This is a genomic window from Solidesulfovibrio sp. C21, from assembly GCF_047785625.1.
Taxonomy (GTDB): Bacteria; Desulfobacterota; Desulfovibrionia; order Desulfovibrionales; family Desulfovibrionaceae; genus Solidesulfovibrio.
The window spans coordinates 1-48816 of record NZ_JBLODY010000029.1 but is presented as its reverse complement, the minus strand read 5'-3'; the positions used below and the strand labels follow the sequence as shown (position 1 = coordinate 48816).

The following is a 48816-nucleotide window of genomic DNA, read 5'->3' as shown; positions in this document are numbered from 1 at the left end:
CAAAAAGGGTTCCCCTCTCGCATTCCCCTTCCTCAAAATTCTAACGCAACACAGGTCGCAAGACGCGCTCCAGCACACCTTGGACCTTGGAGATGGCCACGCCATAATTCGTCACGGGCACGCCCCGGCGCTGGCATTCCTTGATGCGCCGCAGCATCTCCATGCGCCCGAGCATGCACGAGCCGCAGTGGACGACCAGGGCGAAGCGTTCCAGGTCGTCGGGGAAATCGTGGCCCGAGTACATCTCGAATTCGAGGTCCCTGCCCGTGTACTGGGAGATCCAGCGGGGCAGCTTGACCCGGCCGATGTCGTCGGCCTGGGCGTGGTGGGAGCAGGCCTCGGCCATGAGCACGGTGTCCCCGTCGCGAAGCCGGTCGATGGTGGCGGCCCCGGCGGCGAGCGTCGGCAGATCGCCCTTGAACCGGGCGAACAGCGTGGAAAAGGTGGTCAGGGGCACGTCCTCGGGCACGTCGCCCGAGACCTTGAGGATGACCTGCGAGTCGGTGATGACCAGGGCCGGCGGCCGGCGCAGGTTGGAAAGCGCCGCTTCGAGTTCGCGCTCCTTGACCACCACGGCCGTGGCGTCGCCGTCGAGAATCTCGCGAAGGACCTGGACCTGGGGCAGGATGAGCCGGCCCTTGGGCGCGGCCAGGTCGATGGGCACCACACAGACCACGGTATCGCCCTCTCCAAAAAGGTCGCCGGCCAAGACCGGCTCGCGCACGGCCTCGGGCGGGGCCAGGGCGATGAGCGCCTCCTTGACCTCGGTCGCGCCCGCCCCGGTGGCGGCGCTGGCAACGACAATGCGCAGGCCCTGGTCGCGGCACCAGGCCACGTCGGCCTCGGAGGGCGCGGCCAGGTCGGCCTTGTTGAAGACCAGCAGGATGGGGATCTCAAGGCTTCGGATGTCGGCAATAATGGCTTTCTCGGCCTCGGTGAGCCCGGCAGCCTCGGCCACCACCACGGCGATGTCCGTGCGCCACAGCACCTTTTTGGTGGCCGCCACGCGAAGCGCCCCAAGTTCGCCCACGTCGTCGAGGCCGGCCGTGTCATAGAAGGTGACCGGGCCGAGCGGCAACAGTTCGTAGGGCTTGGCCACCGGGTCGGTGGTGGTGCCGGCGAAATCGGACACGATGGCCACTTCCTGGCCGGTGACGGCGTTTATGAGCGACGACTTGCCGGCATTGCGCCGGCCGACCAGGGTGATGATCAGCCTGACCCCGCGCGGGGCCTTGGTTTCGGACTCAGCCATGATGGCGTCTCCTCTTGGAACCGCCGACAGCCGTGGACGAAACGCGGCCCACGCGGCGGATGGCGGCGCGGGCGGCTTCCACGCGCGAGGCGGCGTCGGCGCGAAAGACGTTTTTCCCGGGATAGATGTTGTAGGCGGCACTGACGGACTCCGGGGTCAGCGACGGCATGATGACGTTGGCCCCGACGGTGAGCCCCTGCTCCCTGGCCCCTTCGCGCAGGGCGCTCAAGGCCGAGGTGGAGGGGATGTTGGCCAGGGGATTTAAAAGACGCAGGATGGCCATGGCCCGCAGCGCGGTCAGGACGGAGCCGGCGGCCTCGGTCCCGTAGGGCGTGTCGGGATGGGGCACGAAGGGTCCGGCCGCAATCATGTCCAGGTCCAGTTCGGCCAGGCGCAGGAGATCCCTGGCCAAAATATCCAACGTCATGCCGGGCAGGTCGGTGATGATGCCCGAGCCCACCTCGTAGCCGGAGGCCCGCAGGGCTTCGATGCGCCCCAGCCTGTCGGCCACGGTCAGCCCCGGCCGGGAACGGGCGTACAGCGCCTCGTCGAAGGTTTCCAGCTTGAGCAGGTAGCGGTCCGCGCCGCAGGAACGCCAGTAGTCGAGGTCGGCTGCGGGCCGGTCGCCGAGCGACAGGGTCACGGCCACATCCGACGCCTCCTTGGCCCCGGCCACGATGCGACCGATGTCCTCCTTGGAGTAGGCGAAATCGTCCCCGGACTGGAGCACCACCGTGCCGACGGACAGTTCCCCGGCCAGGGCTGTCGCGGCCAGGATGTCGTCCACGGCCATGCGATAGCGGGAAAGGCCCCTGTTGGCCCGGCGCAGGCCGCAGTAACGGCAGTTGTTAGCGCAGTGGTTGGAAAATTCGATGATGCCGCGCAGGTAGATTTCCAGGCCGAAGTTCTGCCGGGTCAGGGCCTCGGCGGCGGAAAAAAGCCCGGCATCGTCGGCTCCGGAGAGCAGTTGCGTAATTTCGGATGGGCGCATGGGCGATTCCTGGCGGATCAGGCCAAACGGCGCGAGGCGTTTCGCGCGGCCACACACTCGCACACCAGCCGGTAGGCCCCCTTGGCCAGGGGATCGAGGGCGGCCGGCGAGACGTCGTCCTCGGCGCGGGAGAGCAGATCGGCCACATCGGCCGGGATGGCCAGCCACAGGCCCTGGGGCGCGGGCACCGGGCCGTGCAGGTAATGGCCGGCGAAAATCGTGTCGCCGACAAGGAGGATCGGGGCCAGGGGCATGGCCTTGGTGCGGAAAAGCCTGACCTTGGTCGGGTGGCGCGCGGCCAGGGCGTCGCAAAAGGCGGCCGAGGCGGCGAACTCCCGGCGCAGGGTCACTTCCGGCACGTCCCGGCGCAAAATGGCCCGGAACTCCTCCCAATAGGCCGCGCCGGCCACCGGATCGAAGGACACGATATCCAGGCGCTCGAAGGTGGGCCGCGTCATGGCCGTTTCCAGCGCCGCGCCCATCTCCGGGTCCCGGCCGAAATTGGAATACATGCCGGCATGGAAAAAGAGCCTGTCGGCCACGGCCATGGCCTGGGCCAACCCGGCCCCATCCAAGCCGGTGTAAACCTGTATTTCCCGTCCTTCCTCAAGCATCGCCTTCTCCCATACCTTCCCCTTTATGGGGGGTCCGGGGGGCCCGTGGCCCCTCGGCGGGGTCCGGGGCGGAGCCCCGGTTCTCTTGTGACGTCATCACATCCGCGTAATCCCCTGCCTCATAGCCAAGTTTGCGCATGCGTTTGGGCGCAAGCAGCGCGGCGGCGGCCTCGCGCGTGAGGATGCCGGCGGCCTCGAGGTGTTCGGCCAGGGGCACGCCCTTGGCCTCGGAGGCGGCCATGAGCTTCGAGACGGCCTCGTAGCCGAGCGCCGGCACCAGCACCGTGGCCAGGGCATGGCTTTTTTCCACCAGCTCCCGGCAGCGCGCCTCATTGGCCGTGATGCCGGCCACGCACTTGTCGGCGAAAATCCGTGTCGCCTGGCGCAGGAGCCTCAGCGACTCGAGCAGGCTCTGGGTCACCAGCGGCAAAAACTGGTTGATCTGGAGCTGCCCCAGGCCGGCGGCCAGGGTCAGCGCCTGATGGTTGGCGACAACGCGCAAGGCCACCTGGCCCACGCATTCCGGGATCACGGGATTGACCTTGCCGGGCATGATGGACGAGCCGGCCTGGAGCGCGGGCAGGCGGATCTCGCCGATGCCCGTGGCCGGGCCGCTGGCCAGAAGCCGCAGGTCCGAGGAAATCTTCAGTAAATTCGCAGCGTACGCCGAAAGAATACCCGAGACCTCGACAAAGGGGTCGGCATTGGCCGTGGCGTCCACGAGATTTTCCGCCCGGGAAAGCGGCAGCCCGGTGAGGCCCCGCAGATGCTCGGCCGCCCGGAAAATGAACTCGCGCGGCGCGCCAAGGCCGGTGCCCACGGCCGTGCCGCCAAGCGGCACCTGCTTGATGCGCTCGCGGCACTTGAAAATGCGCCAGCGGTCGCGGGAGAGGGCCTCGGCAAAGGCCCCGAACTCCATGCCGAGGGTGAGCGGCACGGCGTCCATGCATTCGGTGCGGCCGACCTTGACCACATGGGCGAAGGCCGCCTCCTTTTCCTGGAAGACTTCCTGCAAACGCGCCGTGGCCGCTTCCAGGTCCTTGAGCAGCCACAAGGCCGCGACCCTAAGCGCCGTGGGGTAGGTGTCGTTGGTGGACTGGTGCAGGTTGACGTGGCCAAGGGGCGAAAGAAAATCATACTCGCCCGGTTTACGCCCCAAAAGCTGCAAGGCCCGGTTGGCCACCACCTCGTTGAGGTTCATGTTGGTGGAGGTGCCGGCCCCGCCCTGGTAGGGATCGACCAGGAACTGGTCGGCATGGCGGCCCTCGGCGACCTCGTCGCAGGCGGCCGCGATGGCCCCGGCCCTCCCCGGGTCCAGATGGCCGGTGTCCAGGTTGGCCTTGGCGCAGGCCGCCTTGACCATGGCGTAGGCCCGGATGAATTCCGGGAAAAGACGCGTTTCGGAGACAGGGAAATTCTCGATGGCCCGAAGCGTGTGGATGCCGTACAGGGCGCCCTCGGGGAGCTGTCGCGCTCCCAGGGCATCGCTTTCCTGTCGCATGTGACAACTCCCCAAGTGGCGACCCCATGCGTGCGTCGGGGACCGGAACATCCGGCCGCACCGCGCACGCTGCGGCGGCTTCGGTAACACGAACAGTGTAAAAGATCACGCGGAAGCAGGGGCTCCGCCCCTGCACCCCGCCGAGGGGCCAAGGGCCCCCCGGTCCCCCCGTCATGTGGCGCCGGAATCGACGCGACGGTCTTGCCTGCAAGCCGACGCCGCGTCGATTCCGACGCCACTGACAGGTCACCAGCCTGCCACGGGAGGAGTTAAGGAGGAACATTTCAAAGAACGTCTTTGGTCAAGGGGAGTCCGGGGGGCATCAAGCCCCCCGGCGGAGAGGTCCAGGAGAGGCAGAGCCTCTCCTGGGTCTTCTCCTAGAGGCGCTGCCGCTTGAAGTAGTGGGTATGCAGCAGCTGATGCGAGCGTTCGGAGAGCGGCTTGCCCAGGAACTTCTCGTAGAGTTCGATGATGTAGGGGTTCTCGTGGGACTTGCGCAGCGGCTTGCCCGCGTCTTCGTCGTAGAGGACCTTGGTGCGCAGCTTCAACAGTTCCACATCGCCGTGGTGGTAGGGCTGTCCGCCGCCGCCGATGCAGCCGCCCGGACAGGCCATGACCTCGATGGCGTGGAAGGTCTCGCCCGCGCGCACGCGGTTCAGGAGTTCCCGCGCGTTGCCCAGGCCATGGGCCACGCCGATGACAAGTTCGTTGTCGCCGACCTTGACCTTGGCCTTCTTGACACCTGCCATGCCGCGCACGTCCTCGAAGTCGACCTTCTTGAGCGTTTCGCCGGTGGCCAGCTCGTAGGCGGTGCGCAGCGCCGCCTCGATGACGCCGCCGGTGACGCCGAAGATCGGGGCCGCGCCCGTGGACGCGCCAAGGGGCGCATCGAAGTCCTCGTCGGGCAGGCCGGCGAAGTCGATGTTCATGCGCTTGACGAGCTTGGCCAGCTCACGGGTGGTGATGACGATGTCGACGTCCGGGTTGCCGTTCACGGAGAATTCCGGACGGGCGCGCTCGTACTTCTTGGCCAGGCAGGGCATGACCGAGACGACCACGAGCTTTTCGCGCGGGATGCCGAGCAGGTCGGCGTAGTAGGTCTTGGCGATGGCGCCGAACATCTGCTGCGGCGACTTGGCCGTGGACGGCACGTCGAGCATGTCCGGAAACTGGTGTTCGAAGAACTTGACCCAGCCCGGGCAGCAGGAGGTGAGGATGGGCAGCTTGACCGAGGTGTCGCCGGCCAGATGCTTGCCCAGGCGGTCGAGGAATTCCGAGCCTTCCTCCATGATGGTCAGGTCGGCGGCGAAGTCGGTGTCGAAGACGTGGTCGAAGCCCAGGCGGCGCAGGGCGGCGACCATCTTGCCGGTGACCGAGGTGCCGGGGGCGATGCCGAGGTCCTCGCCGAGGGCCGCGCGCACGGCCGGGGCGGTCTGGACGATGACGACCTTGTCCGGGTTGGCCAGGGCCTCGACCACTTCCCAGATGTACTCGTGCTCGACCAGGGCGCCGGTGGGGCACACGGCCACGCACTGGCCGCAGTTGGTGCACACGGTGTCGGCCAGATTCATCTCGAAGGCCGGGGCGACCACGGCGGTGAAGCCGCGGTTGACGCCCGAGAGCACGCCGCAGGTCTGGACCGTATTGCACATGGTCTCGCAACGGCGGCACATGATGCACTTGTCCATGTCGCGGATGATGGAGGCGGAAATGTCCTTGCGGTAGTGGGACATCTCGCCGCCGTCATAGGGCGACTCGCGGATGCCGAAACGCTCGGACAGGGCCTGCAGTTCGCACTCGCCGGACTTGGCGCAGACCAGGCAGTCCTTGGGGTGGTCGGACAGCAGCAGCTCGAGCACGGTGCGGCGGGCGTTAAGCACCCGCAAGGTATTGGTCTTGACCACCATGTTGTCGGTGACCGGGGTGGCGCAGGACGGGGCCAGATTGCGCCGGCCCTCGACCTCGACCACGCAGATGCGGCAGGAGGCGGCCTTGTTGTTGATCGAAAGCGCCTCGAGGTTGAGGTAGCACAGGGTCGGAATGTCGATGTCGAGCGTCTTGGCGGCATCCAGGATGGTGCTGCCCTCCGGCACGGACGTCGTTTTGCCGTCTATGGTTATTGTCAGCATGGACATTGCGGACCTCCTTGGATCCTTATTGCTTGATGATGGAGTCGAACTTGCACTTGTCGTAGCAGGCGCCGCATTTGATGCACCGTGTGGCATCAATGGTGTGCGGCTGCTTCTTCGTGCCGGAAATGCACTCCACCGGGCAGACCCTGGTGCACAGGCCGCAGCCGGTGCACTTGGCGGGATCGATGGTATAGGTCAGCAGGGCCGTGCAGACGTGGGCCGGGCACTTCTTGTCGTCGATGTGGGCCGCGTATTCGTCGGCAAAGGTGTCCATGGTGGACAGGATCGGGTTGGGCATGGTCTGCCCGAGGCCGCACAGGGCCGTGTCCTTGATGATCTCGGACAGGGACTTGAGCCGGTCGAGGTCGGCCCGGACGCCCTTGCCCTTGGTGATCCTGTCCAGGATCTCGTAGAGGCGCTTGGAGCCGATGCGGCAGGGGGTGCACTTGCCGCAGGTCTCGTCCATGGTGAAGTCCAGGAAGAACTTGGCCACGGACACCATGCAGTCGTCCTCGTCCATGACGACCATGCCGCCGGAACCCATGATGGACTTGCAGGCGGCCAGCGACTCGTAGTCGATGGCCACGTCGAGGTCCTTGTTGGCCAGCGCGCCGCCGGAGGGCCCGCCGGTCTGCACGGCCTTGAAGGCCTTGCCGTCGGGGCAGCCGCCGCCGATGTCGAAGATGACCTCGCGCAGGGTGATGCCCATGGGGACCTCGATCAGGCCCACGTTCTGGATCTTGCCGGCCAGGGCGAAGACCTTGGTGCCCTTGGAGGTGGCGGTGCCGATCCCGGAGAACCAGTCCGCGCCGTTGATGATGATGGCGGGGATGTTGGCGAAGGTCTCGACGTTGTTGACGATGGTGGGCTTTTCCCAATAGCCGGACTGGGCCGGGAACGGCGGCTTGGTCACGGGCTCGCCGCGCCTGCCTTCCATGGAACGGATGAGCGCCGTTTCCTCGCCGCAGACGAACGCGCCGGCGCCGTACTTCAGTTCGATGTCGAAATCGAAGCCCGAGCCGAAGATGTTCTCGCCGAGCAGGCCGTAGTCGCGGGCATCGTCGATGGCCTTTTTGAGGCGCTTGATGGCCAGGGGATACTCGGCCCGGATGTAGACCGTGCCCCGGGTGGCCCCGATGGCGTAGCCGCCGATGGCCATGGCCTCCACCACCGTGTGGGGGTCGCCCTCGAGCACGGCGCGGTCCATGAACGCGCCCGGGTCGCCTTCGTCGGCGTTGCACACCATGTACTTCTGGTCGGCCTTGTTGCCGAGCGCGATGCCCCACTTGATGCCGGTGGGGAAGCCCGCGCCGCCGCGGCCGCGCAGGCCCGAACGCTTGACCAGGTCCACCACTTCGGCCGGGGTCATGGTCAGGACCTTGGCCAGTCCCTCATAGCCCCGCAGGGCGATGTAGTCGTCGATATTTTCCGGATCGATGAAGCCGCAATTGCGGGTGGCGATCCGAAGCTGCTTTTTTTCCGTGGTCGTCGCTGCCATATCGTCGTCTCCCGGTAGTTTTTTTTACAGGACTACCCGTTCGTAGTTGACGGGGATGATTCCCTCGACCGGTTCGCCCTTCATGACGTACTCGGTGACGAGTTCCCGGGCCCTGTTTTCATCCACGCCGCCGAAGACGACGGGGGCCTTGCCCGGCAGCGTGATTTCCACCGTGGGCTCGGCGTAGCAGTAGGTCATGCAGCCCGACTGCATGAATTCCACGCCGGTGAGCCCGTTTTTGGCCACTTCGTCCTGCATGGCCTCCATGGCGGCCTTGCCGCCGGCGGCGATGGAACAGGTGGCCAGGGACACGTTGATGATGGTCTTGCCTTTGGCGACGGCCTTGCGGTCAAGAATCTCCTGGCGCTTGGCCTTGAGGTCTTCGAGGGATCGGATGGTGCTCATTCAAAGCGCTCCTTATCTAAAAATCGCTCACGATTGCGCTAGTATTCGGCCAGGATCTTCTTGACCTGCCCAGGCGTCACATTGCCGTAGACCTTCTCCCCGACCATGACGATGGGGGCCAGGGCGCAGCCGCCGACACAACGCAGGGTGTCGATGGAGAACTTGCCGTCCGGGGTCACGTCGCCGATGTCGATCTTGAGCTGCTCCTTGAAGGCATGGACAACCTTGTCCGCGCCCTTGACGAAGCAGGCCGTGCCCATGCAGCAGGAGATGGGGTACTTGCCCTTGGGCACCATGGTGAAAAACGTATAGAAGCTGACGACGCCGTAGACCTGGGCCAGGGGGACTTCCATGTAATCGGCCACGAACTGCTGCACTTCGATGGGCAGATAGCCAAAAACACTTTGGGCCTTATGGAGCACGGTGACGAGATGGCCTTCTTTCTGGGGAAGGGACTCAATGAACTGAACGACTTCCCGGTACAACGGCTGCGGCAAAACCGCATGATCCGGCACCCTGCATTCGCCGACCGCTTGGCAAGTTGAGTTTTGCATACAAAAACACCTCTCCTTGTGGCATTTTAAAGTTCTCGGGAAAACGGGGCGGTATGCCTGCCGCCGCACCTTGTGCCCTGGCGACCTTGCGGCCTTTGTCCCCGCCGCATTCCTGCCCACGGAGATTGTGATTATTTTCACAATCTAGGGGGGCTTATTACCTCGGGCCGTGCCTGCCGCCACCCGCGCCAGGTCAGGCCTTTTTTCACCACGTCTGCCCCGTAGACAGCAATAACCGGACCAATAAAAAAAAGCCTGCTTATACAGGCTCTTGATAAAAACAGGTCGGGAGCAGGCACCCATGAAACGACTCCCCCTGAGACGTCCACCTGAAGCAAGGGGAGTGGACAAGGCCTGGCCACGCCTAAAAATATCCTTAAAATATAGTATATTAAAAGCAAAAAGACAAAGTGCGCTAGCCGCCGGGAAAAAATGGGTCAAAATGCTACCCCCAGACGTCACAGACCGTGCCGCTTCCGAAAAGACCGCTCTTTACAGGTTCAAAATCACGGTAACATTTTTCCGATGAAAATACACCCCCCTTGCGCCTCTCGCATGGGGAGAAAGATTTCCCTGAACAGCCGGACCGGTGTATGAGGCAGCCATGCCGGAGGCTGTATGGATTTCGACATAAACGCCCTGCCCCCCTGTGACGTTTTGATCCTCGGCGCCGGACTGGCCGGGCTGTGCGCGGCCCAGGCGGCCCTCGCCGCCGTTCCCGGAGCGGCCGTGACCGTGGTCGCGCCCTGGCCCGGGCCGACGGGGTCGTCACTGGCCAACCGCAACGGACGCCTTGGGCTGCACGTGCCGGCCGACGACGCCGCGCGCGAGGCGTTTTGCCGCGAGGCGACCGAACTGGGCCGGCCGGGCCGTGTCCGCCCCGACCTTGTCGCCGTGCTGGCCGCCGAGGCGGCCGCCCGCTGCCGGGAACTGGAGGCGCTGGGGGTGGCCCTGCGGCCGGGCGCGGATGGCGACCTCGCCGGCCAGCCCTCCTGTTTTTCCCCGGATTCCCGTCGCGCCGTGATCATCGAGGATCTGCCCGCCGCCTACGGCGCCCTGCATGGCCGTGTCCTCTCCCTGGGCGGACGCTTTTCGCCGGGGCTCACCGCCCTTTCCCTGCTGCGCGACCCGGACAGCAGCCGGGTACGCGGGGCGCTGCTGGAGGACTATGCCGGGCGCCGATTCGTCGCCCCGGCCCGCGAGACGATCGCGGCCATGGGCGGCACGGCCGGGCTGTGGCTCTACAACCAGGCCGGACGGGGCGGCAGCGGCTGGGGGCATGGCCTGCTGGCCGCGGCCGGGGCGGGCATGGCCAATACGGCCTTCATGCAGTGGCTGTGGATGGGCACCGCGACAAGGCGGTTTTGGCCCGTGTGGCGGCTGGCGACCGGCGAAGCGGTCCTTTGCGACGAAGCCGGCCGGCCCACCCCCCTGCCCGGGGACGTCCGCGCGGCGGCCGCCGGGCGCGCGGGACACTGCCCACTGGGGCATGGCCTGCCCGACGCCGCCCTGGACCGCTTCGTCCTGGATCAGGCCGACGCGCTGGGGATCGCCGCCGTGACCGAAGGGGCCACGCGGACCCAGATCGTCCTGGCCGCCCAGGCCACAAACGGCGGGGCGCTTATCGACGCCACGGGCGCAACCGACGTGCCCGGGCTTTTCGCCGTCGGGGAATGCGCCACAGGCATGCACGGGGCCAACCGGCTGGGCGGGGCCATGGCCACGGCCTGCCTGGTGTTCGGGGCCCGGGCCGGGCGCGCGGCGGCCCTTCGCGCCAAGGACGCGGCCGAAGCCGCCGGGGATATCCGGGGACTGGCGGCAAGCACCCCTCGCGCCTGTTGCCGGGACATGCGCCAGCGCGGCGAAATAAGACGGCAGGTCGCCGACGCCTTGCAGCGCCTGGGTTTGCCCCGTGGCGAGGCCGATCCCGCGCCGCTCATCTGCCGTCTGGAAACCCTGGACGCTTCCGCCTCCGACGCCGGCGCGGCCAGCCTTGTGGCGGCGGCCCTGTGCTTTGCCCGGGGCAAGGCCTCCGCGCCGCCGGTTGACTCTCCGGCCCAGGCGGTTACAGACGCTTCATGCGTATCGTCATGATTGCCGAAAACGATCCCGCCGGCACGGGATCGCTTTTCCGAAGCGCCATAAACCGGCTCACCGACCATACCTGCCGGCTGGTCACGACCCAGCTGCGCTACAACCACCTCTTTCCCAAGGACCTGCACGTGCCCTGGCTCGACGCGGCCGGGCGCGACGAACTGGCGGAGGTGCTCGATACGGCCGACGTCTTCCATTTCCACATGCTGGCCGACGAGCACATGCCGCTCGGGGAGATCACCGCCGCGCCGTTTCTCCCCGGCAAAAAGATCGTCCACCACCACCACGGCCACCACGCCTTCCGGTCCGACCCGGAGTTTTTCCAGAAGAAATACCGGGAGCTTGGCCGCACAAACCTGCTCGTCAGCACGCCCGACCTGCTGCCGAAACTGCCCGGGGCGCGCTGGCAGCCGAACCTCGTGCCCGAAGGCGACCCGGCATACAAGCCCCATCCGCGCCGGCCCGACGGCAGGGTGCGCCTTGGCCACTCCCCCACCCGCAAGGAGCTCAAGAACACGGACACGCTGCTGGCCGTCTGCCAACGCCTCAAGGCGGAACTGCCCCAGCTGACCTGGGACATCATCGACGACGCCAGCCATGCCGACTGCCTGGCCAGAAAACAGGCCTGCGACATCGTCTTCGACCACATGCAGGGCTACTTCGGCATGTCGTCCCTGGAGGCGCTCTCCCAGGGCACGCCGGTCATCGCCGGGCTCGACGCCTGGAACAGGACCGCCATCCGGGACTTCTTCCACTGCGACACCCTGCCCTGGGTCCTGGCCCATGACGCAACGGAGCTCGAACACGCCCTGGGCGAACTGGTGCGCGACGCCGGGGCGCGACGGGAGATCGGCGCGGCCTCGCGCGCCTTCATGGAAGACGTCTGGAACGAGGCGTTCCTGGCCCGCTCCCTTGGCGCCTATTATGAAACACTGACATAGCCTAACCCATAAATTTCCCCATTCCACGACGACGCGGCGTCACGTTCCCGACGTCCCTTGGCCTTTGAAGACAATGACGCGCCGCATCCGTATTGAACAACCAGGGACAGCGAGGTATCGTAAAAGAAAAATCCGTTTCACAAGGTTCCTGCCCGACCAAAGGAGAACGCTATGACCGCCCATACGGCACCTTCTAGCGGAATTGCCGCCTTCCTCCGCAATATCTCCATAACCTGGCGCTTCATCCTGCTTCTCGGCCTTTTCGCTATCTTCATCTGCGCTGTTGTTCTGACGTTTTATACGGGCATGCGCACACAACTGCACCATACCATCGAAGTTGCCCAGGACATCCTGATACAGGGACAGCGGGAAAAACTGGCCGTGGCCTCCGACACTCTGTCCGAGGCCATTGGCCAGGCCATAAAAAACGAGCCTGATCCGACCAAACGCATCGAAACCATCCGCGCCATGGTGGACACTGTCCGCTTCGAACAGGACAAATCGGGCTATTTCTTCGTCTACCAGGGGACGATCAATGTCGCGCTACCCCCGGCCAAGGCCAAGCAGGGCACGGACCTCGGCGGGGCCAAGGACGCAAACGGCGTGTACTACGTGCGCGAGCTGATGGAAAAGGCCAAAAGCGGCGGCGGATTCGTCCAATACATCTTTCCCAAACCGGGCCAGGGCGACCAGCCGAAGCTGGCCTATGCCGCCATGATTCCCGGCACGGACATGTGGCTTGGCACCGGCATCTACATCGACAACGTGGACCGGGCCAAGGACGCCATCCGGGCCGAAAGCGAAAAGCACATCCACGCGGTGCTGACCGGCATCTTCACCGGCATCGGCGTGGGTCTGGTCGTGCTGATCGGCCTGTGCCTGGTGATCATCGCCTCCATCACCGGCCCCATCCGGCAGGCGACGGGCGCGGCCGAGCGCTGCGCCGAAGGGGACCTGGACATCCGGCTTGACGCCATCGGCAAGGACGAGGCCGCCCTCATGCAGCGCGCGCTCAACACCATGGTCGGCACGCTTCGGGCCAACATGGCCGCCATCGAAGCCAAGACCAGGGAATCCGAGGAAAAGGCCCGGGCGGCGCAACAGGCGCGCGGCATGGCCGAAGAGGCCACGAAACAGGCGCACCAAGCCAAGGCCGAAGGCCAGCTCCAGGCGGCGCAACAGCTCGAAGGCGTGGTCGGCGTCATCTCCGAGGAATCGGCGTCGCTTTCGGCCCGCATCGAGGAATCGAACCAGGGCGCCCAGGACCAGTCCCAGCGCATGGCCGAGACCGCCACGGCCATGGAAGAGATGAACGCCACAGTGCTCGAGGTGGCCAAAAATGCCGCCAACGCCGCCGCAACGACCGACGCGGCCCACACTAAGGCGGGCAGCGGCGCTGACGTCGTCAACCGGATGGTGGAAAGCATCGGCCGGGTGCGGACCCGGTCCGAAGCCCTCAAGGAGGACATGGGCCGGCTGGGCGGGCAGGCCCAGGACATCGGCCGCATCATGAACGTCATTTCCGACATCGCCGACCAGACCAACCTGCTGGCCTTAAATGCCGCCATCGAGGCGGCCCGGGCCGGCGAGGCCGGGCGCGGCTTCGCCGTGGTCGCCGACGAGGTCAGGAAGCTGGCCGAAAAGACCATGACCGCCACCAAGGAGGTGGGGGAGGCCATTTCGGGCATCCAGCAGGGCACCAGCCGCAATGTGGAAAACGTCGTCCAGTCCGGCCAGGCCGTGGAGGAGGCGCATGGACTTGCGGCCACGGCCGGCGCGGCGCTTGCGGAAATCGTGCACCTGGTGGAGGACGCCTCGGACCAGGTCCGCTCCATCGCCACGGCGGCGGAACAGCAATCCGCGACCAGCGAGGAGATCAACCGCTCCATCGACGCGATCAATTCCATCTCGGAGGCCACGTCGCGGTCCATGGCCGACGCGGCCCGGGCTGTCGGCAAACTGGCCCGGCAGACCCAGGACCTCGAAGCCCTGATGACGGCCCTCGAGGCGGAAGGCCGCAGCGCGGCGGTCAAGGCCATCGCCTGAGCCCTCTGTCTGTGCAACAAAAAAGGGCGGTCCCTGTCGGGACCGCCCTGAATGCACGTCATCGCCCCTGCGTTAAGCACGATAAATATTACCTTCCATGCACCACAATTCGACAAAAAGTCCACTATGGGATTCAAGACATAACCATCTTAAATATCACCATTTTGCCTTTTCAGCTCTCTCAAGAATACCTTGTAACAATTGCACATTGTCATTTTCTGTCAACGCCATATTTCTAATTTGTACAAATTTCTTCATGTCACAAACGACGCCACTAGAAACAACCACACCACCCAAGACGATAGCACCCTCAATACTTGATTTCAAATTACCAGCATCGGCTTCTTCTTTCTTATCCAATGGAAGCATCAATTGATATGCCGTTATTTTTTTACACCGTTTCATGCTCCCTCCAAATCAATCGGCGACCAATTTTTCCAGCAACCCAGTCTCTTTCAATCTCTTAACCACTCTATCCTCATAATCTACAAAAGAATCCATTAATTGCTGCAAAATAGGTTTTGATCTTCTCAAATCAATTTCTATACTACACCCATCACTTTTCTTGTCTCTATCTCGAAAAATACTTGTAAATTGTTTTGGAGCGACACCCTCAAACGGCAAGAACTTCACTTTATCGCCATTGATTTCAATATCATCAGAGTCTAGTACAATTGAATCGCTATGCAATTCATAAGCCAAACTTTTTTCATATGGCTCTATATAAAAAACACGCTTTATACCAGAAGCAACAATATGACGCGCACAGTGGTGACAAGGGAAAGTAGTACAGTACAAAGTTGCCCCTTCCAAACCATGTGCCCCACTACGAGCAGCAGATGTAATAGCATCCATCTCGGCATGTACTGCGCGCGAAAATTCTATTATATCTTTTAATTTTGTATTTTTTTTAATTTCATCTAACGCTGTTTTGATCATTTCATCTTTTACAGAGAGTGGAAATTTTTTTCTTAAAATCGCCGCTAATTGTTTAAAAATATCATTTTTATATTCATCATTTTTGCATCCACCAGTATTGTAACAATTATACGTCTCCTGCTCCCCATCTCCGTAAAGACCTCCGCCAAACTTCGGCACATCATTTCTGCCCGTAGACACTATCTCCCCATTATGCCCAATTATAGCAGCACCAACCTGCCTTGAAAGGCATGATGATCTGTGAGCAGAAGCTTGTGCAATATGCATAGCGTACTCATGTATTGTTGGTGTATACTTATTATCAGACAGAATCAGTCCAATATATCTTTTAAGAGGATCGTTTAATGCATTTTTGATATTCTTTATATTTCGTATGAAAAAATCAGCATGGAAAATCGTTTTAATAAATTTTTGCCCACTATTAATTTCTTCCATCTTATCTCTTTCAATCAATTGCGCAGAGGCTGCTCTATCTATCTTCTTTTGACCAATCAATCTTTCTTTCCGAATATTTTCAGGACACAACACCCCAAAAAGATAAAACATCTTTCCATATACAGTTTGAAGCAATCTCCATTCGTCTGGATGCTTCAAACTGTCAACTATTGTCGCAAAACGACGGACGGTATGAGCTTTTACCTCCGCAGCATCCGATTTCTTTTCTTTTTCAGATTTTTCCCTGTCCATTGAAATCTTAAATATCGCCAGTTGTGCTAAAACGTCATTAGAATACATTTCCCTTAAAGAATTGCCCTCATCCTGAAGCATCAAATATCTATCAGCTATACTTGAGCCCTCCAGTTCTTTAACAAAATCTTCTTTTGTACTACATTGTTTTATAAAATCACTCAATTTTATATAAACAACGTCATACCCATATTCCTCTAAAATTTTTTGTATTTTCTCCCCAACTGTCGTAGCTCCACTCCCTATAGCCCCGCAAAGTGCAATAACCAGCTCATCTGTCACCCTGCCGTGAATTTCCTGAATACATGTGGAAGAGGTCTTATATCCTTTCCTACTCCCTTCGATAATTTTCAAGGCCTCTTGCATACTTATACCCTTTGTGTCTGAGATAATACATTAAAATAATTTATAATTATATTTTACCCCAACATAAAATAAAACAAAAGTTAAAAGGCGGCCTCCTAACTAGAAAGCCGCCTCTGTCTTGCAGGATCACCGCTACCGGCTCTACCCGGCCACGGCCGCCCGCACTTTGGCGAAGGCTTCCTCGATGCCGGCCGGATCGGTGCCGCCGGCCTGCGCCATGTCCGGACGCCCGCCGCCCGAGCCGCCGACCGCCGCCGCCGCCTCCTTAATGAGCGCCGGCGCGGTGAAACGGCCGTGCAAATCCTTGCTCACGGCCACGATGAGGCTCACCTTGCCGCCGTCCTGCTCGGCCGCGATGGCCACGACCCCGGACGGAACCTTGCTGCGCAGATCGTCCATGGCCTCGCGAAGCGCCTTGATGTTCGGCGCGTCGACCTTGGCGCAAAGCACCTTCACCCCGCCGATCTCCTCGAGGCCGGAGAGCAGGTCGCGCCCCTGGCCCGAGGCCAGCTTGGCGGCGAGCTGTTCCTTTTCCTTGGTCAGGGCCCTGATGTCGTCCTGAAGCTTCTTGATGCGCCCGGGCAGCTCCCCGGCCTTGGCCTTGGCCGCGTGCAGGCTTTCCTCCAGCTCGCCGCGCATCTCGCGCACGTGCCTGAGGGTATTGAATCCCGTGGCCGCCTCGATGCGCCGCGTGCCGGCGGCAACGCCCGATTCGGACAGGATCAGAAAGCTGCCGGCCTGGCCGGTGGCGGAAAGATGCGTGCCGCCGCAAAATTCCATGGACACGCCCGGCACCTCGACCACGCGCACCGTATCGCCGTACTTCTCGCCGAAAAGGGCGGTCGCGCCCTTGGACCGGGCCGCCTCGATGGGCAGGACCTCGGTCGTCACCGGCGCGTCGAGAAGGATGGACGCGTTGACCTCGTCCTCCACCCGGGACAGCTCCTCGGGGGTCATGGCCGCGATGTGGGTGAAGTCGAAGCGCAGCCGGTCCGGGGTCACCAGCGACCCGGCCTGGTTGACGTGGGAGCCGAGCACGTTTTTAAGCGCCTTGTGGAGCAGATGGGTGCAGGTGTGGTTGCGGGCGGTTGCGGCGCGAACGGCCGTATCCACGGCCAGATCGGCCTCCTGGTCGAGCAGGATTTCGCCCTCGGCAATCGTTATGTGGTGCGCGGTCAGCTCCGGGCCGGCCTTGATGGTGCCGGCAACCGTGGCGTTGCCGGTCAGCGTCGTGATGGAGCCCACGTCGCCGGCCTGGCCGCCGGATTCGCCGTAAAACGGGGTCACGGCGCACACGGCGTAGCCGGTCTCGCCGGCGGTGAGCCGTTCCACGGCCTGGCCCTCGGCGGAAATGAGCGCATTGACGCGGCTTTGGGCGACAAGCGTCTCATAGCCCACGAACCGGGACTTCATGCCGGATTCGAGCAGCTCCAGAAACAGCACCGCCGGGTCGGTCTCGCCGCTGCCCTTCCAGGCCTTTTTCGCCCGGGCCTTCTGCTCGGCCATGCAGGCCTTGTAGCCGTCCTCGTCGGTGGTGATGCCGCGCTTGTCGGCCACGTCGTTGACGATGTCCAGCGGGAATCCGTAGGTGTCGTAGAGCTTGAAGGCGAACTGTCCGGTGATGGTCTTTTCGCCGGCCGCCTCCATGCGGTCCAGCTCCTCGGCCAGGATGGCCAGCCCCTTGTCCAGGGTCACGCCGAAACGCTCCTCCTCCTCGCGCACCATGCGCTCCATGAAATCGCGCGTGGCCACAAGTTCGGGGTAGGCGTCGCCCATGACCTCGACCACCGTGCCGGCGGTCTTGAACAGGAAGGGATCGGACAGGCCGATGAGCTTGCCGAAACGCAGGGCCCGGCGAATGAGCCGCCGCAGCACATAGCCCCGGCCTTCGTTGGAGGGCATGACCCCGTCGGCCACCAGGAAGGCCACGGCCCGGCTGTGGTCGGCGATGACGCGAAGGGCCGTGTCCTGCTCGTCGGTCGCGCCGTAGGTCACGCCGGCAATGGAGGCCGCCGTGGCGATGATGGTCTGGAACAGGTCGATGTCGAAATTGGAGTGCACGCCCTGGACCACGGCGGCAATGCGCTCAAGCCCCATGCCGGTGTCGATGCTCGGGCGCGGCAAGGCCACGCGCTCGCCGGACTCCAGCTGGTCGTACTGCATAAAGACGAGGTTCCAGATTTCCAGGTACCGGTCGCAATCGCAGGAGCCGATGCCGCAATCCGGTCCGCAGGAAACCTCCTCGCCCCGGTCGTACATGATCTCCGAGCAGGGGCCGCAGGGGCCGGTGTCGCCCATGGACCAGAAGTTGTCCTTCTCGCCCAGGCGGTAGATGCGGTCCGGAGTCAGCCCGGCCACCTTCTGCCACAGGCCGAAGGCCTCGTCGTCGTCCTGGTAGACCGTGGCATAGAGCCGGCTCTTGTCCAGGCCGATGACCTCGGTCAAAAAGGTCCAGGCGAAGCGGATGGCGTCTTCCTTGAAGTAGTCGCCAAAGGAAAAGTTGCCGAGCATCTCGAAAAACGTGTGGTGGCGGGCGGTGCGGCCGACGTTTTCCAGATCGTTGTGCTTGCCGCCCACGCGCAGGCACTTCTGCGAGGTGGTGGCGCGCTTGTAGCCGGGCTTGTCCTGGCCGAGAAAGACCTTCTTGAACTGGACCATGCCGGCATTGGTGAAAAGCAGCGAAGGGTCCTCGCGCGGAATCAGCGGGGAGGAGGCCACTTTCTGGTGACCCTGGGCAGCGAAGAAGTCCAGGAATTTGGCGCGGATTTCATGAGCCGTCATCATTGTCGTATGCCTCCGCTGGAGGGGGAGCCCGGAGCGGCGTCGCCCTCCGGGACCTCCCCACCGGGGGGAGAATCCCCCCCCCCGGGCCCCCTTTCATAAGAAGGTCAGGGTTATTGTTTCAATGCGCATTCGCCCTTCGCGGGGCCAAAAGGGATTCGACGGGCACGCCAACGCGTTGGCGCACATCGTCGAATCCCTTTTGACCCCAGGCAGGGGGCGGGGCCGGGGCAAGACACCCCGGCCTTTCCATTACATGCCGTCTTCTTCCTCGATGGCCTCGGGGGAGATGGGCGGCGGCGTACCCTCGGCGAATCCCAGGTGCTCGAGCAGCTTGCCTTCGATCTGGTCGCGGATGTCGGTATGCTCCTGGAGAAAGGCCCGCACGTTGTCGCGGCCCTGGCCCAGACGCTCGGAGCCGAACGAGAACCAGGCCCCGGACTTGTCCACGATGCCGGCGTCCACGCCCATGTCGATGAGCTCGCCTTCGCGGGAGACGCCCGTGCCGTAAAGAATGTCGAACAGGGCCTCGCGAAACGGCGGCGCGACCTTGTTTTTCACCACCTTGACCCGGCAGCGGCTGCCATAGGTTTCTTCCTTGTCCTTGAGCGTCTGGATACGGCGGATGTCCAGGCGCACGCTGGCGTAGAATTTGAGCGCGTTGCCGCCGGTGGTGGTTTCCGGGCTGCCGTAGCCGGTCATGCCGATCTTCATGCGGATCTGGTTGATGAAGATGACCGAAGCCTGCGACTTGTGGATGGTGCCGGTCAGCTTGCGCATGGCGTGGGACATGAGCCGCGCCTGGCCGCCGACCTGGGTCTCGCCCATCTCGCCCTCGAGTTCGGCCTGGGGAATCAGCGCCGCGACAGAGTCGATGACCACCACGTCCACGGCTCCCGAGCGCACGAGCAGGTCGGCGATGTCGAGGGCCTGTTCGCCGTAGTCGGGCTGGGAGATGAGCAGTTCCGGGGTGTCGACGCCAAGTCGCCGGGCATAGTTGACGTCCAGGGCGTGTTCGGCGTCGATGAAGGCCGCCGTGCCGCCGAGTTTTTGCGATTCGGCGATGATGTGCAGGGCGAGCGTGGTTTTGCCCGAGGATTCCGGGCCGTAAATCTCGGTGATGCGCCCTTTGGGGATGCCGCCGATGCCAAGGGCCAGATCGAGACCGATAGAGCCGGTGGGGATGGACGGAATCTTCACATGGGCCGCGTCGTCCAGGCGCATGACAGCGCCTTGGCCGTGCTTGCGCTCGATGGTGGTGAGCGCGGTGGCCAGGGCTTCGTTGCGAAAATCTTCCGGGGACTGGGCTGGTTTGCGGGCCATGTCGCCAACTCCTAGGAAACAGTGTGGAGGCGCAAAGTGCGCTACATAGCAAAATCCCTGCCGACCGGCAACTTCAGTGGGGGGAAAGAACCCGGCTGGCTTGACGGAGAGGAAAAATCTTATCAAAGTCCTTTAGAAGCGTGGCCGAAGGCTTCGACACGGCAAACGAGAAGACAATAATGTGTGTAATCATAAATATAGACTAAAAAGATCTAATCAACTTACACTTCAAGAGAGATTGCATGCCTCAGCACCCATCAAACCAAGGGGCCCTTGTATTTATTATACCCGCAATAATAACATTCATTTTTAATATTTTTGTCTTAAAGTGGCTAATCAAACGCATCGTCAATATATCGCTATCATTCATTTTATGTTTCCTCTGCTTGATTGCAAGCACGCAAATCTCTCTATATCTTTATACTACCATAAAAATTCTCGTTGGATGCTACCATCCCAACACATCCCTAGCCTGCAAACTCCTCGCTGATAATTCCTTATGGAATATGCCCTTGTTTATTTTCGAGATACCGATCTTCATGTTTATCTTACATGTCATACTTCGTATTTTTAAAAAGCAACTAATTCCTGTAACACACTCATTTTACATAGTCATCTTGTCCATGTTTTTTACAAAAGCCTGCGCCTTCGGTTTCTCCCTATTCTTCAGCCTTCCGTAACTTGAAATTCATAATATTGGTCCACTACGCCGCACCAGTCAACGGTGAAGCTCATGGCAGTGGCACATAACCGGTTCCCGGCCTTCGTCATTCCCTCGGCGGACGCGGGAGATTGCCCTTGCCAGGCGGCCGGCGAACCCTTAGCTACGCCGCATGAAATCCTACCACGCCCTGGCCCTTTTCTCCGGCGGCCTCGACAGCATCCTGGCCGTCAAAACCGTCATGGCCCAAGGGCTCGACGTGTTGTGCCTGCACTTTGTCAGCCCCTTTTTCGGCAAGCCCGACAAGATCGACCATTGGCAACACACCTACGGGCTCGACATCCTCCCGGTGGACGTGGCCGACGCCTACGTCGCCATGATGGCCGCCGGCCCGGCCCACGGCCTGGGGAAATTTTTAAATCCCTGCGTGGACTGCAAGATCCTCATGCTGCGCCTGGCCAAGGAGCTGCTGCCGACCTACGGCGCGTCGTTCATCATTTCCGGCGAGGTCATCGGCCAGCGGCCCATGTCCCAGCGCCTGGACGCGCTCAATATCATCAGTCGCGACTCGGCCACGCGGGGACTGCTCCTGCGGCCGCTTTGCGCAAAGCGCCTGCCCGAAACCGAGGCCGAAACCTCCGGGCTCGTGGACCGCGAAGGGCTCCACGCCATCTCCGGACGCGGCCGCAAGGACCAGATGCTCCTGGCCAAGACCTTCGGCCTGACCGAGATTCCCACCCCGGCCGGCGGCTGCCTGCTGACCGAGGAACCCTCGGCCAAGCGCTTTTTCCCGCTTTTCATCCACAAGCCCGCGCCCACGGCGGCGGATTTCGCCCTGGCAAATATCGGCCGGCAATACTGGACGGGAAACCGCTGGCTGGTCATCGGCCGCAACCAGGCCGACAACGAACGCCTGGAAGCCATCCTCGGCCCGGACGACCTCATCTTCAAGGTGCGCACCCTGCCCGGCCCCCTCGGCGTGGCGCGAAAACTCCCCGGCGCGGTCTGGGACGCGGCAACCGTCGTCGACGCCGCCGCCTATTTCGCCTCCTTCAATCCCAAGGCCATGGCCATCCCCGGAAACGTGCACGTCGACGTGGCCGGCTTCGACGACTCGCCGGTCACGGTCACCCCGGCCCGAGTCACGCCCCTCGCCTGGAGCGAACCCGCCTGGGAAACGGCCAAGGAAGGCAAACGCGCCCGCTTCACCCAGCACGGCGTGGGGGGGAGATAAGGGGAAGAGGATGCGAGAGGGGAACCCTTTTTGAAAAAAGGGTTCCCCTCTCGCGCTCTCTCCTCCCCAAAACTTTCGATAGTTTCTCCAAGGCGGGAAGGCGGATCGACGACGATACGCCCTGTGCATAACCATCTTTTTCGAGCGCGACATGCCATTCCAGAAAGCCATTTGTCCCTACGACTGTCCCACCACCTGCGGCCTGCTGGTCAAAACCGACGGCGACCGCATCGTGGGCGTGCAGGGCGACCCTGACGCCCCCGCGCCCCACGGCAAAATCTGCGGCAAGATGCGACGCTATGAAAAATCCATCCATTCGCCGGACCGGATTCTCACGCCGCTTAAGCGCATCGACGCCAAGGGGTCGGGCCGATTCACGCCGATTTCCTGGGACGAGGCCATTGCGGCCATCGCGGCGCAATGGCGACGCGCGCTTCGCGAATCGGGGCCGGACTCCATTTTGCCGTTTTACTATTCGGGGGTCATGAGCCTTATCCAGCGCAACTGCGGCGAGGCCCTGTTCAACAGGATGGGGGCGTGCTCCCTGGTCAAGACCCTGTGCGCTTCGGCCAAGGGCGCCGGGTATGCGGCGGTCATGGGCAAGACCGGTTGTCTCGATCCCAGGGAACTCGACGACAGCGATTTCTTCCTCGTCTGGGGCGCCAACATGAAGGCCACACGGCTGCAGGGCATGGCGGACCTGCTCAGGGCGCGAAAACGCGGCAGGCGCGTCGTCCTTATCGAAAGCTACGCGCACGATATGGCTCCCCACTGCGACCAGGTGGTGCTGGTCACCCCGGGCACGGACGGGGCCCTGGCCCTGGCCCTGATGCATGTCCTGGTCGCGGAGAACCTGGCCGATTTCGATTTTCTGGAAAAGGAAAGCCTCGGCTTCGAGGAATTCAAGGCCTCCCTCGCCGCGAACACGCCGTTATGGGCGCAGGGCGTGACAGGGGTTCCCGCACGCGTCATCGTCGCCCTGGCACGGGAATACGCCACAGCGTCCGCACCGGCCATCATTTTGGGCAGCGGCAACTCGCGCCACGGCAACGGCGGCATGACCGTGCGCCTGATCACCATCCTGTCCGCGTTCACCGGAGCCTGGAAGCGCCGGGGAGGCGGGCTGTGCGGCTGCGATCCCGGCGGCGGCCCCTATGTGGACGCGAGGCGCATCACCCGCCCGGATTTGCGCGAAAACACCGCGCGCAGGGTCAACATCAACAAGCTGGCCTCGACGCTTGATCCCGGACAAACGCAAACGCCGATCCGTTGCCTGCACGTGTATGCCAGCAATCCGGTCGGTTCGGTCTGCGACCAGCAAGGCATCCGGCGTGGGTTGCGCAACCCGGACCTGTTCACCGTCGTGCACGAGCGGTTCATGACCGACACGGCGCGTTATGCCGACATCATCCTCCCCGCCACGTTCTCGGTCGAACACACCGATTGTTACAGCTCCTACGGCTACTGCACCTTCGGCACGGCCTACAAGACGATCCCCGCCCCGGGCGCCTGCAAAAGCAACTGGGACATCTTCCGCCTGCTCGCCCAGGCCATGGGCTATACGGACAGCCATTTCGACCGTGGCGAGCAAGCGCTGCTTGAAGAACTGCTGCGCCATCCGATGGCAGGTTTACAGGGCATTTCCGAGACGCAACGGGAGACATTACGACGCGGCGGACTGATCTCCGTCCCGTATGCCGACCACACCGCCTGGAAAACGCCCTCGGGCAGGATGGAAATCGTCAATGCCGCCCTGGCCGCGCCCATGCCGGGGTATCGGGAGAACCACGGCGGCCCCTATCCCCTGCGGCTTATCGCCGCGCCGAGCGTCGAGACGCTCAACTCCGTTTTTCTGGAACGCGAGGGGCTGGTTACGCGTCGCGGCCCGATGACCCTGGCCATGCATCCCGGGGACGCGGCCGCGCGCGGCATTGCCGACGGCGACGCCGTCATGGCGCATAACGACCTCGGGGAGGTGGCCTTCGTCGCCCGCGTCACGCCCCTTGCCGCCAAAGGCGCGGTCGCCGCAGTCGGCATATTCCGGGCCAGCCAGTCCGCCAACGGCAATCTGGTCAACACCCTGCACCACGAGCGCCTCTCGGACCTCGGCGAGGCCACGACGCTCAACGACAACACCGTCGAGGTGCGACGGGCGTAAAGAAGCGGTCGCGCCTGCCGCGCTAACCGATCTCCCGCAGGATGTCCCGGGCGGCGGCGAGGGGGTCGGGGGCCTTGGTGATGGGGCGGCCGACGATGATGTGCGTGGCTCCGGCGGCGATGGCCGCGGCCGGGGTGGCGGTGCGGGTCTGGTCGTCCGGGGCGCTGTCCAGGGAGCGGATGCCGGGGGTGGCGATGACGGGCAGGCTGCCAAGGTGGCGGCGCAGGGCCCCCGCCTCCAGGGGCGAGCACACGACGCCGTCGGCCCCGGCGGCAAGCGACGCCTCGGCCCGCAACCGGGCCAGGTCGACTAAGGACCCGGCGTAGCCGGTCTGCTGCAACTCGTCCACGCCAAGGCTCGTCAGCACGGTGACGGCCAGGACCTTGGTCGCACCCTTGGTTTTGGCCGCCGCCGCCACCACCTGGGGATAGCCATGCACCGTGGTCAGGGCGATGTCGTGGCCGGCGAGCTGGCGCGTGGCCATGGCCACGGTCTGCGGGATATCGTGGAACTTGAGGTCGAGCATGACCTTGAAGCCCCGCTTGGCCAGCGCGTCGCACACGGAAAAACCGGCATCGAGGAAAAGCTGCAAGCCTACCTTGAAAAATCCCACCGCCGGGGCGAGGCGGTCGGCCATCTCCAAGGCCTCCTGCGCCGTGGGCAGGTCCAGGGCCACGATGAGGCGGTCGTCGAAACGGTGCGGCTGGGGCATGGAAAACCTCTGGTCAGATTTTGGCGTAGCGTTCGATGCGTTTCTTGTAGGCGACGATGCCGTCGGCCAGCCCGTCGGCCAGCTTGCGCAGATAGGCGTCGGAACCCAGGCGCTTGGCCTCGGTGGGATTGGTGATGTAGCCGAGTTCCACCAGCACGGCCGGCATATTGGCCCCAATGAGCACGAAAAAGGGCGCTTCGTGGGGCCCCCGGTCGCGGATGCGGTACTTGCCGCGCAGTTCGCTTATGGCGCGCTTTTGCACGAACCCGGCCAGATCCTTGGACTCGGACGTCTTGGAGGACAGCATCAGGTCGCTTAAAATCGCCTGGAGATCGCTGATCTTTTTCTGGGAAGCGGCGTTTTCCCGGGCGGCCACGCGCACCGCGTCGCGCGAATTGGCCAGGTTCAGGGAATAGGTCTCGAGCCCCGAGGAATCGGGGTCGCCGTGGGCGTTGCAGTGGATGGAGACAAAGAGGTCCGCGCCCTGGCTGTTGGCCATCTCCGTGCGCTTTTCCAGGGGGATGAACACGTCCGTGGTGCGGGTATAGAGGACCTTGAAGCCCCGCTTGCGCAGTATCGCGCCAAGCTCCTTGGCGAATCGCAGGTTCACGTCCTTTTCGGTCACGCCGTAAAGCCCCTGGGCACCGGGGTCCTTGCCGCCGTGGCCGGGGTCGATCATGACGGTGCGCACGGAAAGCCCGAGCTGCTCGACCAAACTGCCGAGGTTCTTCTTCCCGGCCGCCGATGGGGTCAGCTGCCTGCGCTCCGTTTTTTCCGGAACGGCCCTGGCCGCCTGGGCCTTTTTGTCCGAGGCCGCGTCGTCGTCCGCCGCTTTGGCGGCTTTGCCCTCGCCTTTGCCGGAGGCCTCGGCCCGGAATTGACCTTTCCCCCCGCCGCCGGGCTCCCCATCCAGATCGAGGATCACGCGAAACGGCCCGTCCTCGGAATGGATCTCGTATTGGCGCACCCCGTCCAGCTCAAGGACCACGCGCACGGTTTCCGGCGTGAAATAGCCGGCCCGCATACGGGACACCACGCCTTTGGCGAAGCGCTTTTCCGAGGGGATGGCGGAGCCGGTGCGGGTATTGTCCAGGTCGATGTAAAGGAGCTTGACCTGCTCGCCGCCCCCGCGCTTCTGGTCAAGAAGCTGGTAGCGAAAGGTCGTTTCCCGGTCCAGGGTCAGGGTGAGCTGGCCGCCGCCGGAACCCGCCTTGACCAGCGCCCGCTTGAGCAGCGCCGGCCGGGCCGAGGTGGCGGCCGGCGGGCCGGAGGATTTCCGGGTGTCGCCGGCCGTGGCGCTTGCCGTCGCTTTGCCCGGGGACGTCTCCGGCGCTTTCACCTTGGCCGCGTCGGGCTTCTCCTTGGCGGCGTCGGCGGAAAGTGAGGCCAAAAGCTTTTGGGCCTGGGCGGCCATGTCGCCCTTGGGGTGGTCGCGCAGGATGCGGTTCAAGTCCGCCTTGGCCGCGTCGGGCTTTTTGAGGTGCTCGGCCAGGATATCCGCCCGGCGCAGCAGGGCGTCGTCGCTCCAGGCATGGCGGGGATAGGCCTTGGCCACCCGGGCGAAGAGGGAAGCGGCCGCCTCCCAGTCCGCGTCCAGGTAGGACCGGGCCGCCAGTTCGGCGTTGGTCCAGGCCTCGTAATAGAGAATCTTGGCCCCGAGCGGGTCCTTGCCCGCCGTCTTGGCCAGGGCGGCCAGCTTGGCGTCGAGCGCCTTCCACAGGTCGCGCCGGTCCTTGGAACCGGAATCGTCGCGCAGGGATTTGAATTCCTTGACCGCCGCCTGATAGCCTGCGGCCACGTCCGCAGCCCGGGCCGCTCCCGCCGCCAGAAACGCCACCAGAGCCACAACCGCCAGGGCCGCAGCCAGTCTGCCGAAAAGCGCCGTCATCCGTGCCACAGCGGCAGCCTACTCCACGGTGACGCTCTTGGCGAGGTTGCGCGGCTGGTCCACGTCCTTGCCCAGGTAGTCGGCCATCTCGTAGGCGAAAAGCTGGAGCGCCGGCAGCATGAGGAAGGTGGACAGCGGTCCCCAGGCCGCCGGGATCTCCCAGGGGTGGTCCACGTCGAGGTCGGCCCCGGGCTGGGTCAGGGCGATGATCTTGCCGCCGCGCGCCTGGACCTCCTGGAGGTTGGACTTGACCTTGGGATAGAGCCCGTCGCGGGGGGCCAGGGCGAACGTGGGAAACTTGGGGTCGATCAGCGCGATGGGACCGTGCTTCATCTCGCCGGCGGCGTAGCCTTCGGCATGGATGTAGGAAATCTCCTTGAGCTTGAGCGCCCCCTCGAGGGCCAGGGGATAGCACAGGCCGCGCCCGAGAAAGAGAAAGCTCCTCGCCTCGGAGTAAACCCGGCACAGTTCCTTGGCGCGCTCCCGAAGCGTCGGCAGGATGCCGTCCAAAAGCGCCGGCAGCCCTTCCAGGGCCGGCACGCAATGGGCGGACACCTCCGCCGGCAACACGCCTTTTTTCCGGCCAAAAACCATGGCCATGAGCGTTAAAAGCGTGAGCTGGGAGCACATGGCCTTGGTCGAGGCCACGGAAATCTCCGGCCCGGCCTGGGTGTGGACCACCACGTCGGCCTCGCGGGCCACGCTCGAGCCGACCACGTTGCAAAGGCCGATGACCCGCGCCCCGCGCGCCTTGGCCAGGTGCATGCCGGCCAGGGTGTCGGCCGTCTCGCCGGACTGGCTGATGGCCAGCACCGTGTCGCCCGGCCCGAGGACCGGTTCGCGGTAGCGCAGCTCGGAGGCGATCTCCACCCGGGTCGGGATGCCGGCCCACTGCTCCATGAGGTACATACCCCACAGCCCGGCGTGGTACGAGGTGCCGCAGGCCACGATAAAAAGGCGCTCGGGCGCGTCCATGGCCTCGAGCTCGGGCAAAACGACCCGCTCCGAGCCGCGCTGCACCCGGCCGGCCAGGCAGTCGGCGATGACGCGCGGCTGCTCGAAAATCTCTTTGAGCATGAAATGCTTGAATCCGCCCTTCTGGGCGGCGCTGACGTCCCAGGAGATGTGCTGCACCTTTTTTTCCACCGGAGTCAGCGTGGCCACGTCCAGGACCTGCCAGGAGCCGGCGTCGATGCGGGCCATCTCGCCGTCGTCGAGAAAGACCACCTCGCGGGTGTAGGGCAGAAAGGCCGGGATGTCCGAGGCCAGGAAGTTCTCGCCCACGCCCACGCCCATGACCAGCGGCGACTGCTTGCGGGCGGCGTAGAGCATGCCCGGGTTGTCGCGGCTGACCACCACGATGGCGTAGGAGCCCTCGACCCGGGAGAGCGCCTTGGAGATGGCCTGGGCCAGGGAGCCCTTTTCCTTATAATAGTGGCCGACGAGCTGGGCCAGGACCTCGGTGTCGGTCTCGGACACGCAGCGCACGCCGGCTTCGGCCAGTTCCTTTCGCAGGTCCTGGTAGTTCTCGATGATGCCGTTGTGGACCAGGGCGATGGAGCGGGAGGCATCGAGATGGGGATGGGCGTTTTTTTCGGTGGGCAGGCCGTGGGTGGCCCAGCGGGTGTGGCCCACGCCCGAGGTGGCCAGGTAGACGTTTTGGGCGGCGAGCTTGGCCTCGAGGTTGGACAGCTTGCCCTCGGCCTTGACCGTAATCAGGTCCCTGCCCTGCAAAAACGCCACGCCGGCGGAGTCATAGCCACGGTATTCCAACCGCTTGAGACCTTCGACGATGACCGGAACGGCCGGCCGGTGCCCGCAGTACCCAATAATGCCGCACATACTCTCTCCCCGCCGATGGAAGGCCCAGGGCGTCCGTTTGCGCTCCACGAAAGCCGCCAGCCGGCGTTTCGAGGAGCGGTATTGCACTCGCGCGTGTCGTCCGGGCGCGACGCCGGCCGTCACCGGCCTTTTGACGCCTCGCCGGCAACCCGGGTGTGCGCGAACGCCCAGGTTGCGTTGTGGCCACCTTTAGCCCGCCTTGCCCGGCCTTGCAACACGACCGCCCTGTTTCCCGCCGGGGGGTATTTCCGTCCCGGCACTTTTTTTTGCGGGTAAGTATTACCCTGTTCAAACAACCGGGAAACTATGACCCAACAGCCGCACCCCTTGTGGCAAAAATTCCTTACCCAAACAACATACTGTTTTTTAATGAAATACTCCCAAACCGCAACAATTCGCCGCTGAAATTCCTTGAGAAATCAAGGTACCCAAGTCCCACAATACGTCCCACAACCGTCACATCATTTTTCATCATACTGAAATAAAACAATATTTTTTTCGGTTCGGTATTTGCCATAGGCGAAGCATCCAAAACGGCCACCAGGGCGCGACGGCGCGCACCCGGTCCGGGCCGGCGCGTCGGCTTTCGCGTCAGGCCCGGGAACTGTCGGGGACAGCGTCGCCTCTTTGCGGCGGCGCGGCGGCTTACAACGTAAACGCTTGGTGTAACAGGAGGAGTACGAAGAGTTCAACCAGTAACGGTGGGGGGGAATTGAATGACGCTCGTCTTATTGGTCACGATCAGTATGTTGTGGTTCCCAATTGGGTTGTTTTATCTGGGTCAAGGCGATGCCAAAACGTGCGGGGCCATCGCCGGTTTTGTCGGCGTCATAACGGTCATTGGCGGAATCTTGCAAGCAACGCCTCTTTTCGGAAGTGATGCGTTCACCGCGACATTGCTCATCCCATTTGGCATCGTCTATTTGACAATTTCCTATGTCATACTGGCCGGCACACAGGACCTGCGTTCACTGGGCAACTTGAGCCTGATGATGTGCATCATCCTGGCCATAGGGGCCTATTTCTTTTTCACCGGCGGCGGCGTGAAAGCCGATGGCACGAGTTTTATCCCGAAAAGTTTGTACCTTGGTTTGATGATGCTCGCCTTTGTGGTTCTGACGCTGGTGGTGTGGGCGGTAACCTACGGAAAATTATCACCGAAGGTATTGGGCGTTGTGCTCCTGGTCCTGACGTTTTTTGGACTGATCATCCCTGCCTACGATTTGATCGGGTTTGGGAAGCTTCCGTTGTAATTGGAAACATACTTTTCAGACCGTTGGCAAGGCACCGAAAAGGATAGTCCTTACGGAGTATCCTTTTCGGTCAAAAGAGGAGAACATCCCAAAAGATGTGTAGCTCTTGCAAAAAAAATGAAGGTTTCGTATGAAGGAGATAAGGCGATTGCTTACAAGTTGAAGTCCTTGCAGGGGAAGCCACTCTGTTTTTTAAAGCGTCATCCTCTGCGGTCATTATTATGTTGCTTTATGCGTCGGTTGGGGAATGGGGAAACACTCGCCACGGAGGAGGGAACATGAAACGTCTTTTGTGCATCATCGCGGCCGCGCTTGTGCTCACGGCCGCCGTCCGCGCCCAGGCAGCCACCGAGGTGCGGATGACGGGCGACGCGCTCGTCTACGGCAACTTTTTCGCCAACCGGAACTTCACCGGCTGGAACACCGCCAAATGGACCAACGAGGCCGGCAACATCCGGCCCGCCGGATCCCAAACGGAGGACCGCTTCGAGATCTGGGAACGCTTCCGCCTGCGTTCCGACTTCATCGCCAACGAGGCCGTCAAGTTCCGCCTGGGCGTCCTCGTCGAGGATGTCTGGGGGCATGGCACTTTCACCGCCGCCAACCCGACCGTGGCCGTGGAAGTCTATCAGGCCTACCTGCAGTTCAAGTGGCCCGGCTGCGACGTCCAGATCAGCGCCGGTCTCCAGCCGGCCTCCATTCCGCAGTCGTCGTTCTTCGCCGGCAGCGTGGTCTTCGACGAAAACGTCTCGTCGCTGATCATCACCGCCCCGCTGATTCAGGATCACCTGTCCATGGTCCTGGCCTACGTGCGCACCATCGCCAGTGACCGCACCTACGCCCCGACCACCACCTCGATCTATTCCAACGAGGAAGGCTACATGCTGGCCCTGCCGTTCACCATGGACGGCTTCAAGGCCACGCCCTGGGCCCTTTTCGGCGTCGGCGGCAAGGGCGGTCACTACCTGACCGAAGCCGGCTGGGCCGAAGGCCTCATTTCCTCGGGCCTTTTCAGCATGGCGCCCGTGGGCTGGAAGAACAACTTCATCACCGCCCTGTGGGCCGGCACGACCCTCGAGGTGCTGGCGCTCGACCCCCTCAAGTTCTACGCCGACGTGATCTGGGGTCAGCACGGCATGAACGAGTACGCGAAAAACGTGCGTAACGGCTGGTTCATCGACGCCGCGGCCGAGTACACCGGCTGGGACGTGCTCACGCCCCAGGCTTTCGGCTTCTGGTCCACCGGCGAGGACAGTTCCACCCGCAACGGTTCCGAGCGCATGCCGAACTTCTTCCCCGGCTCCGGCCGCGGCGGCGAGCACGAGGGCGGCACCATCTCCTGGAACGCCGGCAACAGCTTCCTGTTCGACGGCGGCCAGGAACTGGTCAAGGGCTCCAACATGGGCATCTCGCCCGTGGGCAACTGGGGCTTTGGCGCGTCGCTCAACAACATCAGCTTCATCGAGAAGCTGACCCAGCGCTTCACCTTCGCCTACGTCCACGGCAACAACTCGGCCAAGGCCATCCGCTACGCCAACTTCGTGCTCGGCAGCAATCCGATCTTCCAGATGGGCCGCGACCTGACCGACAAGGAATGGGTCATCGGGCTCAACTTCGACACCAAGTACATGCTGTATGAAAACCTGGCCCTGATCCTCGAGACAGGCTGGGCCCATCCCAGCCAGTTCCAGAAGAACGTCTGGGGCAGCCGCCTGGCCAACAAGGCCGAAGACGCCTGGAAGGTTTCCTGCGGCTTCAAGTACACCTTCTAAACCGACCGCAACACCGTAACCGACGCCGGCCGGGCCCCTCCTGGGGGCCCGGCCTTTTTTGCGTCAACCGGCCATGCGGCCGTATCCTTGACATTCACGGCCCAAACGACATTGTGGCCAAAACACTCGGAGGCTTGCCATGACACGCCGCGTCGTCGCCCTGTTCGCCCTGTGCCTTGCCGTCTTCCTGGCCCCCGCCGCCCGGGCCGCCGGGCCCGCCACCCCCGAGGCCGCCGGACTGGTCGACATCACCACCGTCGCCCCGGACATCCGCCTCGACATGCGCTACGCCACGCCGGACAATTTCACCCATGTGGCCGTCTACCCGGCCGCCCGCTGTTTTTTACGCAAAGACGTGGCCAAACGGCTGGCCAGGGTCCAGGCGAATCTCGAAAAAGAGGGCCTTGGGCTCAAGGTCTTCGACTGCTACCGGCCCTTTTCCATCCAGCAGAAATTCTGGGCCCTGGTGCCAAACGAGGACTGGGTGGCGAGGCCCGTGGAGAAAAACGGCAAGCCCGTGTCCGGGTCCAAGCACAACCGGGGCGCGGCCGTGGACCTGACCCTGGTTGACGCCTCGGGCAAGGCGCTGCCCATGCCGTCCGGATTCGACGATTTCACGGAAAAGGCCCGGCGCAACTACACCGGCGGCGACCCGGCCGCCCGGGCCAACGCCAAGCGGCTGGAAGCGGCCATGGCCAAGGAAGGCTTCGAGCCCCTGCCCTCGGAATGGTGGCATTTCGACGGCCCGGGCTGGAAGGGCTACGAACTGCTCGACGTGCCCATCAATTGACGTCCTCGGCCCCGGGCCGGGGAATCAGGGGAAAAAACACCTCGAAAAGGCTTCCCCGGCCCACGGCGCTCGTGACCAGCACCGCCCCGCCGCAGCCCTTGACGATGCCGTGCACCGCGGCCAGGCCCATGCCCGTGCCCTGGCCGGGTTTCTTCGTGGTGAAAAAAGGCTCGAAGATGCGGTCGCTGATGTCCGCCGCCATGCCGTGCCCGGTGTCGGAAACCCAGAGTTTGGCGTACGGCCCGGGCGGCAGTTCGGTCAGCGGCGTGCCGGCGGCCAGGCACGGCCCGAGGGGACGCGGCGGCTCGGGCATGGCGATAAGCCCCACCTCCAGCACCCCGCCCTCGGGCATGGCCTGGGCGGCATTGAGGCACAGGTTCATGAGCACCTGATGGATCTGGGCCGGATCGGCCTCGATGGTGAGCGCCAGCTCGGAGACCCGCTGGCGGATCTCCACCCGCTTCTCGATCATGCCCCGGGCCAGCTTGAGCGTCTCCTTGACCAGCGGGGTGAGGGGCAGCGGCCCCACAGTCAGCTCGCCCTGGCGGCTGAAGGTGAGCAGCTGGCGCACCAGGTCCCTGGCCCGCTCCGAGGCCCGCACCACGTCGGCCAGGGGCTTTCGAAGCGGGTCCTTCCAGGGGATGTCGGCCAGAATCATCTCGGTATTGAGCAAAATGGGCGTCAGGATGTTGTTAAAATCGTGGGCCACGCCTCCGGCCAATACGCCGATGGCCTCGAGCTTTTCCACCTGGCGCAGCCGTTTTTCCAGGCCCATCTCGTAGGTCATGTCGCGCACGAGCAGGATGTAGTTGGCGATCTGGCCGGCGGCGTCGCGCACCGGGGAAATGAGCGTCTCGGCCACGCCCTCCTCCCCGTCCGGACGGGGCAGGCGCACCCGGCCCGACCAGCGAAGGCCAAGTCCCAGCATCTTGCGCACCGATTCCCCGAGAAAGGTGCCGAGATGGCGTTCCAGGTCCAGCCAGCCCGACCCGCTCTGGCCGCCGCCGACAATCTGGGCAAAGGCCGGGTTGGCGTACTCCAGGTGGAAATCCCGGCTGACGATGACCAGCCCCTCGGCGCTCTGGTCCACGGCCGAGACCAGGAGCATGCGCTCCTCCTCGGCCCGCTTGCGGTCGGTGATGTCGCGGGCCGCGCCCTCGACGCGCTGCAGGCGGCCCGATTCGTCGAGCACCGCCCGGGCGTTGATGGACACCCAGACCGCCCGGCCGTCGCGGCGCACCACCTGCATCTCGTGGTCGAACACCCGTCCGTGCTGGGCCAGCAGGCGCAAAAATTCCAGCCGGTCCTGCTGCCGGGCCTGGATGCGGGAAAAAAGATCCCCCTGCTCGAGCAAAATCTCCTCGGGCGAGGCGTAGCCGAGGATGCGGGCCAGGGCGGGATTGCAGGCGGCCATGGCCCCGTCCGGATCGAACTGGAAAATGCCCTCGGCCGAATGCTCGAAAATGTCGCGGTACTTGGCCTCGCTGCGGACAAGCTCCCGCTCCATGCGCCAATAGGCCGTCACGTCGCGGCCCATGGCCTGGTATTCGCCCACACGCCCGGCTTCGTCGAAAATGGCCCGCACCGTCCAGTGCAGGCAGCGCTGGCGGCCGTCGGGCAGGGTGAGCATATGGCGGAGGTCCACCACCGGAGCGCGCGGCGTCAGGGCCAGGATGCGCTCCCGAAGCGCCTGCCCCTCCCCCTCGGCCACGCTCTCCAGGAACAGGCCGCCGAGAAGCTCTTCCACGGGGCGGCCTATGGACCTGGCCACGGCGCGGTTGACGAAGATCCGGCGCAACCGGGCATCGAGGCGCACCACCAGCTCGGTCTGGTCCTCGACGATGGCCTGGTAGCGACGCCGGCTGGCGTCGAGCTCCCGCTCCGCCTTGCGGTGCGAGGTGATCTCCGTGAGCGTGCAGCACACGGCGTTCACCGCGCCCCCCTCTCCGGCCAGCGGAATGAGCGTGGTCTGAAAATTCCGTTCGCGCCCGTCGACGGTCTGGCGCACCTCCTCCTCCCGCACCGCGCCCCAATCGAACACCTCCAGGGCCGCCGCCCGGAAACGGGCGAAGGCCCGCGCGTCGACGCAGTCCGCCACGGGCCGGGAAAGAAGCTCCCGACGCTCCCGCCCATGCAGCCGCTCGAACGCCCGGTTGACGAACAGAAAACGGAAGTCGCGGTCCACCACGAACACGGCCGCGAAGGCGCTTTCGACCACCTCGACCAGCCGCCCCGGATCAAAAGAGCCCAGGGTCTCGGAAAAAACGCACACCACGCCCGCCGGCGCGGCGTCGTCCCCGGCCAGACGGACGCAAACCGCCCGCGCCGCCTGGACAGGAGCGACGCCCCCGTCGCACGGGCAGCCGGGACACGGCGCATCCCGACCGAAAAGCTCCTGGTGGCAGGCCGTCCCGGCCGCTCCCAGGCGCTGGCGGCCCATGGCGTTGCCCCGCACAAAGGCGCGCGAGGCGTCAAGCACCGCCACCCCCTCGGGCAGCCGCTCCAGCAGGGCGCGGACAGGCTCGCCCGTCAGCGCGCGCGGCCCCTCACTTGCCAGGGATAGTGCGAGTCGGATCGGAGACGCCATCGGGCGAATACCACTTGCGGGACGGGGCCTTGGGCAGGGTGACGCCCTTGGCGATCTTGTCCTTTTCGTAGGCGCGGGCCAGTTCGTCGAGATCGACGGCGTCCGGCTCGACCAGGACCATGGCCGCCGGGGAACCGTATGTGATGGAATAATAGGCAAGCTTGAGGGAGCCCGTCGCCGGATCGAACTTGAGCTTGACCTTGAGGTCGCCCTTGCGCCAGCGCAGGATCTCCGTGCCGCCTTCCGTCACGATGGAAGGCTTGCCGAACTCGGCGGTGAGCTGTTTGGCCAGCACAGCATGGTTGATGAGGCCATCGAGGCGCACATACGCCGCGAACATCCTCCCCCCGACAAACCCATAGAACACCACCGGGGCCTTGCCGGCCAGCCTATAGGATTCATTGAGGTTGACGGCGTAGGCAATGTCGCCCACCGTTTTGAGTGTCATAAACGACGGCAACGTATCGAGCCGGCTGCCGAAAGCCGTCCCGGCAAACCCATCCACCCGTTTGGCCAGCGTCACCTGTGCCGAAGCCAACACCACGACCAGCGCCGCCAAAAGAACTCCCCAGCGCATATCCCCTCCTTGCTCTCCGGTTTTTCGGCACCCTATCGTCGCTTATGCGGCGAACGCAAGACACGTCGGTAAAATAGCCTGCCCCACAACTGGCTTTTCAGGCCGATCTCGATTATCATGTATTTATGTAGTCCCGTGCCGGTCGGTTGTTCCCGCATGGAAAAAGTACTTATCGTCGAAGACAGCAAGGTCTTTGCCCGCATTCTCATTCGCAAGATCGAGGATGAACTGTTCTTCAATGTCTGCTGGGCCTCGAATTTCGAAGAAGCCCGCTACATTCTGGAAGAAAATCCAGACAATGACACGTTCTTCGTCGCCCTGCTCGACCTGCACCTCCCGGATTGCCCCGACGGCGGCATCGTCGATTACGTCATCTCCCGGGGCGTCCCCTCCATCGTCTTCACCGGCGACGTGGAATCCGAAATCCGCGACCGCGTCTGGGCCAAGAAGGTCGTGGACTACGTGTCCAAGGAATCCCCGGACAGCCTCGATTACCTGTGCTCGCTCGTGCGGCGCATTTCGCTTAACAAGTTCGTCCATATCCTCGTCGCCGACGACTCCCAGACCGTGCGCCACCACCTCGTGCGCCTGCTCACCGCCCACGAGTTCATCGTCCACGAGGCCGACGACGGCCCCTTGGCCCTGTCCGTGCTGGAACGCCATCCCGAAATCAAGGTCGTCATCAGCGACTACTTCATGCCCGGTATGGACGGCGTGGAACTCACCCGCCAGATCCGACGCCGCAAACGCAAGGACGAAGTGGCCGTCATCGGCATCTCCGCCTACGGCAACACCATCCTCTCCGCCCGGTTCATCAAAAACGGCGCCAACGATTTCCTCAACAAACCCTTCTCCAGCGAGGAATTCTACTGCCGGGTCACCCAGAACCTGGAAATGCTCGAATACATCCAGAAACTGCGCGAAACCTCCATCCGCGACCCACTGACCAGCCTCTACAACCGCCGGCACTTCTTCGAAACATCCAAGGACCGCTACAACCGGCTGGCCCGGGGCGAAGAACCCATGACCCTGGCCATGCTCGACATCGACCACTTCAAAAAGGTCAATGACAGCTATGGCCACGCCGTGGGCGACGAGGTGCTCAAACACGTGGCCCACGGCCTGTCCACCCGCTTCCGCGGCCACGACATCGTGGCGCGCCTCGGCGGTGAGGAATTCTGCGTGCTGGCCATGGGGCTGGAAGGACCGCAAGCCCAGAGCGCCTTCAACGACCTGCGCAACAGCATCGAACGCTCCAAAGCCAAAGCCGGCAAACTCTCCGTCGGCGTCACCATCAGCATCGGCCTGTGCGACAAGCCCAAAGGCTCCATCGAAAACATGCTCGCCGCCGCCGACGCCGCCCTCTACAAAGCCAAACGCACCGGCCGCAACCGCGTCGTCTGGGCGGACTAACAAGCGGCCAGGGAAGAGGCGGGGGCTCTGCCCCCGCACCCCCGCCGGAGGGCTTATGCCCTCCGGACCTCCCTTTACCGGCAAGCCAACGCCTCCCTGTCCAGCCAAAGCACACCGGACGGGGGGACCGGGGGGCCCGTGGCCTCCCGGCAGGGTCCAGGGGCAGCGCCCCTGCCTCCTTGCCTCATGCTTGCATCATCATCCCTCACCGAGCCGGGCGCAAAAAGACGACGCCCAGGGGCGGCAGGGTGAGGTTGAGGGAATAGGGGTGGTCGAAACTTTCGATGGCCTCGGCCATGACCGCGCCGGCGTTGCCGATGCCCGAGCCGCCGTAGAGCTTGGAGTCGCTGTTGAGCAGTTCGGTCCACAGGCCGGGGACGGGCACGCCGATGCGGTAGCTTTCGCGCGGCACGGGGGTGAAGTTGAGCGCCACGAGCAGCACGTCGGCGGGGTCCTTGCCGCGCCGCAGGAAGGCCAGGACACTGGCCTCGGCATCGCGGTAGTCGATCCATTCAAAGCCTTCGGGCTTGAAATCGCGCTGGTGCAGGGCGGTTTCTTCCTTGTAGACCCGGTTTAAGTCCGCGACCCATTGCATGACGCCCTGGTGCGGCGGGGAATCAAGCAATTCCCATTGCGGTTCGGCGTCGTGGTTCCATTCCTGCCATTGGGCGAACTCACCGCCCATAAAAAGCAGCTTCTTGCCGGGATGGCCGAACATGTAGCCGTAGAGCAGGCGCAGGTTGGCGAAGCGTTTCCAGTCGTCGCCGGGCATTTTACCGAGCAGACTGCCCTTGCCGTAGACCACTTCGTCGTGGGACAGGGCCAGGATGAAATTTTCCGAAAAGGCGTACCAGATGCTGAAGGTCAGTTCGCCGTGGTGGTATTTGCGAAAGATCGGGTCACGGGAGAAGTAGTTCAGGGTATCGTGCATCCAGCCCATGTTCCATTTCATGCCGAACCCGAGGCCGCCGAGGTAGGGAGGCCGCGACACCATGGGCCAGGAGGTGGATTCCTCGGCCATGGTTTCGCAGCCGGGGAAGCGGCTGTAGACCATTTCATTCAGGCGTCGCAGGAAGGCGATATTATCCAGGTTCTCCCGGCCGCCGTGGATGTTGGGAATCCATTCGCCCTCGCGGCGGGAGTAGTCGAGGTAGAGCATGGAGGCCACGGCGTCCACGCGCAGGGCATCGACGTGGTAGTTCTTGAGCCAGAAAAGCGCGCTGGAGATGAGGAACTCGCGGACCTCGTAGCGGCCGGTATTGAAGATGTAGCAGTTCCAGTCCGGGTGGTAGCCCTTTTTGGGGTCGGCATGCTCGTAGAGGTGGGTGCCGTCGAAAAAGGACAGGCCATGGCCGTCGGTGGGAAAATGGGAGGGCACCCAGTCGAGGACGACGCCGATGCCGTTCTGGTGGAGCCGGTCGATGAGCGCCATGAAGTCCTGGGGCGAGCCGAAGCGGCTGGTGGGGGCGAAGTAGCCAAGCGTCTGGTAGCCCCAGGAGCCGAAGAAGGGGTGCTCCATGATGGGCAGGAATTCCACGTGGGAAAAGCCGCAGCGCAGCACGTGCTCGGTGAGATGGTCGGCCATCTCCAGGTAGGACAGCGACCGGTAGCGGTCCTCGTGAACGCGCTTAAACGAGCCGAGGTGCACCTCGTAGATGGAAATCGGCGCGGAAAATCCGTTTTTTTCGTGGCGCGAGGCCATCCAGGCCGCGTCGTTCCACTGGTAGTCGAGGTCCCAGACGATGGAGGCGGTGCTTGGCGAGGTTTCCCAGTAGAAGGCGTAGGGATCGCCCTTGTCGGCGCGGTAATCACCGACGCTCGACTCGATATGAAATTTGTAGTGCGTGCCCTGGCCAAGGCCGGGGATGAAGCACTCGTGGATGCCCGAGGCGTCCGGGCGGGCGGCCATGAGGTGCTTTCCGGGCTCCCAGCCGTTGAAGTCCCCGACCACGGACACGGTCTTGGCGTTGGGGGCCCAGACCGCGAAGTGGACGCCCGGCTCGTCCTCCACGGTCATGGCCTGCGAACCGAGCTTGTCCGGCAGGTCGAAATGGTTTCCCTGCTTGAAAAGATAAATATCCTGGTCTGTTAATCGGGAAACATCATATCTGGGCGGCTTGGCGTCCCACATGCTGGCGCATCTCCTTTGCGGCCTTGCCGCGAATGGGGGAAACCCCGGCCATTGTTCCGCCAAAAGGGCTTCCCGGGAATGCGAGAAGGTTACTCGAAAATAAGCGATAAGCCCACGCCGACCTCGCTTACGGGCAGGACCCTGCTCAAGGCCAGGGTGGCGGCGAATCCGGTGCAGTGGCAGGGATAGAGCGCGGCAACACCGGCCTCGGCCAGCCAGGCGGCCACGGCATCGATGCGGTCGGGTGCGGCGTCGTGCAGGTGCAAGCCCCCGATGATGGCGGACACACGCCGTTCGCCGGTCACTTCCCGGGCGTGGGCGACAATGTTGCAGATGCCGGCATGGGCGCAGCCGGTGATGATGACGAGGCCTTTTTCCCCAAGATAGGCCAGGGCGGAATCGTCCGGGAGCAGGTCCGGGACCGCGCCCTTGGGCGTTACGCGCACGCCAAGGGGCGTCGGCGCTTCGAAGGGGATGCGGCGGGGAATCTCGCCCAGGAAAAAAAGCCAATCCGTCAGGCGCAGGGGCTCGCGGGTCAGGCGCATGGTGAAATGGTCGCCCAGGGCGGCCTCGGACACCATGGAGCCGATAAACATGCCGCTGACGCGTTTGGGCAAAAAGGCCTCGGGATGGGCTACGAGCAAGGGGCGTGAGCCGATGCGGCCCTCGCAGGCGCGCGCGTTGAAAAGGGAAAGCAGATGGGCCAGGCCCCAGGTATGGTCCAGGTGGCCATGGGACAGGGCGACCACGTCGAGCTCGCCCAGATCGATGCCGAGCCGGGCGGCGTTTTTGCACAGCACGTCGGAATAGCCGCAATCGAACAGCACCTGCCGGCCGCCGTCATGCAACAGCAGGGAAACCCCGGGTTCACCGAGCAGGTAACGGTCGATCAGTGTATTGTTGTCCACAACGACGGTCAGCTTCATGTTCTTTGAAAAGCCATCATATTGGAAAAAAGTCAAGGAATTCCTGGACAAAGAGCCCTGCGTCAGGCATAAAACACAAAATGCCGCGAAGTATCATGAGGGGGAGCCATGAAAGCGAAAATTGCAAACACCTTGGGGCTGCTGTTGTTGCTGACGGTCCTTGGCGTGGGATGCAGCGTCTCCATCGACCTGACGCCGCCGCCGCCGGCCGGGTACGTGCGTGTGGTCGGCGCGGACTCGGTCAATGTACGGATTTGCCCGTCGCCGGGCTGCGATGTGCGGACCGTGGTCTACCGTGGCCAGGCCGTGCGGGTCTATGAATATCAAAGCGGCTGGGCACGCATCGTCGTGTCGGATTCCGGCGTTCCCGGCTGGATGGACGCCCGCTACCTGCGCATGCCGTAGTTTTTCGCCCGCCGTCGCGGGAGATCGGAACGCGGCCCGTCAGGACTGCTTCGATGCCGGCTTTTCGGCATGGATGCGGGCCAGGGCCGCGTCCCACTCGTCGGCGGGGCAAAGGTCCTTTTCCAGGATTTCGAAGAATTCCCCGGGGGCCAGTCGCAGGCCGGGATGATCCGGATGCTTGCGCCGCAGCCATGTCGGGGCCTCACGGGCCTCGTCGACGTTGTCGGCGGTAAAGACGACCAGGGGAATCCGGTCTTCCCCGGTGCACTTGCACAGCAGATACGACTTGGTCATGGCGTCCTCCCGTTCGTGCGAGATTCCCGTCACCCTACCAGCCTTTCCCACTCTTCATCTTTACAATGTGGCGCTTCGACGCTGGCGCGCCTTGTCGCCGCGATCCGCCTCCCGACAACTCCGCCCCCGCCCGCCATCCCAACCCGGCAAGGGGGGTCCGGGGGGCATCAAGCCCCCCGGCGGAGAGGTGCAGGAGAGGCGGAGCCTCTCCTGCCGTCATCCTTCTTCCGCTATCCTTTACCCATCGCCCCAAAACCCCGGCCAGGCCGCGACCAGCCTGGCCAGGGCCTTGCCGCGATGGCTGCGGGCGTTTTTTTCTTCGGGCGCGAGCTCGGCCGCGGCTTTGCCGGCCGTGGGGTCGAAAAAGAGCGGGTCGTAGCCAAAGCCGCCGCTGCCGGCCGGAGCGGCGAGGACGCGCCCTTCCCAGGTCCCTTCGGTCGTCAGCTCCCGGCCGTCGGGGCAGGCGGCCACGACCACGGAAACGAAACGGCAGGTCCGGTCGCGTTCGGGCACATGGGCCAGGGCGGCCAGGAGCTTGGCGTTGTTGGCGGCATCGTTTGCGTGTTCGCCGGAAAAACGGGCCGAGTACACGCCCGGCGCGCCGGAAAGCGCGTCCACGCACAGCCCGGAATCGTCGGCCAGGCTGACGAGGCCGGTGGCTTTGCACACGGCGTGGGCCTTGATGCGGGCGTTGTCCAGAAACGTCTTTCCGGTCTCGGGGATGTCGCCGATGTCCGGAAAGGCATCGAGCCCGACGACGCGCACGCCAAGCGGGGCGAGCAGCGCGTTTAATTCCTTGATTTTTCCCTTGTTGCGGGTGGCCAGCACCACTTGGGTCGGCGCGGCCGGGGCGAGCCTGTCCATCAAACCTCCTCGGGGGACAGTTCCAGGTATGGGGGCAGGGAAAGGGCCACGGTGGTGCCTTTCCCCGGGACGCTTTCCAGTTCCACACTGCCGCCCAGGTCTTCCAGTATCTTTTTTGTCATGGCGAGCCCCAGGCCGGCGCGTTTGTCCCGGGTGGTGAAAAAGGGGTTGAACACCCGGGGCAGGATGTCCGGGGCGATGCCGGGGCCGTCGTCGGAGACGGACAACCGGGCGCGGCCCTCGCGCAGCCCGGTGGCCACCGTGATATGCCCGCCGTCCGGCATGGCCTCCATGGCGTTCTTGAGGCAATTGACCAAGCACTGGGTCATGGTTTCGGGATCGCCCCGGGCCACCGGGGCGTCCGGGGACAGGTCGAGGGTGACGGCGATGCCCTGGCTTTCCAGGGCGTGGCGCATGATCGCCGTGGTGCGCCGGGCCACGTCGGCCAGATCGACCTCGCCGGGCCTGGACACGGTGGGGCGGGCGAAATTGATGATGTCCTTTAAGATCTCGTCCAGGCGGCGGGATTCGGACAGGATGATGGAGGCCTTTTCCCGGCTGGCCTCGCCCAGATCCTTGGCCCGCAGCAGGGCGTTGGCAAAGCCGGCAATGGCGAAAAGCGGGTTTCGGATCCCGTGGGAAATGAACATGGACAGTTCGCCGATGGCGGCCAGGCGCTCGGATTTTTGCAGCCGGCGCTCCAGAAAGACATCGTGGGTAATGTCGCGGCGCAGCACGGCCACATGGTCCGGCCGACCAGCGGGCCCGGGCACCGGGTAGAACGCGGTGCGGAAATAACGCAGCCGGCCCCGGCGGTCGACCCGCGAGCCGTCACGGCTGGCCTTGCGCCCGGCGGCCAGGGCGGCATGGACGGAAGGCGCGTCCCCCTCTCCGGGAGCGTCCAGGTCCGGAAAATCCGGAAAGGCCTCCTTCGCCGGCAGGCCGACGAGTTCCTCCCGGGGCCGCTCCAAGCGTCTGGACAGACTCGCGTTGGCGTCGAGGAGCGTCCCGTCCGGAGCGAGCAGCGCGATCTCGTCGTCCATATTGTCGAAGAGGTTGGCCAGCAGACGTCTGGCCCGGGCCATGTCCGGCCGGCAGGCCTGGACGGCGGCGGCGCGCGAGGCCACGGTAAAAAGCAGACGGGCATCGTCGGGAGACAGGATGCGCCAGCCGCCCGGCAGCGCACACGGCAGGGTCGCGCCGTCGGTGACAAGCACGACCAGCCCCGGTGACGCGCTTTGGAGCAGGACCGTGACGTCGTCGCTCCAGCCGATGCCGAGTTCCCGGGCCTGTCCGGCCGGAGTCGCATCGCCGTCGGCCGGGGCGGCGGCAAGCTCCATGCCGTCGAAGGCGCTGCCCGGACCGCGCACGCCCGCCTGCCGGACCAGTTCGAAACAATCGAGAAGTTGTCGGCCGTCGCCAAAAAGACAAAGGCGTGGCGGCAGTTCGGGGTCGATGCGCATGGCCCCTCCAGGCCGGCCGCTGCCGGCGGTTTTGCCATTTGGCACCGCCCATGATAGCCCGGCCAGACATTGCCCGCAAGGACGGAAGCCACATCATGGCCCATACATACAAGGTTCACGCCGTAAGCCTTGGCTGTCCCAAGAACCGCGTGGACACCGAGACGGCCTTGGGCGCCCTGCCCTTTCGCACGGCCATGGTCGACGACCCGGCCGCCGCCGACCTGATCGTGGTCAACACCTGCGCCTTCATCGCCCCGGCGGTGGAGGAATCCGTGGCCGTCATCCTGGAGCTGGCCGAGACCATCCGCGCGCTTTCCCCGCGACCCAAGCTCGCGGTCATGGGCTGCCTGCCGGCCCGGTTCGACGCCACGCTGCGACGCGATCTCCCCGAGGTGGACATCTGGGGACTGCCAAGCGAACTCGACCTGATCCCAGGCCGCCTGGCCGCCGTGCTCGGGGCCGAGAGCGCCGCGCCAGCCGGACGCGTGGCCAGCACCCCGCCGTCCTACGCCTATCTCAAGATCGCCGAGGGCTGCGACCACGCCTGCCGCTACTGCACCATCCCCGCCATCCGGGGCAAACTGGTCAGCCGGCCGCTTGACGGGCTCGTTGCCGAGGCCAAGGGGCTGATTGACCAGGGAGCCAAAGAGCTGGTTCTGGTGGCCCAGGACGTGACGGCCTACGGCCGCGATCTGGGCATGCAGGAAGGCCTCAAGGCGCTTTTGGGAAAGCTCCTGCCGCTGCCCGGGCTTTCCTGGCTGCGCCTGCTCTACCTTTATCCGTCCGGCGTGACCGATTCCCTGCTTTCGTTCCTGGCCGGCGCGGGGCGGCCGTTCGTGCCCTATTTCGACATTCCCTTCCAGCACGTCCACCCGGAGATGCTGGCCGCCATGGCCCGACCCAAGGCGGCGGACGCGGACACGATCGTCGACCGCGTGCGCAAGCACTTTCCGGACGCCGCCCTGCGTTCCACCTTCATCGTGGGATTGCCCGGGGAAAAAAAGGCCCATTTCGAGGCCCTGCTCGCGTTCGTAGCGCGCACCCGGCTCATGCACGTGGGCGTCTTCCCCTACCACCGCGAGGACGGCACCCCGGCGGCGGCCATGCCGGGGCAGGTGCGCCGGGACGTCAAGGAACGCCGCGTGGCCGCGCTCATGGCCGCCCAAAAGGAAATCAGCGCCGAACTCCTGGAGCAATACGCCGGCAGCGAGCAGGACGTGCTCGTGGACGCGGTCCACGGCGAATGGCCCGGGCTGCACATCGGCCGCTGCTGGTTCCAGGCCCCGGAGATCGACGGGGTGACGTACGTAAGCGGCCCCGGCGTCACGCCCGGAGCCATGGTCAGCGCCACCATCGAGGAAACCAAGGACTACGACCTGGTGGCGCTGAGCTAGAAGAAAAGAAGAAGAATTAGGAAAGAGGAATGATGCGAGAGGGGAAACCCTTTTGCAAAGGGTTCTCCCCTCTCGCGCTCTCCCCTTCCTAAACTTTTTATTTTTGGCCTGTTATACTTCAACCACCACGGCGGCTGCTCCGGCGGCCTGTTCTACGTCGTCTTTTCCGGCAGCGTGGCGGGCTGGCCCCTCGACCGGGTGGAAGTGGAAACGCGGGCAACGGCGCTTTTCGACGCCTGGGGCGGTATGGACCTGCTGCGCCCGGTCCTGCCCGACTATTTCTGATCGACTCGCTCGGGTTTTCCGCCGCAACCCGCAGGCGAAGCGTCCTTTATCGCTCTTCCAGGCACAGGGACCCGACTTGCGGACGCCTTTTTTTGCCAGGAAACGCCGGGATATTGGAGTTGTGCCCCAGCGGTCTTTCTGCTACGACCAAAAATCCTTTTCACAGGGATAGATCGTGTTGGAGGTCAACTCATGGACAAAACCCCGGAAATGAATGCCAACCCTAACTCGGACATGGAAGTCAACTTCGAGGACGCTCTCGAAAATTACCTCAATGAGGATTTCGGCGACCTGGAGGAAGGCTCCATCACTCAGGGCGTCGTGGTGCGTCTCGGCAAGGAACACGTCCTCGTCGACGTGAATTTCAAGTCCGAAGGCCAGATTCCCGTCAGTGAATTCCAAGACGCCGCTGGCGAACTCGAAGTGGCCGTCGGCGACCAAATCGACGTCTACGTCGTCTCCAAGAACGAATCCGAAGGCACCATCTACTTGTCCCGCGAACGGGCCAAGCGGATGCAGCTTTTTGATAAGCTCGAGGAAATCCAGGAAAAAGATGACGTCATCAGCGGTCGGATCGTGCGCCGCATCAAGGGCGGCTACACCGTCGACCTTGGTGGCGTCGAAGCGTTCCTGCCCGGCTCCCACGTCGACCTGCGGCCCGTGCCCGACATGGACGCCCTGGTCGGCCAGGAGTTTGAATTCCGCGTTCTGAAGATCAACCGCCGCCGCAGCAACGTCATCGTTTCGCGGCGTGTGCTGCTCGAAGAACGTCGCGATTCCATGCGCAAGGATCTGCTCAAGACCCTCGAGGAAGGCCAGGTCGTCACCGGCCGCGTGAAAAACATCACCGAGTACGGCGTGTTCGTCGACCTCGGTGGCCTCGACGGGCTCATGCACATCACCGATATGTCCTGGAAGCGCATCAAGCACCCCAAGGAGCTTGTGCACCTCGGCGACGAACTGCAATTGAAGGTCCTGTCCTTCGACCAGGAGAAGCAGAAAGTTTCTCTCGGCATGAAGCAGCTCGTGTCCGACCCCTGGGAAAATATCGCCGGCAAATACCCCGAGGGGACCCGGCTTACCGGCAAGGTCACCAACCTGGTCGACTACGGTGCGTTCGTCGAACTCGAGGCCGGTGTCGAGGGTCTGGTCCACATCTCCGAGATGTCCTGGACCCGCAAACTGCGCCACCCGAGCCAGATGGTCCACGTCGGCGACGAAGTCGAAGTGGTGGTCCTTTCCGTCGATCCCGAGAAAAAGCGCATCTCGCTCGGCATGAAGCAGGTGCGGCCCAACCCCTGGGATATCGTGGCCGAGAAGTACCCCGAGGGCACCATCCTTGAGGGTTCGGTGAAAAACATCACCGAATTCGGTATCTTCATCGGTATCGAAGACGGCATCGACGGCCTGATCCACGTCTCCGACATCTCCTGGACCAAGAAAGTCCGTCACCCCGGCGAGATGTTCAAGTCCGGCGATATCGTCATGGCCAAGGTCCTGACCGTGGACAAGGAAAACGAGAAGTTCACCCTCGGCATCAAGCAGCTTTCCGAAGATCCCTGGACCCGCGTGCCCGACACCTACCCGGTCGGCGCCATGGTCAAGGGCACGGTGACCAATATCACCGACTTCGGCCTGTTCGTCGAGGTCGAGGAAGGCATCGAAGGCCTGGTCCACGTCTCGGAGATCAGCCGCAAGAAGGTCAAGACCCCGGCCGAGTTGTACAAGGAAGGGGACGAGATCGAAGCCAAGGTCATCCACGTCAGCGCCGACGAACGCCGCCTGGGCCTGTCCATCAAGTCCATCAAGGACGAAGAGGACAAGCGCAAGGCCAAGGAATTCCGCACCGCCGGCCCGTCCGACACCGGCAGCAACCTCGGTGAACTGCTGCGCCAGAAGTTGGAAGAGGATGCCCAGCACTAGCCAATCCTTTGCCGCACGCCACCCGGGCCTCTTCGGGCTGGCCATTGCCGTGGCGGCCGTGATCCTCGTTTTGGGGATCGCGGCCGCTTGCGGCGTCTTTGGCCATGACGCGGAGGGCGACAGCCTTTTCGGCGCGGCCGAGCCACGCATCGGCGTGGTGCGCATCGAAGGGCCCATCATCGACGCCGAGAAGGTGGTGGCCTTTATCCGCAAGCTGCGCGACGACAAATCGGTCAAAGGCGTGGTGTTGCGCGTCAATTCCCCCGGCGGAGCCTTCGGCCCGTCCCAGGAAATGTATATGGCGGTCAAAAAGCTGGGCGCGGTCAAGCCCGTCGTGGCCTCCTTCTCCGCCGTCGCCGCCTCGGGCGGCTACTACGCCGCCTGCCCGGCCGGGCGTATCTTCGCCAATCCGGGCACCATCACCGGCAGCATCGGGGTCATGACGCAGTTCGCCAACGTGCGCGATTTGCTGCAAAAGCTCGGCATCGACTTTGAATCCCTGACCACGGGGAAGCTTAAGGACGCCGGCAGCCCCTTCAAACCCCTTACCGACGACCAGCGCGCCTATCTCAAGGGCTTGATCGACGACCTCAACAAACAATTTTCCGGCGATGTGGCCAGGCAGCGCAAGCTGGCCAAGGACGCCATCGCGGCCATTGCCGACGGCCGGGCCATGACCGGCGCGCGCGCCCTGGAACTTGGCCTTGTCGACGAGCTCGGCGGCCAGGAAGAAGCCGTGGACTACCTGAAAAAGGAAATCGGCCTGACCGGCGACGTTCCCCTGCTCAAGGGACCCAAGAAAATAAAAAGCTTGCTGGAAAAACTCACCTCTTCGCTGTCCCTGCCAGATCTTCGGGGCATGGCCCTTTTGACCGTGCTTTCGGAGCTTACAAGCGCCCAGTTCCTGCCCCAGGGCCGCTGAGAGGCCCCGTTTTGGCCCTGGGCCGGCTCTTGCCTCCGTTTCCCGCCCTTTCTCCTTAGACAAGCATGACGTTCCTGTAAGGCCCTTTCCCGGTCTTGTCCTTGACGCCGCGCCGCCGCCCCCTCTACAGTCCCACAGTCGCCGTAAAGGAGGGGCCATGCGTCTTGTCACCTTTTCCCATGCCGACGGTCCGCGCCTCGGGGTACGGCTGGGCGATATCCTTGTCGATCTGGCCATTGCCGCCCCGGAACTGCCCCGGGACATGAAGTCCCTGCTGGCCCTGGGCGATGCCGGGCTTGCCGCCGCCGGCGCCGCCGCGGATGCCGCGCCGTCCCATGCGCAACTCCGATTTTCCGCCGTTCGCCTGCTGCCGCCGGTGCCGCATCCGGACAAGATCCTGTGCGTCGGACTTAATTACGTGGATCACGCCATCGAGATCGACCCCAAAAGTCTGCCCGAAAACCCAGTCTTTTTCGGACGCATGGCCACGACCCTCATCGGCCACGACGCGCCGCTGATACGGCCCAGGGTGTCCCCAAAACTCGATTTCGAAGCCGAAGTGGCCGCGATCATCGGCATTGGCGGGCGGCATATCCCGGCCGCAGCCGCGCTGGCCCACGTGGCCGGATACGCCCTTTTCAACGAGGGCTCCGTCCGCGACTACCAGTTTCGCTCCAGCCAGTGGTTTTTGGGCAAGAATTTCGACAATACGGGCGCATTCGGCCCCGAACTGTGCACCACCGACGAACTGCCCCCCGGGGCGAAGGGCCTGCGCCTGTCGGCATCGGTCAACGGCGAGAGCATGCAGGAGGCGTCCACGGCGGACATGCTTTTCGATGTGGCCACGCTGGTGGCCGCGATTTCCGAGGCCATGACCCTGGCCCCAGGCGACGTCATCGTCACCGGCACGCCGTCCGGCGTCGGCTTCGCCCGCACCCCGCCCGTTTTCCTCAAACCCGGCGACGTCTGCGAAATCGAACTCGAAGGCTACGGCGTGCTGCGAAACCCCGTCGCTGATGAGGCAGCCTGAAGACTTTGGGAAGGAGCAGACCTGGGGGGAACCTTTTCTGGAGAAAGGTTATCCCCCCGGGCCCCCTTTCCAAATACCATGTTGGCCTCGACCCTCAAACTGGCTGATAGTGCCAGTGAACGTGCTCCAAGGGCACAAACGAGGCGAGGAGACCAACATGGCAAGACA

The 48816-nt window shown here is 63.7% G+C and carries 36 protein-coding genes; 14 read left to right on the top strand and 22 right to left on the bottom strand.

All coding sequences use genetic code 11. The annotated features are described in order from the left end of the window. Positions 1-40: 40 nt before the first annotated feature. The 8 genes from hydF to hndA all read right to left on the bottom strand — a co-directional run bounded on the left by hydF (position 41) and on the right by hndA (position 8947). Positions 41-1252, bottom strand: coding sequence for a [FeFe] hydrogenase H-cluster maturation GTPase HydF (gene hydF / locus ACMZ6R_RS10600; protein ID WP_416111160.1), 1212 nt, complete (start codon positions 1250-1252; stop codon positions 41-43). Beyond that, positions 1245-2243, bottom strand: coding sequence for a [FeFe] hydrogenase H-cluster radical SAM maturase HydE (hydE, locus tag ACMZ6R_RS10595; RefSeq protein ID WP_416111158.1), 999 nt, complete (start codon positions 2241-2243; stop codon positions 1245-1247). The genes hydF and hydE overlap by 8 nt, the downstream gene beginning before the upstream one ends. A gap of 17 nt (positions 2244-2260) precedes the next feature. Further along, positions 2261-2857, bottom strand: a complete 597-nt coding sequence (locus ACMZ6R_RS10590) for a hypothetical protein (protein WP_416111156.1) — start codon at positions 2855-2857, stop codon at positions 2261-2263. Then, on the bottom strand, positions 2850-4358 hold the full coding sequence (locus ACMZ6R_RS10585) for an aspartate ammonia-lyase (RefSeq protein ID WP_416111154.1): 1509 nt from the start codon (positions 4356-4358) through the stop codon (positions 2850-2852). The genes ACMZ6R_RS10590 and ACMZ6R_RS10585 overlap by 8 nt, the downstream gene beginning before the upstream one ends. Before the next feature lie 377 nt (positions 4359-4735). Then, a complete protein-coding gene (hndD, locus tag ACMZ6R_RS10580) occupies positions 4736-6493 on the bottom strand; it encodes an NADP-reducing hydrogenase subunit HndD (RefSeq protein ID WP_416111152.1) in 1758 nt (585 codons plus the stop codon). Between the two features lie 19 nt (positions 6494-6512). Then, positions 6513-7988, bottom strand: a complete 1476-nt coding sequence (gene hndC / locus ACMZ6R_RS10575; RefSeq protein ID WP_416111150.1) for an NADP-reducing hydrogenase subunit HndC — start codon at positions 7986-7988, stop codon at positions 6513-6515. Positions 7989-8012: 24 nt separating this feature from the next. Next, positions 8013-8393 carry an NADP-reducing hydrogenase subunit HndB gene (gene hndB, locus ACMZ6R_RS10570; protein ID WP_416111148.1) on the bottom strand — a complete coding sequence of 127 codons (381 nt, stop codon included), beginning with the start codon at positions 8391-8393 and terminating at the stop codon, positions 8013-8015. Between the two features lie 38 nt (positions 8394-8431). Then, complete coding sequence (gene hndA / locus ACMZ6R_RS10565; protein ID WP_416111146.1) at positions 8432-8947, bottom strand: NADP-reducing hydrogenase subunit HndA; 516 nt, start codon at positions 8945-8947, stop codon at positions 8432-8434. A 618-nt stretch (positions 8948-9565) separates the two neighbouring features. Here hndA and ACMZ6R_RS10560 point away from each other — a divergent pair. From ACMZ6R_RS10560 to ACMZ6R_RS10550, 3 genes are all read left to right on the top strand, one after another. Then, complete coding sequence (locus tag ACMZ6R_RS10560; protein WP_416111144.1) at positions 9566-11041, top strand: FAD-binding protein; 1476 nt, start codon at positions 9566-9568, stop codon at positions 11039-11041. Continuing rightward, positions 11026-11982 carry a glycosyltransferase gene (locus tag ACMZ6R_RS10555; RefSeq protein WP_416111142.1) on the top strand — a complete coding sequence of 319 codons (957 nt, stop codon included), beginning with the start codon at positions 11026-11028 and terminating at the stop codon, positions 11980-11982. The genes ACMZ6R_RS10560 and ACMZ6R_RS10555 overlap by 16 nt, the downstream gene beginning before the upstream one ends. A 171-nt stretch (positions 11983-12153) precedes the next feature. Next, positions 12154-14028 (top strand): methyl-accepting chemotaxis protein, encoded by a 1875-nt coding sequence (locus ACMZ6R_RS10550; RefSeq protein ID WP_416111140.1) that lies wholly within the window; start codon positions 12154-12156, stop codon positions 14026-14028. A gap of 156 nt (positions 14029-14184) precedes the next feature. Here ACMZ6R_RS10550 and ACMZ6R_RS10545 read toward each other — a convergent pair whose 3' ends face one another. From ACMZ6R_RS10545 to recA, 4 genes are all read right to left on the bottom strand, one after another. Continuing rightward, on the bottom strand, positions 14185-14433 hold the full coding sequence (locus ACMZ6R_RS10545) for a hypothetical protein (RefSeq protein ID WP_416111138.1): 249 nt from the start codon (positions 14431-14433) through the stop codon (positions 14185-14187). A gap of 12 nt (positions 14434-14445) precedes the next feature. Next, entirely contained in the window at positions 14446-16020 is a 1575-nt protein-coding gene (locus ACMZ6R_RS10540; RefSeq protein WP_416111136.1) for an anti-phage dCTP deaminase, read from the bottom strand. Positions 16021-16161: 141 nt separating this feature from the next. Then, positions 16162-18804, bottom strand: a complete 2643-nt coding sequence (alaS, locus tag ACMZ6R_RS10535; protein WP_416111134.1) for an alanine--tRNA ligase — start codon at positions 18802-18804, stop codon at positions 16162-16164. 249 nt (positions 18805-19053) lie between these two features. After that, the gene (gene recA / locus ACMZ6R_RS10530) at positions 19054-20124 is read right to left on the bottom strand and encodes a recombinase RecA (protein WP_416111132.1); all 1071 of its coding nucleotides are present in this window, start codon (positions 20122-20124) and stop codon (positions 19054-19056) included. An 833-nt stretch (positions 20125-20957) separates the two neighbouring features. Between recA and ACMZ6R_RS10525 the strand changes: the two genes are divergently transcribed. Next, a complete protein-coding gene (locus tag ACMZ6R_RS10525) occupies positions 20958-22019 on the top strand; it encodes a tRNA(5-methylaminomethyl-2-thiouridylate) methyltransferase (protein WP_416111130.1) in 1062 nt (353 codons plus the stop codon). A gap of 151 nt (positions 22020-22170) precedes the next feature. Further along, on the top strand, positions 22171-24177 hold the full coding sequence (locus ACMZ6R_RS10520; RefSeq protein ID WP_416111128.1) for a molybdopterin-containing oxidoreductase family protein: 2007 nt from the start codon (positions 22171-22173) through the stop codon (positions 24175-24177). 22 nt (positions 24178-24199) lie between these two features. Here the strand turns inward: ACMZ6R_RS10520 and pyrF are convergent, their stop codons facing one another. The 3 genes from pyrF to glmS are packed head-to-tail and all read right to left on the bottom strand — an operon-like array spanning position 24200 to position 28619. Continuing rightward, positions 24200-24889, bottom strand: a complete 690-nt coding sequence (gene pyrF / locus ACMZ6R_RS10515; RefSeq protein ID WP_416111126.1) for an orotidine-5'-phosphate decarboxylase — start codon at positions 24887-24889, stop codon at positions 24200-24202. A gap of 13 nt (positions 24890-24902) precedes the next feature. After that, a complete protein-coding gene (locus ACMZ6R_RS10510) occupies positions 24903-26777 on the bottom strand; it encodes an N-acetylmuramoyl-L-alanine amidase (RefSeq protein WP_416111162.1) in 1875 nt (624 codons plus the stop codon). Positions 26778-26795: 18 nt separating this feature from the next. Next, positions 26796-28619, bottom strand: a complete 1824-nt coding sequence (glmS, locus tag ACMZ6R_RS10505) for a glutamine--fructose-6-phosphate transaminase (isomerizing) (RefSeq protein WP_416111124.1) — start codon at positions 28617-28619, stop codon at positions 26796-26798. 716 nt (positions 28620-29335) lie between these two features. Between glmS and ACMZ6R_RS10500 the strand changes: the two genes are divergently transcribed. The 3 genes from ACMZ6R_RS10500 (at position 29336) to ACMZ6R_RS10490 (ending at position 32434) form a co-directional block, all read left to right on the top strand. Next, the gene (locus ACMZ6R_RS10500; RefSeq protein WP_416111122.1) at positions 29336-29872 is read left to right on the top strand and encodes a hypothetical protein; all 537 of its coding nucleotides are present in this window, start codon (positions 29336-29338) and stop codon (positions 29870-29872) included. A 278-nt stretch (positions 29873-30150) separates the two neighbouring features. Beyond that, positions 30151-31644 carry an outer membrane homotrimeric porin gene (locus ACMZ6R_RS10495; protein WP_416111120.1) on the top strand — a complete coding sequence of 498 codons (1494 nt, stop codon included), beginning with the start codon at positions 30151-30153 and terminating at the stop codon, positions 31642-31644. A 139-nt stretch (positions 31645-31783) separates the two neighbouring features. Beyond that, the gene (locus tag ACMZ6R_RS10490; protein WP_416111118.1) at positions 31784-32434 is read left to right on the top strand and encodes a M15 family metallopeptidase; all 651 of its coding nucleotides are present in this window, start codon (positions 31784-31786) and stop codon (positions 32432-32434) included. On the opposite strand, the gene ACMZ6R_RS10485 is transcribed toward ACMZ6R_RS10490, so the two are convergent. Together ACMZ6R_RS10485 and ACMZ6R_RS10480 are read right to left on the bottom strand one after the other, a co-directional pair. Beyond that, positions 32427-35021 carry a PAS domain S-box protein gene (locus tag ACMZ6R_RS10485; protein ID WP_416111116.1) on the bottom strand — a complete coding sequence of 865 codons (2595 nt, stop codon included), beginning with the start codon at positions 35019-35021 and terminating at the stop codon, positions 32427-32429. The two genes, ACMZ6R_RS10490 and ACMZ6R_RS10485, sit on opposite strands and share 8 nt — an antisense overlap. Next, the gene (locus ACMZ6R_RS10480) at positions 34981-35598 is read right to left on the bottom strand and encodes a hypothetical protein (RefSeq protein WP_416111114.1); all 618 of its coding nucleotides are present in this window, start codon (positions 35596-35598) and stop codon (positions 34981-34983) included. Before ACMZ6R_RS10480 ends, ACMZ6R_RS10485 begins: the two co-directional genes overlap by 41 nt. A gap of 156 nt (positions 35599-35754) precedes the next feature. Between ACMZ6R_RS10480 and ACMZ6R_RS10475 the strand changes: the two genes are divergently transcribed. Then, entirely contained in the window at positions 35755-37011 is a 1257-nt protein-coding gene (locus tag ACMZ6R_RS10475; RefSeq protein ID WP_416111112.1) for a diguanylate cyclase, read from the top strand. A gap of 205 nt (positions 37012-37216) precedes the next feature. Here ACMZ6R_RS10475 and glgB read toward each other — a convergent pair whose 3' ends face one another. Both glgB and ACMZ6R_RS10465 read right to left on the bottom strand, forming a co-directional pair. Continuing rightward, positions 37217-39142, bottom strand: coding sequence for a 1,4-alpha-glucan branching protein GlgB (glgB, locus tag ACMZ6R_RS10470; protein WP_416111110.1), 1926 nt, complete (start codon positions 39140-39142; stop codon positions 37217-37219). 89 nt (positions 39143-39231) lie between these two features. After that, positions 39232-40068: an MBL fold metallo-hydrolase gene (locus ACMZ6R_RS10465; RefSeq protein WP_416111108.1), complete on the bottom strand. Its 837-nt coding sequence runs from the start codon at positions 40066-40068 to the stop codon at positions 39232-39234. Positions 40069-40176: 108 nt separating this feature from the next. Here ACMZ6R_RS10465 and ACMZ6R_RS10460 point away from each other — a divergent pair, with 108 nt between their 5' ends. Further along, entirely contained in the window at positions 40177-40473 is a 297-nt protein-coding gene (locus ACMZ6R_RS10460) for an SH3 domain-containing protein (protein ID WP_416111106.1), read from the top strand. Positions 40474-40512: 39 nt separating this feature from the next. Here ACMZ6R_RS10460 and ACMZ6R_RS10455 read toward each other — a convergent pair whose 3' ends face one another. The 3 genes from ACMZ6R_RS10455 to ACMZ6R_RS10445 all read right to left on the bottom strand — a co-directional run bounded on the left by ACMZ6R_RS10455 (position 40513) and on the right by ACMZ6R_RS10445 (position 43094). Further along, positions 40513-40767, bottom strand: a complete 255-nt coding sequence (locus ACMZ6R_RS10455) for a hypothetical protein (protein ID WP_416111104.1) — start codon at positions 40765-40767, stop codon at positions 40513-40515. A gap of 237 nt (positions 40768-41004) precedes the next feature. After that, positions 41005-41631, bottom strand: coding sequence for an XTP/dITP diphosphatase (locus tag ACMZ6R_RS10450; protein ID WP_416111102.1), 627 nt, complete (start codon positions 41629-41631; stop codon positions 41005-41007). After that, positions 41631-43094 (bottom strand): two-component system sensor histidine kinase NtrB, encoded by a 1464-nt coding sequence (locus tag ACMZ6R_RS10445; protein WP_416111100.1) that lies wholly within the window; start codon positions 43092-43094, stop codon positions 41631-41633. Before ACMZ6R_RS10445 ends, ACMZ6R_RS10450 begins: the two co-directional genes overlap by 1 nt. Positions 43095-43189: 95 nt before the next feature. Between ACMZ6R_RS10445 and rimO the strand changes: the two genes are divergently transcribed. The 4 genes from rimO (at position 43190) to ACMZ6R_RS10425 (ending at position 48648) form a co-directional block, all read left to right on the top strand. Next, complete coding sequence (gene rimO, locus ACMZ6R_RS10440; protein ID WP_416111098.1) at positions 43190-44488, top strand: 30S ribosomal protein S12 methylthiotransferase RimO; 1299 nt, start codon at positions 43190-43192, stop codon at positions 44486-44488. 477 nt (positions 44489-44965) lie between these two features. Beyond that, positions 44966-46696 carry a 30S ribosomal protein S1 gene (locus ACMZ6R_RS10435; RefSeq protein ID WP_416111096.1) on the top strand — a complete coding sequence of 577 codons (1731 nt, stop codon included), beginning with the start codon at positions 44966-44968 and terminating at the stop codon, positions 46694-46696. Next, on the top strand, positions 46683-47618 hold the full coding sequence (gene sppA / locus ACMZ6R_RS10430) for a signal peptide peptidase SppA (RefSeq protein ID WP_416111094.1): 936 nt from the start codon (positions 46683-46685) through the stop codon (positions 47616-47618). Before ACMZ6R_RS10435 ends, sppA begins: the two co-directional genes overlap by 14 nt. Positions 47619-47775: 157 nt before the next feature. After that, positions 47776-48648 carry a fumarylacetoacetate hydrolase family protein gene (locus ACMZ6R_RS10425; protein ID WP_416111092.1) on the top strand — a complete coding sequence of 291 codons (873 nt, stop codon included), beginning with the start codon at positions 47776-47778 and terminating at the stop codon, positions 48646-48648. The last annotated feature ends 168 nt before the right edge of the window (positions 48649-48816 follow it).

What these genes read in the sequence shown, in the direction of transcription:
- hydF (WP_416111160.1), bottom strand. Translation starts at nt 1,252, where the DNA reads ATGGCTGAGTCCGAAACCAAGGCCCCGCGCGGGGTCAGGCTGATCATC.
- hydE (WP_416111158.1), bottom strand. Translation starts at nt 2,243, where the DNA reads ATGCGCCCATCCGAAATTACGCAACTGCTCTCCGGAGCCGACGATGCC.
- ACMZ6R_RS10590 (WP_416111156.1), bottom strand. Translation starts at nt 2,857, where the DNA reads ATGCTTGAGGAAGGACGGGAAATACAGGTTTACACCGGCTTGGATGGG.
- ACMZ6R_RS10585 (WP_416111154.1), bottom strand. Translation starts at nt 4,358, where the DNA reads ATGCGACAGGAAAGCGATGCCCTGGGAGCGCGACAGCTCCCCGAGGGC.
- hndD (WP_416111152.1), bottom strand. Translation starts at nt 6,493, where the DNA reads ATGTCCATGCTGACAATAACCATAGACGGCAAAACGACGTCCGTGCCG.
- hndC (WP_416111150.1), bottom strand. Translation starts at nt 7,988, where the DNA reads ATGGCAGCGACGACCACGGAAAAAAAGCAGCTTCGGATCGCCACCCGC.
- hndB (WP_416111148.1), bottom strand. Translation starts at nt 8,393, where the DNA reads ATGAGCACCATCCGATCCCTCGAAGACCTCAAGGCCAAGCGCCAGGAG.
- hndA (WP_416111146.1), bottom strand. Translation starts at nt 8,947, where the DNA reads ATGCAAAACTCAACTTGCCAAGCGGTCGGCGAATGCAGGGTGCCGGAT.
- ACMZ6R_RS10560 (WP_416111144.1), top strand. Translation starts at nt 9,566, where the DNA reads ATGGATTTCGACATAAACGCCCTGCCCCCCTGTGACGTTTTGATCCTC.
- ACMZ6R_RS10555 (WP_416111142.1), top strand. Translation starts at nt 11,026, where the DNA reads ATGCGTATCGTCATGATTGCCGAAAACGATCCCGCCGGCACGGGATCG.
- ACMZ6R_RS10550 (WP_416111140.1), top strand. Translation starts at nt 12,154, where the DNA reads ATGACCGCCCATACGGCACCTTCTAGCGGAATTGCCGCCTTCCTCCGC.
- ACMZ6R_RS10545 (WP_416111138.1), bottom strand. Translation starts at nt 14,433, where the DNA reads ATGAAACGGTGTAAAAAAATAACGGCATATCAATTGATGCTTCCATTG.
- ACMZ6R_RS10540 (WP_416111136.1), bottom strand. Translation starts at nt 16,020, where the DNA reads ATGCAAGAGGCCTTGAAAATTATCGAAGGGAGTAGGAAAGGATATAAG.
- alaS (WP_416111134.1), bottom strand. Translation starts at nt 18,804, where the DNA reads ATGATGACGGCTCATGAAATCCGCGCCAAATTCCTGGACTTCTTCGCT.
- recA (WP_416111132.1), bottom strand. Translation starts at nt 20,124, where the DNA reads ATGGCCCGCAAACCAGCCCAGTCCCCGGAAGATTTTCGCAACGAAGCC.
- ACMZ6R_RS10525 (WP_416111130.1), top strand. Translation starts at nt 20,958, where the DNA reads ATGAAATCCTACCACGCCCTGGCCCTTTTCTCCGGCGGCCTCGACAGC.
- ACMZ6R_RS10520 (WP_416111128.1), top strand. Translation starts at nt 22,171, where the DNA reads ATGCCATTCCAGAAAGCCATTTGTCCCTACGACTGTCCCACCACCTGC.
- pyrF (WP_416111126.1), bottom strand. Translation starts at nt 24,889, where the DNA reads ATGCCCCAGCCGCACCGTTTCGACGACCGCCTCATCGTGGCCCTGGAC.
- ACMZ6R_RS10510 (WP_416111162.1), bottom strand. Translation starts at nt 26,777, where the DNA reads ATGACGGCGCTTTTCGGCAGACTGGCTGCGGCCCTGGCGGTTGTGGCT.
- glmS (WP_416111124.1), bottom strand. Translation starts at nt 28,619, where the DNA reads ATGTGCGGCATTATTGGGTACTGCGGGCACCGGCCGGCCGTTCCGGTC.
- ACMZ6R_RS10500 (WP_416111122.1), top strand. Translation starts at nt 29,336, where the DNA reads ATGACGCTCGTCTTATTGGTCACGATCAGTATGTTGTGGTTCCCAATT.
- ACMZ6R_RS10495 (WP_416111120.1), top strand. Translation starts at nt 30,151, where the DNA reads ATGAAACGTCTTTTGTGCATCATCGCGGCCGCGCTTGTGCTCACGGCC.
- ACMZ6R_RS10490 (WP_416111118.1), top strand. Translation starts at nt 31,784, where the DNA reads ATGACACGCCGCGTCGTCGCCCTGTTCGCCCTGTGCCTTGCCGTCTTC.
- ACMZ6R_RS10485 (WP_416111116.1), bottom strand. Translation starts at nt 35,021, where the DNA reads ATGGCGTCTCCGATCCGACTCGCACTATCCCTGGCAAGTGAGGGGCCG.
- ACMZ6R_RS10480 (WP_416111114.1), bottom strand. Translation starts at nt 35,598, where the DNA reads ATGCGCTGGGGAGTTCTTTTGGCGGCGCTGGTCGTGGTGTTGGCTTCG.
- ACMZ6R_RS10475 (WP_416111112.1), top strand. Translation starts at nt 35,755, where the DNA reads ATGGAAAAAGTACTTATCGTCGAAGACAGCAAGGTCTTTGCCCGCATT.
- glgB (WP_416111110.1), bottom strand. Translation starts at nt 39,142, where the DNA reads ATGTGGGACGCCAAGCCGCCCAGATATGATGTTTCCCGATTAACAGAC.
- ACMZ6R_RS10465 (WP_416111108.1), bottom strand. Translation starts at nt 40,068, where the DNA reads ATGAAGCTGACCGTCGTTGTGGACAACAATACACTGATCGACCGTTAC.
- ACMZ6R_RS10460 (WP_416111106.1), top strand. Translation starts at nt 40,177, where the DNA reads ATGAAAGCGAAAATTGCAAACACCTTGGGGCTGCTGTTGTTGCTGACG.
- ACMZ6R_RS10455 (WP_416111104.1), bottom strand. Translation starts at nt 40,767, where the DNA reads ATGACCAAGTCGTATCTGCTGTGCAAGTGCACCGGGGAAGACCGGATT.
- ACMZ6R_RS10450 (WP_416111102.1), bottom strand. Translation starts at nt 41,631, where the DNA reads ATGGACAGGCTCGCCCCGGCCGCGCCGACCCAAGTGGTGCTGGCCACC.
- ACMZ6R_RS10445 (WP_416111100.1), bottom strand. Translation starts at nt 43,094, where the DNA reads ATGCGCATCGACCCCGAACTGCCGCCACGCCTTTGTCTTTTTGGCGAC.
- rimO (WP_416111098.1), top strand. Translation starts at nt 43,190, where the DNA reads ATGGCCCATACATACAAGGTTCACGCCGTAAGCCTTGGCTGTCCCAAG.
- ACMZ6R_RS10435 (WP_416111096.1), top strand. Translation starts at nt 44,966, where the DNA reads ATGGACAAAACCCCGGAAATGAATGCCAACCCTAACTCGGACATGGAA.
- sppA (WP_416111094.1), top strand. Translation starts at nt 46,683, where the DNA reads ATGCCCAGCACTAGCCAATCCTTTGCCGCACGCCACCCGGGCCTCTTC.
- ACMZ6R_RS10425 (WP_416111092.1), top strand. Translation starts at nt 47,776, where the DNA reads ATGCGTCTTGTCACCTTTTCCCATGCCGACGGTCCGCGCCTCGGGGTA.